Below are 43,844 nucleotides of genomic sequence, written 5' to 3'. Positions count from 1 at the left end.
AATTAAATCAATTATTTAAATTAAAGCTTAATAGTCATTATTTTACAAATTGAAAAATTTAGGTTACTTAAAAAATGACATTTTTTACTACAAAAATATGATGATTAAAGGCAGTGTAATCAAAGAGATTACAGTGTTGATAAGTATGCAGTCTGAAGTCAATTCATAATCCAGTTTGTATGTGATTGCAAGAAGAAGTGACATCATACCTGAAGGCATTGCAGCCTCAACAACTGCCACTGTGTTTTCAAGAGAAACCAAACCCAAATAATTAACTATAAGAAACGCCACCAAAGGGAAAAACATCAATTTCATAACAGAAGTGAATGCAATCATTGATTTGCTTCTGGACAATGCAGAAAAGTCAATTGACAAACCCAAAGTAACCATAATCAAAGGAATTGCACCCCTGCCCAAATAGTCCACAGTATTAGATAGAACATCACCGATAGGTATGCCGATGAAATTGAACAGCAAACCCAGAACTACAGCCCACAATGGTGGAAATAGTGCAATTTTTCTCAGTGCTGTTTTGATTGTTCCGCCAAATTTCAAGATAAGAACAAAAGACAGAAGGAGAAATGTACACAATGTAGCCATATCACAGAAAATAGCTCTTAAAAAACCTTCATCACCAAATATCCCTAATGTTACAGGATATCCCATAAACGCAGTATTCGCAATCATTACTGTAACAAGAACAGACCATAAAGTCTTATCATCCAACTTCAACTTCTTCAATATTACAAATGATACTGCACCGGTAGCCGCAGATGATGCTAAAATGATAAAAGGCAATATGCCCAATTTAGGAAGCGATGCTAAATCTGCATTGTAAATCGCATTAAAAATCATACAGGGCATTAAAATGTACATTACTATTTTATTGAAAGGATCAATATCGCTTTCTGATAAAAAATCAATACGCTTAAGGACATAACCTAAGCCAATCATTAAAATTATAGATAAAATAGTAGTTGCTATTGCGCTCATACCATAATAAGTATGAACTTAATATTATATAAAAATTAAAAAAAGAAAAAGGTTAAAATTAGCTAACGATACCTTCGCTAGTAATTTTAAATACACATTCACCTTCAGGCAAATGAGGAGAATCGACCAAACGTGCAATTCTTTTACCTGCCAAACCTTTTTTAAGCCAAATTCTGTAAGTAGAAGCGTGACCTAAAACGTGACCACCAATAGCTTTTGTAGGGCTTCCAAAGAAAGAATCAGGTTTAGCCTGTACTTGGTTTGTTAAAAATACAGCAACGTTGTAAGTGTTTGCAATTTGTTGAAGTGAATGTAAGTGTTGATTTAACTTTTGCTGTCTTACTGCCAAAGATTCCCTTCCGACATATTCAGCTCTGAAGTGAGCCATCAATGAATCGACAATGACCAGTTTGACATTTGTTCCGTTTTGGATAAGTTCATTGATTTTATCTACCATCAAAATTTGGTGAGCAGAGTTAAAAGCACGAGCAACATGAATTCTGCTTAAAACTTGTTCAACATCTAAATCAAAACCTTCAGCAATTTGTCTGACCCTTTCAGGACGGAAAGTGTTTTCGGTATCGACAAATACACATTCACCATCAAGGCCACCGAGTTCCTCAGGCAGTTGAACAGTTACAGCCAATTCATGGGAAATTTGACTTTTACCAGATCCGAATTCCCCGAACACTTCGGTGATAGATTGGGTTTCTATTCCGCCTCCAATTAAATCATTGAATTCCTGACTGCCGACTGTAATGTGACCAACATCTTTTCTTCTTTCGTCAACTTCCAAAGCAGTTTCGAAATCAATGTTTTCAGCTCTACGGGCCGCTTCAATAACCTTTTCAGCTACACCCTCACCAATTTCTGCTTTAACTGATAATTCTTTTGGGGTTGCAGTAGCCAATCTCATCATATCAGCAAAACCTGCATCTCTTAATTTTTCTGCTGTTTTTTCACCAACACCTGGTAAATCTGCTAATTCTACCATAATAATCATTCCTTTTTTTATTTAGATTTAATAATATTTGTTTAAGATTTTTTTAGGACTTAGCCTAGTTAATTCATTATACATGTCAAAACTTACGTTTGCAATAATTTGAATAGTCATACCGTTCAGGTCTTCAAGCCTATCTTCAATTCCCAAATTATCTTCATATAGGCTTACAATTTCCTCTTTACTCATTCCAATTAGCTCTTCAGCTAAGTTTTCAAAGAATGTGACTGAAATATCACCGGTTTCATCCTCAATTTTTGTTGGAACAACAAGAAGATACTCAGGTTCATCGAAAGTATGACCGCAATTTTCACAGATATATCCTCCATCTTCCTCTTCAACTGTGTTTTTACAGACAGGACATCTTGAACGTAGAGGCCTGTCATTATTTACTTCAGTGATTCTTCCGGTTACACGGACATTGGTATCGTCTTCCAATAGGGATTCAATAGTTCTGTCTACATAAATGGCCTCAAGCAATTCTTCAATTGAAGGCAATTGTTCCAACTCTTTTTCAGTTGGCTCTAAAAGAGTTGTAGCTCTTGAAACATTTGCTTCTAGACGATTATCTCTATTCAATGCTAAACGTGGATTTTGAAGTTTTATTGCATCTCCAACATTTCTTTGTTTAAGTGCATCATTGTCCCACAATGCAACCCTAATTGATCCTGTATCGTCAGCAATTTCAATATTTCTCACGTGACCGGGTTCGCCTGTGTCTCTATCGAATTCACGAACATCATACATTTCAATGATTCTGCCCATGATGATTGTGTCTTCTTCATCTTCATCAAGGTCTTCAATCTTTTTAGGATTATAGATTGTTTTTTCAAGAGTGGATAACTCTGGAATAAACATTGCTGAAGCCTGTTCCTCTGATAATTTAATTACTCTTGAGCCACTGCCTATATTTAAGTCTACGCTCATCATTCCAAGTCTGGTTCTTGCATTTTCGATTTGGTATGCGTCACCTACAACATAGTTTTCATGAGCTCTTTCATTCCAGAATGATAATTGGACCTTTCCGGATTCATCTGCAAACATGACTGATCTGACTTCCCCTACGCTACCGTCATCACGTTGGAACTCGTTGATGTCATTGACTGAAAGGATTCTTCCGATAATGTCGACTTCTTTTCCATCATCATCAATCTCTTCAATACTACCTATAGGAGTAGGTCTTAACTGTTCCCTGATAGCTTCAAATTCATCCAACTCCTCAACAGTTAAGTTTTCAGGGTTGACAGTGATTTGGGTGTTGAAGTTTGTATTCATTGAATATCCGCTTTCTGTATATTCATCAAAGCGTACGTCTCCGCCTATGACCTTAATGATGTCTCCTTTATTAATCAATATTGAAGTATCATCACCCCAGAGTGTGACTCTTATGGAACCTGTAGAATCACCTACATCAAAGTTTCTTAATCTTCCTTCGGTGCTGTCTGTTTTTCTGATGAATTTTCTGATATCCTGAAGTCTTATGACTACACCTTTGATTGAAACATCCTTACTTTCACTTAAATCACCGATTGGTGTGAAGCTTTGGTCAATTTCAGGAACGTCATAATCTCCTTTTATTATTCTTCCATCCCAATGAGTTAGGGAAATTTCTCTTTGACCGTCCCTGTTTACTCTTTCACGGGATTGTGCTGCAAGAATTTTGACTGTGTCTCCATCTTCCAGTTTTAAATTTTCAATTAGCTCCACATTTTTGTTCCATAATGTGTATGTAATCTTTCCGGTTTTATCCTGCAGTTCAAGTGAAGCAACTTTACCCTGCTTTCCATTTTTCTCATAGCTTCTAATGGTAGGAATTCTTACAATTCTTGCAATAATATTTACTTTGGTTTCAGGTTCGATATCTGCAATATCTGTAATTGTCTCTTCATATACAGGGAATCTGCTAGGATCATCATCAATGTGTGCTATTGATGACCTTGGTCTTAAATTAGCTTCAAGTCCTGAAAAACCCTCTTTGATATCAACGTTTTTGATTTGTATAACCTGTCCTTCATGGAATTTTTTCAAAAGAGGCATGTTTTGTGTCCAGAAAACACATCTCATTGTACCTGTGTTGTCCTGAAGTTCCACATTGCAGACTTCCCCTTCCTTACCTTTGCGTGTCTTGAAGGATCTTTTATTGGATATTGAAATAACTCTACCTGAAATATTCTTTTCTTTAGCGCCTTTTTCCAAATCTTTGATAAAACCTGCATCATAATCAGGATTGTCAGTTATAGCTTCGATTTGTTCTTCTTTATCAATAATTTCGTTGACTACCATTTCGGCAAAAGCTGCATCCCCCATATATGGATTTTCAGAATTCTGTTCCCTGAAATATTCCATGCGGTTAAAGAATTCTTCCTCAGTCATTTTGTCTTTGACCTTGTCGAAATGTTCTTTAATATCTTCAGTCATTGTTAATTCATTATCTTCAGCTTCTGCAATATCTGAAGACATTTCCTCTGCTTCATTTGTATCATCATTCATAGTAATGTCAAAAGGCATTTCCTCAGAATCATTTGACTTGGATAAAATTGATGTGTCAACGCCCAAATAATTTTCTACAACTTGTTTTGCGGCATCAATATCATCTAAAAAATTAACATCCGCGTTATTTTCTCTTACTTTTTCAATTTGTTGTTCAAACTCTTCTTCAGAAAGATGATTTTTGATTTTTTCATAAAATTCTAATAATTCTTCTTGCATACCAAACCCCTCATAGAAAAGTTAATTATAATTTTATATTTATGCTCTATATAAAGTCTTAGAGACAGAGCATTTGATAAGTAATATTCTATATTACAAAAAATTCATAATAAATATGGGCCAAGTGTGAAAGTGTGCACATGTGCTAATATGCATTTCCGTTTTTCTTTAATGCGGTTTTAATCATTATCGCCAAATCCAAACCCATATGCCAATTTTCTACATACTCGATATCGTATTCTATACGTTTAGTGATGGAAGTGTCTCCACGGCAACCATGAATTTGAGCCCAACCTGTGATTCCCGGCCTTACCTGATGTTTGACCATGTATTTCGGAACCTCTTCCTTGAACTGATCGACAAAATAAGGTCTTTCAGGCCTTGGACCTACAACACTCATATCTCCTTTTAAAACATTGAAAAACTGTGGTAATTCATCTATACTTGTCCTTCTAATAAAGCTTCCAACAAAAGTTTTTCTCGGATCATTTTCTGTTGTCCATTCAGACTTTTCCTCACCGGGATTTTGAACCTTCATGCTTCTGAACTTATACATCATGAAAGGCTTGCCGTTGTGACCTATTCTTTCCTGTTTGAATATGATTGGACCTCTTGAGGTCAATTTGATTGCAATTGCGGTGAGTATCATTATAGGGGATGTTATAATAATGGCTATAATGGAGATTACATAGTCTGAAGTATATTTTAAAAACTTATTAAATTCATCATCCAAAGGAACATAACGAATATTTATTATTGGAATATCCTCAATCATGTCTACTGACGGCTGAGCAGGAAAATACCTGATGTAATCCGGAATGATTTCCGCCTTGATACCTACCTTTTCACAGCTTTCCACAAGCTCATTGATTTTATAATAATACTTTAGAGGAATAGCCAGAACTACCCTGTCGAAAGTATTCTTTTCGAGAATGTTATCCAAATCATTGAAAGACCCTATGACCTTGCTTCCTGCAATCGGTAATCCAACATGCTCTGATCTGCCTAAAAACCCTGCAACCACAAAACCGAGGTATGGATTGTTTTTGATTTTTATAGCAAATGAATACGCCAAATCATTGTCCCCAACGATTAGAATATGTTTAAGGTTTCTGTTATTGATTCTGATTCTCTTCAAAAAGCTTCTTATTATGAATCTTTCAATTATACCGAAAAATGTGGCTATGACAGCCAAAAGGAACAGCATAATTCTTGAAAAATTCGGCTGGTTTATAATAAACAGTATGGAAACCAACGTGAAAAATGCAACAATATTTATCTTAATAATTTGAGTCGCTTCAGAAAATATATTTTTATAGGTTCTACGAGGTTTATATAAACCAAAAGCGAAATATAAAATCAGATAAGTAGGAATTACGGCAAAAACCATGAATAAAGCATAGCTTTGAAAACTCAAATGGCCTCCAAGTGGTCCGAATAGAGTGGTATGGAATCTCAACCAGAATGAACATATCAACGATAATACGACTACTAACACGTCAAGCAGTACCAGTGCAATATTTAACAATCGTTGATTTTCCTTTATCATAGCAATTACCAAAACTAGTTTTATAGTACTTTACCAAATTCTGAATGATTCGGTAAAAATTCTTGGGCTATTAACTCTAATGAGTTAAGGATTACCAAGCTATCCCCGGATTATTTCCGGTTTGTTAATAATATTATAATTATAGTTTATATAAATTAACTATAATATAGTTTAGTCGCTATGATATTTAACTTTTCTTTTTAAAGAAATTTAAAAATAGTTTAACAATACATAAAACGGCTATTCCAAAATAAACAACAATGTTTACAACAAATGAATTCTCATCTGCATGATGTTTTTTATAATAAATATACATTGCACGATAAAACTCATAAAGCAATTTACTTTTTTGTTTTTTGCTGCTTGCACCCTTTAAATGGGTTATTGAAGACTCACCATAATAGACTATCTTCCATCCCCCATGCTTTATCCGGTAGCACAGGTCAATGTCCTCGCCATACATGAAAAATGTCTCATCCAAAAGGCCCACCTGCCTTAAAGCCTCATTCCTCATGAACATGAATGCGCCGGTAAGACAATCGATTTCATAAATTCCGTCATCAGGCAAATCCGTCAGATTATAATTGTCATCCTTGCTGTTGTTTGGAATGTGAAACAGTCTGAAAAAGGAATTTTTGACATTCGGAAAAGTTCTTTTGCAAGCCTTGTCCAAATCACCATTTTCAAGCAGGACCCTACAGCCGCAAGCGCCGACATCCGGATTTTCCTGCATATAATTGTAAATGCTTTCCAAAGTATTTTGCCTGACGATGGTGTCAGAATTCAAAAGCAGGACATATTCTGAATTTACATCCCTTAAAGCCTGATTGTTTCCTGCCGCAAAACCGTTGTTTTCACTTGATGCGATGAACTTCACCTTATCTCCAAAATAATCCTCAAGTCTTGAGAGACTGTTGTCCTGTGAAGCATTGTCAACGACTATGACTTCAAGACTGAACGGATATGAATACTCGAAAATGGAGTTAATGGTGTTTTTTGTGAGTTCAAACGTTTGATAATTTACAATGACAATAGAAACATCCATGAAAATCAACTTTATCTTTTTAAAAATTTGATTGTATTAATTATTAATCTATATTCCAATTTTAAATAGTTTTTTGTATTTTTTGATTTGAACCGTGTTTTGGCAACTTTTTTTCTTGTTGAGAGACCTTCCCTGATTCCTGAAAGGTAAATTGGGCCAAAACCCTTTTTCAAAAAGAATACGTATTTTATGAAAAATCCTAAAAACAAAAATATGAAATTGATGATTTTTAAAGGAATCGGGATGTTCTTATAGACTACCCAAACATTGTTTCGTGCCGCCAGCCTCACTTTAAACTCATTGTATCTGCTTCCGCTGGTAGCGCTTCCGATGTGATATACAACTGCCTGCGGACACAGCAAATTGTGATAACCGTTGATTTTTGAGCGCAGAGCCAAATCCACATCCTCCATATATGCAAAGAAATTGTCGTCAAACATTCCAATCTCTTCCAGTATGGATTTTTTATAAAGGGCCGCACCGGCGCAAGAGGAAAATATTTCCCTAACTTCGCTGTATTCTTCGGACTGATGATTCTCTCCGGTTTTTTTGGTCCATCCAAGGAGGTTATACTCATCACCGACATCGTCAATCAGCTGCTTGTTGTCATACTGGAGCATTTTTGCCTGAACTGAAAAAACGTCTTCACGGGATGAAATCAAATCAACCATATGTTTGATGGAACCCTTTTTGATTTCAGTATCATTATTCAATGAGAAGATATAATCGAATTTTGCCTTTTCAATTCCCTGATTGACTGCAGGGGCAAAACCGAGATTTTCGCTGTTTTCTATAAGTACTACAGGAAATTTGAAAGAACCTGCCCTGATAAATTCTCTGCTGGCATCATCTGATCCGTTATCTACAATAATAACCTCGCCTATGCATTCGTTATCATCGTTAAGAGATTCAAAAAAAGCCCTTAAAAATCTTTCTCCATTATAATTTGGTGTAACTACTGAAACCTTCATGTCAATCAATCGAATTTTTAAATTTAAACCATAATTTATAGTATAGTTTTGGATTTAATAAAAATAACCTTACTTTAAGATTAAACTTGAAATCTCCCCTGAACCTTGACAGTTTGTAAAACAGATCCTTTTTCTTCATGACATACATCACATCGTCAAAACCGTAACAGCTATAGAAAAAGTAATTCATGTTTCCAAAAATAGCACGAGGAATTCTTGAATAGATAATCAGTTTTGCGAGATGGTTTTTCCCGTTAATTCTATAGAATTTCGAAAGATTTTCAAATATTTCAACAATGTCAAAACGTCTGAATTCTGTTGTCCTTATTGCAGAACCAGTACGCTGAACATAAAAATAAGTAATTTCATTGCTGATATGGATATTATTTCCAAAAATCAATGCTTTGAGGGCAAATTCAGTGTCTTCCCCATAAACCACACCCGGAGTGAATCGGATGTTGTTTTCTTTAATGATGGAAGATTTATACATGATCTGGAAAAAGTTAAATACTATCTCCATGTTTAGTTCCTTTTGAATAAAATCATCAGTGGAAATGTAATCCCTACCGAAATTGGTGCCCTGTGAATAAATATTGTCCCCGTCTTTTTTTGCAAACTGGATTAAAGAAAAATCCTCAACTCCATTATACAGTTCTAACAGGTGATTTGGAGATATCAAGTCATCACCATCGACAAAAACCAGATATTCTCCACTGGATACGTCTATTCCATGGTTTCTGGCAACGCTGACCCCACCGTTTTGCTGGTGAATTACCTTATATCTTATGCCACATTCCCTCAATGTTGAATTGATGACCTCCAAACTGTTGTCTGTGGACCCGTCATCAACAACAATGATTTCATAGTCTGAAAAATTTTGATTGATTACTGATTTGAGAGTTGAACCTATATATTCTCCGCAGTTATAAACCGGAATGATGACACTGACCTTAATATTTTCCATTTTATCCACCATGATTTAAAAGGAAATCGACAACTCTATTGGATGATTGACCGTCAATTTCATCAAATTGTGTCTTAACAAATTCGGACATCCTGCTTTCATTAAATTCTTCATTTTTAATAACGTCTATCAAAGCCTGTGAATCATAAACAATGGGACCCGGAACAGTTGATTTAAAATCAAAGTAAAATCCCCTTTCTTTGGTTAGATAACTATCATAGTCATATGTGAAAAATACTACAGGCTTTGAAAGCATTGCAAATTCGATCATTATAGATGAATAATCGGTGATTAAAATGTCGCTGATTAGCATCAGCTCCTGCTCTGAGGGATAATCGCTGCAGTCAACATATTTGCCTTCAGATGAAATTTCATCTGAATAGAATTTTTTGATTTTGGGATGAAGCCTCAATGCCAAAATATATTCATCCCCCAAGGATTCATTGAATTTTTCCAAATCAAGATAATCAAAAACATTATTGAATCTTTCCTCATCCCTAAATGTTGGAGCATAAAGGATTATCCTTTTATCGCCATTGATTCCATATTTTTTAAAAAATTCAGATTTAAATTTAGCAATGTCATGGTTTTCAAAGTAGTAATCTGAACGGGGGAGTCCCAAAGGCTTGATTTTATCCTTGGATATCTGGAAAGCTTCACTGTAAAAATCCTCAATATTTTTAGAAGAAACAATTAAAAAATCTGTGTTTTCGCTGGCTTTTTTAAGTATTTCTCTACTGTTCAAATCACTGGATCCGCCAAATTTTTTGAAAGCGCCGGGAGCGTGCCATAGCTGGACAACAATAGTTTGCGGATTGAACTTCATGAACGCCAGCGGGAAAAAGTTATCATTTAAAAAAACATATTTTGAGCTTGCAAGCAATTTGAAAGCACTGATGGAAATTCTATCCTTATAAAAAAAGTGAAATTCAAAATTACCCCTTTTTTCAAATTCTCTTTTAATGTAATCCAAATTGCCCCTAAAAGATTCATTTGAATCTATAATAAAGGAAATCATATTGTCTTTTACTTGAGAATTCTTGAATAAACTAAATATAATACCATAAATTCTATGTTTAAGATAACTCATAAAAATCAAATCTTAATGAAGAAACGCTAAAATTCCTGGAATAGATTCCATCATTGCCTGTAAACCTAAAACAAATATTGCAAACCCGCCAATAAAGTTGATGTACCTGGCGTATTTCATAGCTATTCTTGTACCGAAAGTACCGATTAAAAACCAGCAAAAAACTGCAGTTAAACTTAAAGCGGCCAGTCCTACAGGATCAACATGCGCATCTACACCTTGAGCAGCCAAAATGAGGTTTTCAATGTTACCGAAAAGCAATAATGCTGAAAACTGTTTAATTTCAGAATCCATAACTATTCACCTCTTATGGATTTAATCATTGCTTGTAAACCTAAAATAAAAATAGCCAGACCACCGATGAAATCGATGAAATCAACATATTGAATAAACATCTGAGTTGCAAAAGTTCCAAGAATTAGCCAAAATGAAACACAGACTACACTTACTAAAAATAATTTAACTGGATTTACACCTGCTACAACTCCCTGTGAAGATAGTACCAAGTTTTCAATATTACCAAAAATTATAAGTCCCACAAAAGGTAAATATTGCTCCAACATCAAATCACCATTTCCCTAAAAAAAATATCGGAAAAAACATCCAATATTAATAGTTTTACAATCTTTATTAAATGATAATAATATATAAAATTATCTTAAATATAAGACAATTTCACATAAATATAAAATAATTTAAAAAACAATGAAAAAAGAGGTATATTTCAAGTGTAAAACTTATCGGTTGCCATACATTTTTTCATAATACTTCTGATAATCACCACTTTTTACCTGATTCGTCCACTCCTGATTGTCAAGATACCATTGAATTGTTTCAACAATGCCCTTTTCAAAAGTATAGGCCGGTGCCCATCCCAAATCATTTTGAATTTTAGTTGAATCAATTGCATAACGCCTGTCATGGCCCAATCTATCAGTGACAAACTCAATTAATGATTCGTCTTTCCCCAGTTCCTTCAATATTAACTTAACTATTTCAATGTTTTGTTTTTCATTGTTTCCGCCTATATTGTAGACCTCTCCCAAGTTACCTTCATGCATTACCAAATCGATAGCGACGCAATGGTCATGGACATGCAGCCAGTCACGAATATTTTTACCATCACCATAGATAGGCAATTTCTTATCTTCAAGGGCATTTGAAATCATCAATGGAATAAGTTTTTCGGGGAACTGATACGGGCCGTAGTTGTTGGAACATCTTGTAATGTTAATAGGTAAATCAAAAGTTTCACCATAAGCTCTAGTTATTAAATCTCCACCGGCTTTTGAAGCTGAATACGGACTGTTCGGTTGCAATGGTGTAGTTTCACTAAAGTATCCTTCAGGGCCAAGAGAACCGTAAACCTCATCAGTAGAAATCTGAATGTATTTTTCAACTCCGAACTCCTTGGCTGCATTCAAAAGAATCTGTGTTCCCAAGACATTTGACTTGATAAATATTTCCGGATCCTCAATGCTTCTGTCTACATGGCTTTCGGCCGCAAAATTGATAACATAATCACATTCCCTAACCAAATCGTCTACAACTGATTTGTCCCTGATATCGCCCTTAACAAAGGAATAGTTGTCCTTATCTTCTATATCTTTAAGGTTTTCAAGGTTTCCGCAGTAAGTGAGAGCATCAAGATTGATGATTTCGTATTCTGAATATTTGTTGACCATATATCTTACGAAATTGCTTCCGATAAATCCCGCTCCACCTGTAACCAGTATTTTAGTCATGATATCACTCGTATTTTATTTGTGATTCCTTTAGGCTTTTCCATTGCTTGTCCTTGTCTGACAGGATGATTTCATCTATATCATCAATAGGCCAGTCGATGGCAATATCCTCATCATCCCACATTATACCGCTTTCATCTTCGCCGTGGTAAAATTCTGTACATTTGTATTGGAATTCGGCTTCATCAGATAAAACAACAAAGCCGTGGGCAAATTTTGGTGGAATAAACAATTGTTTCTTGTTTTCTTCGGATAAAATTGCTCCAGCCCATTTGCCGTAGGTAGGTGAGTCGGCTCTAAGATCCACTCCAACGTCAAAAACTTCACCTTTAATGACACGCACAAGTTTACCCTGAGGATAATTTACCTGCAGGTGCAGACCGCGCAATACTCCCTTTGAGGACTTAGATTGATTGTCCTGGACAAATGTTAAATCGTGACCTGCTTCTTTAAAGTCATTTTCATTATAAGTTTCCATAAAGTATCCCCTGTTGTCTTCAAAGACAGTAGGTTCAACTGTAAACATTCCTTCAATTTCCAAATCAGTAAATTTAAATTTTCCCATAAAATCACTTTTTGACCAGATTAAATAAGTATTGCCCATAATCAGTTTTTTTAAGCTCCTGAGCGGTCTTCAACAATTCCTCATCATTGATATATCCTTTAAGATATGCTATTTCTTCAAGACATGCGATGTAAAGGCCCTGTCTTTTTTGAATAGTTTCAATGAAGTTTGAAGCCTCTAAAAGCCCTTCATGAGTTCCTGTGTCAAGCCATGCCATTCCTCTTCCCAAAAGTTCGACTTTAAGCTTTCCACGTTTTAAATACTCTTCATTTACTGATGTAATCTCAACTTCTCCTCTTTCTGAAGGTTTAACGCTTTTCGCTATCTCGATTACATCATTGTCATAAAAATAAAGGCCAGGTACAATATAGTTGGATTTAGGGTTGTCGGGTTTTTCCTCGATGGATAGGACATTCCAGTCATCATCAAATTCAACTACACCAAATGCTTCGGGATTGTTGGTGTAGTATCCAAAAATTACGGCACCTTCATTTAGGTTTTTAGCCCTTTTTAAGATTTCTGTAAATCTGTGACCATGGAATATGTTGTCCCCTAAAATCAAAGCAACATTATCATCACCTATGAATTCTTCACCAATTATAAACGCTTCGGCAAGGCCGTTAGGATTTTCCTGAACTTCATATGAAAATTCAACACCAAAACTGCTTCCGTCACCAAGCAAATCCTTAAACATCGGCAAGTCACGGGGAGTTGAAATAATTAAAATTTCTCGGATACCCGCAAGCATCAAAACAGATATTGGATAATAAATCATAGGTTTGTCGTATAACGGTAACAGCTGCTTTGAAACCGCTTTTGTAATTGGATAAAGCCGAGTTCCAGAACCACCTGCTAATACTATACCCTTCATAACAATCACTAAATAAACTTTGTCTTTAATAATTAATAATATTTTATAAAAATAGCAAATGTGATAATGTGAAAAAAACACAAAATCACTAAAAATCAATTTCAAGGATATGATTTGAACCTCAAAAGGTCGTTTTCATTGGCCGCATCCTTAAAAGTATCAATAATATCTTTTTCAACCATTTCAGCATTAATGAGTTCAATTTCACAATCCATTTCTGTCAGGCAATCATAAAGCGCATCAAGATTCCTGCCATAATAGTCCGGCAAATCCAACGCTTCCATAAGATATTCATGACCCTTTTTCTTTATTGCTTCACCATCTAGAATCATCCTATACCTCTTTAAAAGTCTCGTAGTGGTCTGAAGTGTAGTACACTTTAAAATTACCTGAATTATAGACTATCCTTTCAGCCCCACGGCTGGTTCCATTTGCATTGATGTCACACTCTATGTATTTTGCATCGCTGTCTGGAAGAATGTGCTGTCTGTTGGTAAATGTATCTCCACCAATGCTTTTTCCTGGAGCATAGTTCTTAAGAGGTCCTCCATGCCATCCAAGACTTTGGGCTTCTTTTTTGGTAATATAGTTGCTTGGAAGCTTGTGATATTCCTTAATGTATGCGGCAACCTCATCGACTGTACAGTACTGACCGTTCTCATCAACACTGACAGATGATGAATCATGACCCAATCCTAAAAAATCAAAAAAGCCGGCACTTACGGATCCTATTGTAAAAAGTGCAATCATAAGTGCAAGGACTAAAAATATCTTTTTGTTCATTTTATCAACCCTATATATTCTTCAATAGCTTGTTTATAATCTCTTAATGGTTCAAATCCATTTTCTATCCATTTTTTATTTTTCAATACGCTGTAACTTGGCCTTGGGGCCGGTCTTGAAAATTCAGATGCAGTAACCGGAATTACCTCAACGTCCTTTCCGGCAATCTCAAAGATATATCTTGCAAATTCGCACCATGAGCATGAGCCTGAATTTGTCAGGTGATATATTCCATAGAAATCGGTTTCGATAAGCTTGGATATTCCATAGGCCAAATCCGGAGTATATGTAGGAGTTCCGACTTCATCATATACGACTGTGATTTGAGAATGATTTTCGGCAAGCTCAAGCATTGTCTTTGGGAAATTCTTACCGTTGATTCCGTAAAGCCATGCCGTACGGACAATGAAGAATTGGTCCAATATTTCCTGAATGGCTTCCTCCCCTTTAAGCTTACTTTTTCCGTAAACGCTGATAGGTCCGATTTCACCATCTTCAGATATCGGATCTCTTGCAGTTCCGTCAAAAACATAATCAGTGCTTACATGGACAAGCGGACAGTTAGCTTCCCTGCATGCAAGAGCAAGATTTCTTACGCCTTCACCGTTTACCGCATATGCGAGTTCCTTGTTGGTTTCGCATCCGTCAACATCAGTATAAGCCGCAGAGTTAATTACAATGTCAGGTTTGTTTTTTAAAATTACCTCCATTGTCTTATCCCTATCGGTTATATCCAATGTTTTTGAAGTTGTCAGGACAAGTTCATGATTATCCTTTAAGACTTCTTCCAAATCATGGCCCAACATTCCATTGGAGCCTGTAATTAAAATTTTCATAATATCCCTTAAATTTTAATATATAGTTAGATATATATTATATTTAATATTTAAATGGGGAGTTAAAATCATGAAAGTATGTATTATGGGTCAAGGATATATCGGGCTACCGACAGCCGCTCTTTTTTCAAGAAACCACTGTGAAGTAGTTGGAGTGGACATAAACGAGGAAATAGTAAACAATCTGAACAAGGGAATTATTCACATAGAAGAACCTGGAATAAGTGACATCATCAGACAATCCGTTAAGAAAAATACATACAAAGCTTCATTAACTCCAGAAAAAGCAGATGCATTCATCATTACCGTTCCAACACCATATATCGTTGAAAATTACAGCTGCGATTTGAGTTATGTCATTACTGCATGTGAAACAATTGTTCCTCTGTTGGAGAAGGGAAATACAGTAATCATCGAATCCACCATCGCTCCAATGTCAACCGATGAGGTTATAAAGCCTATCTTTGAAAAGGCAGGCTTTAAAATTGGTGAGGATTTGTATCTTGCACATTGTCCCGAAAGGGTTTTGCCAGGAAAGATACTGGAGGAACTCGTCCACAACAACCGCATCATAGGAGGCGTTACACCCGAATGCAGCGTGAAGGCAAGTGAAGTATATGGCCAGTTTGTTGAAGGTCATTTAATGCTTACCGAAGCAAAGACCGCCGAGCTTTCAAAATGTATGGAAAACACATTCAGGGATGTCAACATTGCACTTGCAAATGAACTAACAAAAATCTGCGCCGAAATAGGTGTTAATGCCCTGGATGTCATAAAACTGGCAAACAAGCATCCTAGAGTAAACCTTCACTCTCCGGGACCTGGTGTCGGTGGACACTGCCTTGCAATCGATCCGTACTTTATTTACGCTAAGGCGCCGGAAACAGCAAAAATAATCAAGTTGGCGCGTGATACAAACAACTCAATGCCTGATTTCGTATGCAAGTATGTTGAAAAAATTATTCCAAATGGGAAAATAGCTGTTTTGGGAGCTTCATACAAAGGAAATACAGATGACGACAGGGAAAGCCCTGCATATGACATAATCGCCAGACTTGAAAATGACGGCTATGAAATAGCAGTTCATGACCCTCACCTTGAAAGGGACAATTTCGTAAGCTTTGGAGATGCTATCGATGGAGCAGACCTGATTTTAATTTTATGTGATCATAATGAATTCAAACATCCGGACTACAAATTGATTTCCGAAAAAATGCAAAATCCAATCATTTTTGATACAAAAAACATTATTCCAAGCGTTCCGGAAGGAGTCACCCTTTATAATTATGGAAATTTATATGAAATATAATCCATAATTCACTTAATTTTTTTTAAAATTAGTAAACATAAAAATAAGTTTTTGAACTTAAAAAAATAAAAAAAATGAAGTAAGTTTATTCACCGAAACTTACTCTTTCGAATTTTTCCAATGCTTTAAGTGATTTTGTTGCATCCACACCTATTTTTGTGGTTGTTCCGTCACTTTCAGCTACCGGATCAAGAGATGAACCACGAACATTTGGCACTATCATGATATCCCTGTCACCTTTGACACGTGTTGAAATTGCATATTCAACATCTTCAGCATCAAATACGTTGACATCTGTGTCAACGACTACACAATGCTTGAGTGAAGGGTGAGCGGACAGTGCGGCCATGATTGCATTTTTTCCATCTCCCTCAGTTTGTTTTCTAATAGAAACAACAGCATGCAACCAGCAACAGCCTCCTTCAGTCAATACAACATTTTCAACTGTAGGAACTGCATTTTTAACTGATTTGTAAATCCTTGGTTCCTGTGGAAGACCTTGAAGCAACTTGTGCTCAAAACCAGCAGGAATTATTGCATGATAAACAGCATCCTTTTTGATGTGCATGGTTTCAAGATTAATGATTGGCTGGTCACGGATAATATCATAAGTATCAGTCAAATCGACAAAAGGACCTTCAGCAACTGTTTCTGTCACGGATATTTTACCTTCCAAAATTATATCTGCCTGAGGAACGTTCAAATCACCGCATTTGATTAATTCCAAATTGCCACCTTTGAATGCATTTGCCACATCCATTTCATCATAATCAATTGGAATTGAAGTTGTACTTGCAAGTAAAATTGCAGGGTCCATTCCAATGGCTATTGCAATATCCAAATCTTTACCTGCTTTTTGTGCCCTCTGGAAATAAGTATAGAGATTTCTTGGAACTATTCTGATGACAAGCCTTTTGTTGTCAAGAACCATCATTCTGTGGATTGATGCATTTTGAATTCCGGTTTCAGGGTCACGTGCAAAGACAACACCTGCAGTAATGTATTTTCCGCCGTCTCTTTTATAATGGGTTAAAATTGGAATTTTATCCAAATCAACTTCTAAAGTATCATATTCACTGAAATCTGTAAATTTATCTACTTTTATCGGATTTTCCATAGCTTCAATAATTTTTTCAGTGATTTGGGAAACTTCACAGTTGATTGATTTTGCTATTTTGTCTCTTGTATTGCAGATACCGGAAATAACAGGCATGTCAAATCCTTTAACATTTTTGACAATAACAGTATCCTTTGGATATTTTCTTAAAACTTTTGCTACTTCAAATTCGCTTGAAAGCTCATCTGTTATTTCTATAATATTTTCATCATTAATCTTCATAATATCCCTATAAATTGATTTTTTTATCTTTTAATTTTTCTAAAAGCCCTGTCATTGTCGGATCATCAATACCGAAAATTTCTCCTGCAAGAACTGCGGCATTTTTACCGTTATTTATTCCAACAGTAGCTACCGGCACGCCCGGAGGCATGCTTACGGTAGTGAGCATATAATCATCATTGTTTTCATTGGTACATGGCACACCTATCACCGGCCTGTCAGTAAGGCCGACAATTCCTCCTGTAACCTGTGATGAATTTGAACTGATTCCAATGAAAATTTTAGCATTTTCCATTGATTTAACGTAGTTAGTGAATTTTTTGGTAGATCTTATTGGGCAAACGACTTTTGTGTCATGTGAAATCTTAAGCCTGTCCAATATTGTAGTTAGCTTTTTGGCTGTCGGCAGGTCGGTTTGTCTTCCGACAATTATTGCAACATCTGCATCCTTATTTTTGCAGCATTCACCAGCATCGCTATCCACTTTTATTTCATCGATTTCCAAATTTTTAATTCTTAAAAAGTCATTTTGAATGTATGGTCTGTCGATTTTTTGAACAATTTCCTCATTGCTGTTATAGACTTTTAAAGCATAACCCTTTCTAAGTTCTATTACCTTCTGTCGAACCTCTTCATCATGAAGTCCTATAAACTGGGCAGCCAATATTGCCGCATTATCTCCCCTGTCTATTCCAACAGTTGCTATAGGGGACGGATAAGGCATCTGGACAATAGACTGCAATGCATCTAAACCTCCAGTTTTAACATCTACAGGAACTCCGATGACCGGCCTTGGCGTATAAGCCGCAATAGACCCCGGCAAATGTGCGGCCAGGCCTGCAATTCCAATGAATACTTCAATTCCAGCATCACTAGCCTGACGAACTATTTCTCGAATCAAATCAGGAGTTCTGTGAGCGGAAGCAATTTTTAAACTGTAAGGTATTTCAAGTTTGTCCAACACGTCCATAGCTTTCTCAGCAACAGCAATATCTGAACCACTTCCAAGAATAATCATTATCTTTGGTGTCATTCGATCCCTTCTACAAAATTAATTTTATATCATTATATAATATTGATGTTTAAATATTTAAATTATCATCGATAAATTGATTCTATTTCTATTTACATCCACATCAAGAACCTTAACGTCAACAATTTCTCCGACACTGACTATGTCTAAAGGATGTTTTACATATCTGTTTTCAACAAGCTGTGATATATGAACCAAACCGTCCTGATGAACACCTATATCGACAAATGCACCAAAATCAACGATGTTTCGAACTGTTCCCTGCATTATCATTCCGATTTCCAAATCTTCAATTGACAAGACATTTTTTCTTAAAATCGGTTTTGGCATATCCTCACGAGGATCACGGCCGGGTTTTTTAAGTTCTGAAACGATATCCTTTAAAGTTTCCATACCTACATCCAAATCACTTGAAATAGCTTCCAAATCCAGATTATCAAGCTTTAATTTTTCAGAACCTATGTCATTAACAGTATAATTCAACTTATCCAACAGCTTTTGAGTTACCGCATATGATTCCGGATGAATTGTGGTATTGTCAAGAGGATAGTCCGGATTGTCAATCTTTACAAAACCCGCACACTGCTCATAGGTTTTTTTACCTAATTTTTTTACATTTAACAGCTCTTTTCTATTGGAAAAGCTTCCGTTTTCATCCCTGTATTCAATTATGTTTTTTGCGGTTGTTTTTCCGATTCCTGAAACATGATTTAGCAGGCTGTATGATGCGGTATTCAAGTCAACACCAACTTCATTAACTACCTTTTCAACAACTCCGTCCAAGGACTCTGAAAGCTGTTTCTGGTTCATGTCATGCTGATACTGACCGACACCAATGGACTTAGGATCTATCTTTACAAGCTCGGCCAAAGGATCCTGAAGTCTCCTTGCAATTGAAACGGCACTGCGTTCCCCTTCTGAAAAGTCAGGAAACTCCTCATCTGCAAGTTTTGAAGCTGAATAAACTGATGCGCCGGCCTCATTGACAATGATATATTCAACATCAGTTCCTTTAATAATTTCAGCTACCACCTCTTCAGATTCCCTGGAGGCCGTACCGTTTCCGATGGCAATGACATTAATATCATATTTTTTAATAAGTTCACGGACGGTTTTTATTGATTCTTTCACCTTGTTTTGCGGTTCGGTCGGGAAAATCAATTCTGTATCCAAAACCTTACCGGTTTCATCAATTATTGCAAGCTTGCAGCCGGTCCTGAAGGCCGGATCCCAACCTAAAATCACCTTTCCCACCAAAGGAGATTCCATCAAAACCTGATTTAGATTCTGTGCAAACACTTCAATTGATTTTTCTTCAGCCTTTTCAGTCAGATAATTTCTGATTTCACGCTCGATTGCTGGTGAAATCAGCCTCTTATATGAGTCTTCGATAGCTTCCTTAATGAGTGGTGTTGTATACCTGTTGTATTCTATTTTTTCAGGAACCCTGGAGACATTCCTTAAGGTGTGTCTGTTGAGATACTTTATAATATCATCGGAATCACACTCGATTTTGACCTTTATGACACCCTCGTTTTCAGCCCGGTTAATTGCCAGAATCCTGTGTGGAGGAATTCTTTTAACTTTTTCGGAGTAATTATGATATATGTCATATTCGTTGGATATTTCCTTGTCCTTCACCTTGGATGTAATCTGACCAGTGTAAAAAGTGTTTTGTCTTATTTTTTTTCTGAAATCGGAATTGTCTGAAATTATTTCTGCAATAATGTCCTGAGCTCCCTGAATTGCCTCTTCGGGAGTCTTTACCTCATCAGTTACATAACTTTTTGCTATCTGTTTAACAGGTTTTTTAAGGTCCTGTGCCATTATTATTTTAGCTAAAGGCTCCAGACCTTTTTCTTTAGCTTTTGTTGCCCTTGTCTGTTTTTTGCTTTTATACGGCCGGTACAAATCCTCAAGCTCAACAAGTGAACCGGCATTGAAAATCCGATTTTTCAAATCATCATCTAATTTTCCAAGCTCTTCTATTCGTTTCAAGATTTTTTGCTTTTTATCCTCAAGATTTCTAAGATATTTCAATCGTTCATCGAATTTCCTTAAGGTTTCATCGTTTAAAGAACCTGTAACATCTTTTCTATATCTGGAAATGAAAGGTATAGTATTTCCGTCATCGATTAATTTGATTACCTTTTCAACCTGCCAACGGGCCAGATTTAATTCCTTTTGAAGTGTTTCTATTATCATTGAAATTACAATCCTTTATTTAAAATTTATAATAAATAATTAAGATTAAAAATAATTTAAATTTTTTTATCTTGAAAATGAAACTATTTAAATACGAATTAAAATATAAATAAAAATAATTAAATTATTTCATGGTGAATGTAAGTGTATTGGTTTTTTGTAATACTCACTTTCTTGCTGGCTAGTATAAATAGCAACAAGAAACCAAAATATCAAAAGGTTTCAGTTATCATACCGGCATATAATGAAGAGGATACTGTAGCCAAAGTGGTTGGAGTAATCAAAAAGGTGTCGTTTGTAGATGAAATCATAGTTGTAAATGATGGATCAAGTGACAATACCGAAGAGGAAGCTATTAAAGCCGGAGCCGTAGTAATCAACCATGAAACTAATAAAGGAAAAGGTGAAGCCTTAAATACAGGTTTTAAAGAGGCCGAGTGCGACATCATAGCTTTTATCGATGCTGACATTTACAACTTGACAGCCAAAAAGGTAGAAGCCATGATAATGCCTATTCTGGAAGGCAAAACCGACATTACAAAAACCAAATTCGCACGTGAAAGCGGCCGTGTAACCGAACTTACCGCAAAACCTTTACTAAACTTTTTCTTTCCGGAAATTTCATTCGAACAGCCTTTAAGCGGTCAGTTTGCGGCACGTAAGGAAGTTCTAAAAAGGATTAATTTTGAAGTGGATTATGGAGTGGATGTAGGAATCGTCATTGACGCTGATGTTTTGGGAATCTCAATTACTGAAGTCGACATCGGTGCAATCCAGCATGACATGTCTCCATTGGCAGATCTGCATTTGATGGCCAATGAAGTTGTAAGAACAATCATAAACCGTGCAAACAAGTACGGAAGAGTGACAATGATTGATGAAATCGGATACGATATCAGAATGGCCATTGTCGGTTTATCACTTGTTATTTTAAGTATATTTACTGTATTTTTCGTTAGGTTTGTTCCTGTGGCCGTTGCGGCAGTACTCACACTGATCGGTATTATCGTGTCTTTATATTACATTATAAAAGTCATTATTAAATCACTCAGAATGTTCAGAAAGACACCAAAAAGAAATATGATAAAATCCTTTGTTAAAATTCACTTTCCACTGATAATTTCAATAATCATTCTCCTTTTGATGATATCAACATTCATTGGTGCAGCGCACTTCGAAAACGGAGTATTATCCATTGAACCGAACTCAAGAAACTTGATTATTTATGCTGATGACTCTCCAAGGGATAATGCAATCACCGTAAGAGGACCATACACAATAGATTCAGCAATCGAAAATGAATCGGACCAGATTAGAATGCCATCAGATGCAATGATGACATTAGGTATCAAAACAAACGATACAATGGTCATTTCAGGTTCTACATATACTATAAATGATACTCGTTCAGGAGAGAGTGATATCATAAGACTATCCAATGAAGCTAGAAAAGCACTGGATATCCAAACAGGCTCTGTAATTCAAAACAGCCGTTTGAAAGAAATATTTGAAGGTGTGGGAGTTCTTCACAGTTATGAAAGTGAAAACACAACCACAATAGAAAAATTAACAATTTCCTCAAGGGATAAAATGGGCTGTAACTTTGAAGTGTTCATGGACAATGAATCAATTGCAAACTCATTTGGAATATTCAGGGACAACTCCACATATTCCATCACTGTAAATGATGAGCTGGTCAAATCAGTGGATTACACAAACAACACATTCAGTGACTGTAATTTCACATATGATGGCCATAATTTTGAAATAAAATTCGTGGATAGAAACAACACTTCCATAAAACAGTTCGTAAGGTCAGATCAAGGCAATTTCTTAAATATATACATTAACGATGTTGAAAATACAAGTGATTAAAAAAAATAGTAAAATCTAAGAAAAATTTCTTAGATTATTTTTTGTCATATGCTTTTACAGCTTCTTCAACATCATTATAAAGTCCAAGAGCTGCAAGAGCACCTACTTTTCCCTGTTCGCCTGTAACGGCAATCAGAGGAATATTTAATTCTTGAGCAACTTTTTCTGCAGTTTCAACATCCATCATTCCTGATTTTGTTGCAATGGAATATTCCCTTAATTTTTCAGGAATATCCAACCCTTCCAAAATAGCTATTGCAGTTTTATCAGATAATGTATCCCTTTTAAGGATTTCAATTACCCTATTAATTAAATCCTCTTTTTTGGACTGCTCAACTGCAAAGGTCAATGCTATTGAAACACAGTTTTGGGTCTTGTGAGGGTTGTGTGGATACAATTGGACAATGATGTGGTCCAAATATTCAAAGCCTTCACCGGCAAGCTCTACGCCCAAGTTATGTGCCATAGTCCAGGTAGCGCCAGCATCTTTGGTATCTGTATCATCAACACCAATTACTACCTTTTCAAGTTTGGGAGTAACAACTGTTGCTTTTCCGGCTTTTGAACCTCCGCCAACTTCAATCAGTTCAACATATTTAACACCATCACCCATTCCTCTACACATTCCAGCTCCAACGCCTGCGCCTGCAAGGCCGGCATGGGTTACCTTGACCTCATCACCATCAACGACGATTTCATCAATGCCTGCAGCATTAAAACTGGCTTTCAGGTCCAATGGAGCTGAACCTACGTGGCATGAGTAAACATGTTTGTTTCCATCACGATAAGCTGAATCAATTAGTTCTGAATTGTTTCTGTATTGATTTAACAACCAATGAGACCCGGAAATACATGGATGATACTCGACGATTTCAACCTTATCGCCGTCAACCATGGTTAAAACTTTCTCATATGGTGCAATCCATGGATCTTGAAATTTTTCTCTTAATTCATTAGGTTTTAAAATTTCCATCGAATCACTAAATTTAGTCTTCTTCAAGTTCTTTTAATCTGTCGCACATTTTAATAGCTGCTTCAACTGCACTTTTTGCGTTTTTGACACGTCTGTGTGCATCTAATCTGGTCATTCCAGGTCCTGTAATACCTAAAGCTACAGGAGTATCATATTCAAGTGCTAAATCTGCAATTTTACGAGAAGCGTGTTGTGCCACGATTTGATCGTGGTCAGTTGCGCCTTCAATTACGGCACCTAAAGTGATGATTGCATCATATTCGTCTTTTTGTAATAATTTTTTAATTACAAGCGGCATATCAAATACGCCTGGAACAGCAACTACTTTTGTAATTTCGCAGTCCCTATTTTTAGCTTCTGCTTGAGCTAATTCTAACATCATCTGAGTTATATCATAATTAAATTCTGCAACAACTGCTGCAATTTCATATTTTACCATTTAAACTACCTCTTTTTATTTTATCCAAATATAATAAGTAAGAATCCTGCTACCCCACTAACTACCATAATGAATATGATAAATAGTGCCGCTAATTGCATTCTTGTCAATTTTTTGAAATCCATATTCTTCTGCTCCATTAAGTTTTATAAATAATCTTTAACTGCCTGAGCAACCTCCATAGTGGAAGCGTTTCCGCCCAAATCACCAGTTAAAATATTAGCATCATTTAATACTTTCAATATTGCTGCATCCAATTTGTCAGCAGCTTCATTTTCTCCAATGTATCTTAGCATCATTACGCTTGACAGCATCATTGCTATCGGATTTGCTTTTCCCTGACCGGCTATATCAGGTGCTGAACCGTGAACAGGTTCAAACAATGCGCCATCCAAACCAATATTGGCGGAAGGTATCAAACCGAGACCACCAACCAAACCGGCCCCTTCATCTGATAGGATATCTCCAAAGAGATTTGTGGTTACTATGACCTCGAAGGATTCCGGCTGAGTGATGAGATACATTGCGGTTGCATCCACATAAAAGTCCTCGGTTGCTATATCAGGATAATCCTTAGCAACTTCATAGAAAATTTCTTTAAACAAACCATCGCTTTTTTTAAGAACATTGGCCTTGTGAACAGCTGTTACCTTAGATTTATCGTTTTCACGTGCATAATTGAATGCAAAATCAATTATACGGCTTTCAGCTTCACGTGTTATGATACGTCTTGCTACAGCTCCTTCATCAGTATATTCCTCTTCATCAGCAATATACATACCTTCTGTATTTTCCCGAACAATCATGAAATCGATATTTTCAGACAATGCATTTGTATTAGGATACGCCTTTACCGGCCTTAAGTTGGCAAACATCTTCATCTCTTGACGTATTTTAACAATTACGTCCGCTGCAGTTTCACCGGCCGCACCGAATAGGCATGCATCTGCATTGCGAATGATATCAAGGGTTTCGCCCGGAAGGGCTGTGCCTGTTTTTTCAAGACATTCATCTCCGGCTTCGCCATAAACATAATCAAAATCAATATCCAAAGCATCAAGAACGAAAATCGCCGCTTCCATAACTTCCTTTCCAATTCCATCACCGGGAACGACGGCTATCTGATATTTATCTTTTGTTTTTGAGGTACTCAATCAAACCACCTTGCTCCAATATTTCTAACATGAATGGAGGTAACTTCTTAAAAGTTATTGACTCGCCATTCTCATTTGTTATTATGCCTTTGTCCATATCAACTTCAATTTCCTCTTGATTTTCTACCAGTTGTGAAATTCCAGGAGCTTCCAAGAGGGGAACGCCGACATTGGTTGCATTCCTATAAAAGATTCTTGCAAATGACTCTGCTATGACTGCAGAAACTCCGGCTCCCTTAAGTGCGATCGGTGCATGTTCACGAGAAGATCCGCAACCAAAATTCCTTCCGGCTACAATAAAATCTCCTTTTTTACATTTTTGATTAAATTCTGCATCCAAACCTTCCATACAATGCTCGGCCAATCTTTTTTCATCAGTATATATTAAATATCTTCCGGGAACAATGATATCTGTGTCAATATCGTCTCCAAATTTCCATGCAGTTCCTTTCACAATATCACTCCGGTGCAACAATTTTTCCTTCAATTGCTGAAGCGGCAGCTACAGCAGCAGAGGATAAATAAACTTTACCGTCAGGTGAACCTTGTCTTCCTTTAAAGTTTCTGTTTGAAGTAGAAAGGCTTACCTCTCCAGGACCTATAATTCCTGTGTGTCCTCCAAGACATGGACCGCAACAAGGAGCGGAAACAAGCGCTCCAGCTTCGACAAATATTTTAATTAATCCTTCATCGAGGGCTTTTGTGTAAACTTCCCTGGATGCTGGAATTACAAGCATTCGAGTATCTTTTGCTACTTTATTTCCTTTTAATATTTTTGCAGCAACTCTTAAATCACTTAACCTGCCGTTAGTGCAGGATCCTAAAAATACCTGGTCAATCTCTTGGTCGACTTCACTTACTGAACAAACATTATCGACATGATGAGGACAGGCAACCTGAGGCTCCAAATCACTCACATCAATATCTATTATATTAAGAGACGAGGAATCCAAATCTGTCTTAAAAATCTGATATGGTTTATTTGAGCGTTTTTCAACATAATCAATAGTTTTTTTATCAGGCTCTACCAAACCTGTCTTTCCACCCATTTCAATAGCCATATTGCATAAAACCATCCTTTCAGATATGCTCATGTTTGATACTGTCTCACCAGCAAATTCACATGCCTTGTAAGTTGAACCGTCAGCACCTACCTGGCCGATGATATTCAAAATCACATCTTTGGCATAAACATTATTCTGGAGTTCGCCGGTTATTTCAAAACGATTTGTTTCAGGGACTTTAAACCACAAATTGCCCTCAGCAAATACCATAGCCATGTCGGTTGAACCAATACCGGTTGAAAATGCACCTAAGGCACCATGAGTACATGTATGAGAATCAGCCCCAACAATAACTTCCCCAGGTACAACATGACCCATTTCCGGAAGTATCTGATGGCAAACACCTGCATTTACATCATAAAAATTTTCTATTCCTTGCTGTTTAACAAAGTTTCTCATGATGAGATGATTGTTGGCTGAATCAATTGAGTCTGCTGGAACCTGATGATCGAAAGGAATGACTATTTTTGATGGATCCCAAACCTTTTCAGTACCAATTTTTTCAAAAGATTCTACTGAAAGAGGTCCAGTTAAATCATGTATCATAGCTACATCAATATCAGCTATAACTATATCTCCAGCTTCAACATTACTTTTATCGGCTGCTTTAGCTAATATTTTTTCAGACATTGTTGGCATATTTTTAACCTCTTAATAATGATAAATATATGTATTTTATAAAATATATAAGTTAGTCCCATAATGAAAAAAATGCAATTTTTAACTGATTTTAATATTTATATATAATATTAGACATACTAATATTATGAGCTCATTTTTGGATAGATTTAAAAAAAACGAACCCCCTATTGTAGAGGAAGAAACCCCAACCTGGGAAGATAGGGATTATTGGATTTCAATTTTACAGAAAATAACTTATCCTGTTTTAAATAACTTATCAAAAGGTAGTTTAAGGAAAAACATGCCTTACGAATCCACAAGCCCTGAAGGGCAAAAATTCTCATACCTTGAAGCGTTTGCACGGGTATTCAATGGAATTGCTCCATGGTTGGAACTTGGACCGGACAATACTGAAGAAGGTATTCTTCGTGAAAAATACATTCGCGTGACAATAAAAGCTATTTCCAATGCAGTAAATCCGAACAACAATGATTATATTTTTGCTGTCGAACCTAAACAGTCATTAGTGGATGTTGCTCTATTTGCACAAGGGTTACTTAGATCCAAAAATCAAATCTGGCTCAATTTACAAATGGATGATCAGGCAAGAATTATTCGTGAGCTCAAAAATACCAGGGTTATAGCACCTTATGAAAATCATTGGCTGTTATTTACATCCATGATTGAAGCCGCACTTCTGGAATTTACAGGCGAATGTGATAAAGAACGTTTAAGCTACGGTATTCGCAAATTTATAGATGAGCTATATATGGGAGATGGAATCTATTCTGATGGTTCACAGTTTACTGTAGGATATTTCAACAGCCTAGTAATCCACCCTATGTTGAATGACATCCTTAAAGTAATGAGGAAATATGGACTCAGTGAGGGTGAATTTTTAGATGTCCAGTTAATGAGATCATCCAGATTAGCTTCACAGCTGGAAAGGATAATTTCACCGGATGCAACCTATCCTCTTTTAGGCCAATGCCTGTCATATCGTTGCGGAGTTTTCCACCTGCTTTCACAGGCGGCACTGTTGAAAATATTGCCTAGAAACATTAATCCGGCTCAGGTCAGGTCTGCACTAACAGCAGTTATTAGAAAACAATTTGCTGAAAATCAGAACTTTTCCGCCAATGGCTGGTTGCTTGTCGGAGTAAACGGTTCACAAATAGACATTTCTGAAAGTGACATCAATACTGGAAGCCTTTACTTCTGCTGTACCGTATTTTTACCATTAGGATTAAGAGACGATGATCCGTTTTGGAACTCTCCATCTGCAGAATGGACAAGTGTGCAAGCATGGAAAGGACATCCTATTCAAAAAGACCAATCAATTAATTTTTAGATATTTCCCAAGTGGATATTTTTTATCCCCTTATTTTTTGCTATTTCTTTTGCTTTATACAATATTTCAGGATTTGTTGGTGAAATATCATTCATTTTATAATATGGAAATGCTCGTGTGAAATGAACCGGAACTTCAGGAGCCAACTCATCGACAACAAAATCACATAATTCAGAAATCTCATCTTCAGAATCATTATGGTCATTTATCAATAAATTTGTTATTTCCAAATGTTTCCCTTCAAGATAAACTCTTCTGATATTATCCAAAACTATGTCCAAATCGGCGCCGCATACTTTTTTATAAAACTTTTGTGACATTGATTTTAAATCTATGTTGAATGCATCGACAAATGTTAAAATTTCTTCTGTTGACTTATCCGAAAAGTATCCGTTTGTTACGTAGATGATTTTCAAGTTTTTGCTTTTTGCCAAAAGAGAAGTTTTTTTGTTGAATGGCATGTGTATGGTAGGTTCATTATATGTCCAAGCAATTGACTTGCAATCGTATCTAAGTGCATTTTCCACAATGCCCTCTGGTGTTATTTCAATACCCAGGGAATTTTTATCATACTCCTGTGAGATCATATAGTTCTGGCAATGCAAACATGTCATGTTGCATCCAAAACCCCCTATTGAATAGGTAAATGTGCCAGGTAGAAAATGATAAAGAGGCTTTTTTTCAATAGGATCTGGACTCAATGAAGAAACAATCCCGTATGATTCATCAAAAAGTTCCCCGTTAATATTTTTGTGCTGTCTGCAGATTCCAGATTTGCCATCGGCAATTTTACAATAGTTTGCGCAAATCTCGCATCTGATTTTTTGTGTCTTTGAACTTTTCTTATACAAATCATTACTCACTAACATAATGCTCATAACCCCTGTTTTCAATTCTTTCAACAAAACCGTTTTCCAATGTTAATTCAACCACATCGGAATCTGTAACTTCACCAATCACCTTATAGTCAATAGCCAGTGTATCCAAATTATCTTTTGAAATGGTGAAAAGCAATTCGAAATCCTCGCCTACATGAAAAATCTTATCCAAATAATCAAGTCCCAGATTTTCACAAATCTGTTTATACTCATCAGAAATGCCCAGCAAATCTTCATAAATCATGAATCCAAAATTATCCTTTTTAATCTCATACAGTTCGCTTGCAAGTCCATCTGTAATATCAGTGGCTGAAGTTGCAAAATCCTTTAAAATCTGACCTTCCTTAACTCTGGCAATAGGTTTTAAGGCCTTGTTAGTGTAAATATTATCCAAAGTTTCCAGTTCAAAACCGAGTGCGGCAAGGCCAATATCTCCTGTGACGGCTATCAAGTCACCTTTTCCATAGGTATCTTTCATCAAAGGATTCTCGCATACTCCAAGGGCAGTACCCGAAATAATAATTTCAGATGCCTCATTTGTATCCCCACCAATCAGCGGAATTGAATAGAAATAGCAGGCTTCAAGGACTCCTTGAATAATTTCTTTAAAAGAATCAACATCCAAATCCTTTGGCATGGCAATTGCAAGTAAAAATCCGATTGGTTTAGCCCCCATGGCCGCAAGGTCACTCACATTAACTGTAACCGACTTAAATCCCATGTTGAAATAAGACATGTTGTCTGGAAAGTGCCTTGATTGGATGAGCATGTCACAAGTGGAAATTAAGTTAGTATCACTAAATTGGGTAATGGCCGTGTCATCAGGAGTTATATGTTTAGAATTAGCGATAATATAGCGAATAAGTTCTTTTTCACCAATATCTGAGACTTTTATTGTCATGAATATTAGTATAAACTTTAAAATAAATATAGTTATTCAAAAAAAGTAAATAAATTTCAGAGCTATAAGTGCTCTGAAACTCTGTCTTTTATTATTTCATACATACGTTTGTCGATTCCAAGAGGATCGGTTAAAACGATTTCACCATCAAATTCAAAGCTTTCCTCTTCATCATCATGATGGTGGTGATGATGATGTCCGTGACCGTGTCCATGGCCGTGATCATCGTGTCCGTGATGGTGGTGATGATGATGCCCGTGACCATGGCCCTCGACAGATTCAGGGTCAAAATCACTTTCAATACCAAGCATTCCTGGAATGTCCCTTTTTGTATGCAATCCATGAGCTACAAATACAGGTACAACAATGATTTTTTCCAAATCGTTTTCAGAAGTTAATTTGTTGATAGTTTCCGGTATGCCCGGCTTTCTGATTTCCATAAACCCATATTCAACAGGCATATCTGGAAATTCTTCTTTATACATTTCTTTATAAGCTTTAATTACTTCTTCACCATCATCCAATCTAGAACCGTGGCTTAAAAGTAAGATTCCTGTTTTTTCAGACATATTTTATCATCCGTTAATTGATTATAATTAATTTTTGAGTTAAATATTTTTAAGTTATCTTGAAAAAATAATTTTTCAAAAAAAATATGAAAAATTATAATTTTTCATCTATCATAGCAACCAAAATATCTATTAAAATATCATCGGCCTTAATAGGTTCCGGATAAAGAATTTCCCCGTCGAACTCTACAGGAGTCAAATCATGGGTATGGTCATGACCGTGTCCGTGTGAATGGGAATGTTCATGCTCATGAGCTTCCAAAAATCCTAAAATATGTGGAATATCGTGAGTTGTATGCATTCCAGGAGCTATAAATATCGGTACAACAACTAATCTTTCCAAATCGTTCTCATCGACTAATTTATTGATTGATTCCGGTATGCTAGGTCCGCACAGTTCCATAAATCCAAAACTTGATGGCAAATCACAAGTCTTTTCGAACTTATTGTACAATTCAGTAGCAAATTCCTTGTTATAGTTTAATCTTGAACCATGGGTTACAAGTAAAATTCCGGTTTTTGCTTCATCAGCCAATTCAGATTCCTTTAAAGCTTCCTCAATTCTTTTATCAATGATATCCAAAAGTTCATCACGCGGTCCGATTGGGCCCAATAACATTATTTCGCCGTCAAAATCAACATCATCGGCTATTGATAAGTAATGTTCAGGCGGATAATTTCCATCAGGACATCTCGGATCAACTTCCAAAGGTTCTAAACCTAACAGAGTTGGTATATCAATATTGGTATGTATCCCCGGAGCTAAAAATACAGGAAGTGCAATGATTTTATCTAAATCATCGACCTGTTCCTTTAGTATTTCAACCGCTCCTGAAATAGTAGGCTCAGACACTTTCATGTATCCTATTTCTGTTGCTATTCCTGTTTTTTTAATAAATTTGTCTTTTATTTGTGTGAAAGTTTCTTCAGCATAAGGTAAAGTACTTCCATGACTTACTAAAATAACAGCGGTATTATTTGATAACTTTGAATTTATATCCATAAGAGATTACTCCGTCTTTTCCATCCTCTCTGATTCTTCTAAATACCATTTCTACATCGTCACCAATTTCAATATCATCAACATCACAGTCTACAAGCTGGGATGTTAATTTTGCACCTTCTTCAAGTTCAATTACTGCAACTGCATAAGGTGCTGATTTTTTGAAATCGTCTGGTGCTGATCTAATTACGGAATAGGTATATATTTTACCTTTTCCACTAAATTGGAATGGCTCTAGATTTCCTTTTCTTCTGCAATTAGGACAGACAACACGAGATGGGAAAAATAATTCACCACATGTGGTACATTTTGAACCAACAAGATTATATCTTTGTTGTATATGACGCCATGTTCTTACAGTATCAGACATGTAAATCCTCCATATATTTTCAATATGTATAATATTGATTCAATAATATAAATAAGTATTTTTTTTATTACTCATTTTAGGATATTTGCAAATATGTAATAACATAATTGCACCTTTTCATACAGTCGCACTTCAAAAATAAACTTATGAATTCTCACCATATTTCTAATAATGAAAATCGATTCGAATGGTAATTTAATACTAGGTACTACTGTTATACTGATAGCAACATTGTTGTTAATTGCAGTTTTTGTTTTTACGACCATAAATTATATTGAAAATGAAAATATCGATTCTCAGGAGAATGATAATTTCAAATATATTGTGGATGACTACTCAAATAATATAGAGGTTTTAGGTAGACAGTCACTCGAAGATGCGTGTGACAAGGTTTTTAAAACGTTTAAACTGATGGATAGTGAAGATCAAATCAAGAAATATCTAAACAAAAAATTGAATGCTAAAAATGAAGAGTTTAAAGAGAAATATGACATTGAAATACATTCCGATACGGTTGCTGTCGAAAGCACAGACAGCCCATGGAAAGTACTGTTCAAGGTCAAATTGAACATTATAAAGGATAACAATCACTTCAGCAAGATTGTTGAAAAAAACGTTTCGATTGAAGGGCTGAGAGACCCATTGCCTATTGCCAAATTGGGTGTGGCATCAGGAATCTTTATAATGGGAGACAAAATGAACTATAAAAATGCGCTAACCCGTTATTTGAAGCTCAGAGATTTGGACTCACCCTTTTCATACGCATTTGCAACCACACCACTGACAATCAAGAAATGCCCATATGACCCATACACTCACCATGGAGATCCCGGAGTATTGGATGACTGTCTTGATAAAGGATATTTTCATGAAAGCGCTGACGGAAGCTGTTATTTATGCAGACTGGAGGGAAAGGGAACATGCCCACATTATGGAATGGAAGTCTTTATCCAACCGCATACGCCACTTACGAACGATTCAATCTCCTGTTCAGACCATGTAATTTTCCATGACCATTATACAGGCCAAAAAATAGACAAACTTGACATTAACAGTCTGATTTTAGATAGTTCCCACAGGAAAAAATATGGATTGGGTGATGACGATGGACAGTAGGGGAAACGCTGCAATCGAAATAGCAATCGTAATGATTGTCGTTATGATGATTGGAGCTGTGGTTTTAAATCTATCCCAATCAATGAACCAGAAGGCAATTGAAGCAAATGAAGCTGAAAACACTGAAATATTGATAAGTGAAGTAATAGACAATCTAATCAACAATCCTGGAATCCCTGAAAACTGGCATGAATATGGGAAGGGAACTCCCGGCCTTGCAATAGGAAATGAGCATGAAGAAACAATATCGAACAGCGTTTCATATCAGAAATTTCTTGCACTTAATAAAAATTACAAAAAACTTGTTAGCGAAAGATTATTTGACTCAAAAGTTAAAACATCGATTGAACTGGTTCCGTTGGAGAGTAGCATTTCAAGTGTAAAAATAGGTGACACAGATGAAAAAGGAAATGTTTTTTCAGCGCATCGTCTGGTAAAATGTGATTTTTTTAAAAAATATGTCATAAATGATTTTAAAATTCCCGGAAAATGCAATCATGGCCATAAACAGGATTCCCATAGCTGCAATTATTTCAAAATATTTAAAGGTAATCTAAAGAACTCCGATTACTATCTGATTGTTGATAAAAATGAGAAAAGTGATTTACGCTATATGGTAGATACCACAAGAGTCGTCAAATCTAGATACTGGCAATCTCCACAAAGCGATATAATCCATCTCAATGATGAAATTAACTTTTATGATGATACAAGTGCCGTCGTATTCATTCATTTCGACAAACCAAAACCCAAGGCTGTATTGATATCCGTTCCGAAATCGTTTAAAATCAACGGCCTGAATTATGATTATTTCAGAACCAATGATTGTGATTTAATCCTAAAAGCCTGGTATTAGATTAAAGCACCTAAAATAAGCAGGGATATGGATATTAATATCAGACTTGAAATTGAATCTGTAACACTGGTTGAAATTGGAATAACTATATTGTCCGGGTCCAAATTATGGTTATATGAAGTAATGGAAATGAAATAAACCAAAAAGACCATTACCAAAATCAATAAAAGGCCGGATAATGTACTAATTTCAACTATATTTACAAAACCAACACCGATTGAATTTAATATGATTGAAGATGCTTCAGCTATAATTCCTATTGTAGGGAACATGATAATGCCTAAAATAAAGCAGATTATAAAATTATGAAGTGTATTTCCCTTTGGCAACTTTAAAGGTTCAATCAAACCTGAATGAAGACCGGAAGATAATCTTGCTCCTAAAATACTTATTAAACTTCCGCTTTCTCCTGAAAATAATGGAAGCAAAGTAAGCAAACTCGGATTTGTAAGCAATGTTTCAACTGAACTGTTTAAAATTCCCCCTGCAGAACCTCCTAAAAAGGAGCATAAGAGCAGTATTGGGGTGGACTGTTTCAAAATTGTTTTGGTCTCATCTGATAATCTGTAACAGTGAACAAAACCTATTAAAACTACAATCAAAATTAAGACAAAAACTGCAAATTTAACAATGAAATTTACATTTAACAATCCTAAAATAAAAATTGAAGCAATAATCGCAGGTAAAGTAAACAAATCTCCAAATGCCGCAATTATTGGACTTGTAATGTTGTCCGGATCCCAGCCATGTTCAAAACTTTTAAATGAAACGAACATGGTAATCGGCAGCATAATCAAATTTGAAATTATTCCGGCAAGTGTACATATCAGAATAAAATCGACCAATCCCATTGATGGATAATTTAAAACAAAACAGAAAAACTTACCGACTATTCCCAAAAAGATTGAAAGTACCAATGTTAAAACAAATGAGGAAAATATGTTGTAGTTTAACTGCTCTGAGAACTTAAATTCGGGTGAAATAAGACCAATGTGCAGGTTTGTAGATAATCTGGAAGCGAAAGAACCAAAAATGTTTCCCCTCATTCCAATAGCACCTGGAATAATAACTAATAGTCCTGGAAAAGTTTCAAGGAAAAATGTCATGTTTCCCAGAATTATACCAGCAATCAAATCACCAAAAGCACAAATTAAAAGTGCAATTAAACCTTCTTTTATTGTGGAACTGTGATCTTCAAAAAAATCAGAAAATGCAGTCATAGATAGTGAACTGCGAATCCTCTTCTGTTTGTCTTTCACAAGTATCACTACCCATAATCATTTTTATCACTCTATCTAATCGTCTTCATCTTCCAGCTCATCCGGAATGTCCTCTAGTGAACATGCTCCAGCGGCTAGCTTTTCAAGTAAATCTCCACCTTCATCTGTTCCTTTCAATATCAAGGTATCACCAGGTAAAAGTGTAGTTTTCTTGTCAGGTCCATAAATCCATGATGAACCTCTTCTTATAGAAATAACTCTCATACCAGTACGGTTAACTAAAAGCAAATCTCCTAATGTATTATTTGCCAAATCTGAATTTTCATCAACTACAACTCTAACGATAGTTTTATCAGATTCTTCCATAACCATTTTAAATACTGGATGTGGTTTAAAACCTTTAATAACCAAATCGGCTAAATCCTTGGCAGCATTTGCAATACTTTCTGCGGCTTCCGCAATTTCGAGCAATGCTGTTAATTTTTCTGCATCCTCATATGATCTAGCTGCAACCAGGGATTCTTTTTTAATTTCATAATTCATTACATTAACTTCATTTTCTAAAGCAAGAACTTCTTCTGCTGCTGCTTTACTGTTAAATAAAATAGCCGAGTAAGCTAAATCAACCATTAGCTCCGACATGTTTTTCATTTCAATTAATAAATTTTTGATTGACACTTGACCCACCTAAAGATCATTTGGATTTGTATTTAATAAACAAGCTCTTCTAAGCTTCAATAAATTTTTTTTCTTTGATTTTAAATCGTCTACCTCTTCTAAAAGATTTTCCAATGGCTCTCTTAAATATTCAACTGTCTGCTTATCATGCAACCACATGCAGTCTTTACAGTTCCAGACATTTTTACCTTTAATCCAGCTTCCTCCAGTAGAAGAGTCTCCGCAAGGATAAAACGGACAATAGCAGAAATCGCAATACTGGCCATCATAGTGACATGGATAAAATTCACAGTCCCTGTTTGGGCCATGGGGGATTTCGCCATTTAAAAATTTTTCATAATGATTTTGTGATAAAGGATGAATTTGAGACCTGATTACATATCCTCTAGGAGTTATCAGCTTTCCATCCTGAATATAAGTTAAGTCATTTCCGACAATCAATGTACATGACATGTTGACAATGTCTTCTGTTAAGTCCTTAACCTTAACAATTGTTTCCTTTGCCGGTTCATAAGTGCTGTCCACAATACCAACCAAAGCATCATCGCCTTTAATGTCTATTACACATTGTTTAAAACGTCTGAACGGTTCTTTTCGGGTTTTACTTATAGGATTGTAAATGGCAACTATAAGATTCGCTTCAAGGGCGTGCCTTAACTTTGTCTCAATTTCAGACAAGGGGGTTAGGATATTACTCAAACTAATAGCGGCAAAATCATGTAAAGGTGCTCCGAGCTTTGCTGAAGCGTAATTCAGTGCAGAAACACCAGGATAGACTTTAACCTCAATGTTCTGTGAGTATTTGCTTAGGATTTGATATAAAACATTGGCCATTCCAAATACACCAGGGTCTCCGGAACTAATCAATGAAACTGTCTGGCCATCCAAACTTTTTTCAATAGCCATTTCAGCTCTGGATATTTCATCACCCATACCTTTTTTGATAATTTCCTTATCGGCTGTTAAATCTTCAATTTGGTTGATGTATTTTTTGTAACCGATTATAACATCTGACTCTTCTATAGCTTTTAATGCTCCCAAAGTCATGTTTTCTCTATTTTGACCAATCCCTATTACATTAATCATAATACCATCCTAGTACAATTTCAAAACAGAATTAATTGTTACTGTATTCCTGTCCACATTCAAACCTGTTCCCTTATAAGCCGCCTTTCCATATGCTATAATTTTATAGGAAGGGTCCTGACTAATAATGATTTGTCCGGATGTAGAATTTGGAGAAGCGTATCCTAAAGCTTCAATTGTTACATTGAATTCACTATTATCAGTGTCTTCATATGTAGTAACATTTATAGATTCGTAATTAATTCCATCCACTTGTGACAGCTCTTCCAGCCGCAAAGCTATATCTTTTTTATTAGAAATGGTAACAGGAGTAGGATCTTTAATCAAAACTTCATTAACTTTTTCAGGGCTGAAAAACCCAGTTATTTTTGAAATTTGCATATCTATTAATCCTTGGATATTTGGGGCTTCAGCAGTGACTATTGTGTATGAACCGAAAAGTCCCAATTCAAAGAATACAACAAATAATACAATGATTAAAACAATTCTTACTATCTTATTCGCCATCTTATCACTATCATTATAATGTAATTTACAATAATAATGTAAAATCTATTTTTAATATATAATAAATATAACTATATTTAATGCAATCCACATGAATTTTTCAATTTTACATTAAGATATCTGATTTACAAATTGAAATTCTCAAAGTTTATTAACATAGAAAATTAAAATTTTAATTAATATGTCAACTAATAAAATTCTATTAAAATTTGCAAAAAAAGGGATAAACCTATCACCTGAAGCTTTTAACAAAGTAATTAATGCTGAAAATCCTCTAGATTTTGCATCAACATTAATAGTTAAATTAAAAAGCGATAAATTTTCATCAAAGGATTTAGTTTCAGTTAGTGGTGAAACTGTCGATAAGCTTTCTGGTATTACTAAAAAAAATGATGACAACTCTCAAAAATCATTAATACCGGATACTCAAGTTGATAAAAAAATTGAAACGCCACAAAAGATTGAAAAAACAAATTCAACACCTCAAAAGCCAATTGAAACAAAGGCAAAACCTGTAAAAACCGAAAAACAGGTAACACCACCTAAAACACCTGAAAACGTATCTTCAATTGAAAGCCTAAAAAAGGATAGCGATCAGCCTGAAAAACATGTCAACAAGATAATTGAACAGACAAGTGAAACTGTAAAAGACGAAAAAATTCAGTTTAAAAGAAATTTAAACAAGACAAATGTTGAATATGATTTCAAAATCATACAGGATACAAGTAAAAAATCATACACAAGCGGTGAACTTGAAAACCTGATTGCATATTTCAAAAGCAGATATGAAAAATTGGCAAATATCCTATCAAAACGACCAGAACTCAGAAGCTATACAAAAATCGCTGACATTAACGATTCCATGGACAGTTTAAGTTTGATTGTGATGGTTCGTGAAATACGTTCAAGTAAAAACGGCCATAAAATCGTTGAACTGGAAGATGATACCGGAACAATTTCAGTATTATTTTCCCAAAACAATGAGGAACTGTTTGCAGATGCAGAAAAACTTGTTAGGGACGAAGTTATTGGTGTTATAGCTAACAAAAGTGATGATAAAGGCTTTGCTTTCGGTCAGCAGATTATTTTCCCTGGAGTTTTGAGAGTTCCAGAAAAGGAAATGGACTTTGGAATAGTATTTTTGTCTGATGTGCACATCGGAAGCCTTACATTTCTGGAAGATGCATTCTTAAGATTTATTGACTGGATTAACTGTGATTTCGGTACAGAAGAGCAAAGAAGAGTTGCAGAAGATATCAAATATCTCATCATCGGTGGAGATATTGTGGATGGTATTGGTGTTTATCCAAACCAGGACCAGGAACTCGCAATTAAGGATATTACACAGCAATACAATGAAGCTGCCAAATTTTTAGGAAATATTAGAAGCGACATCAAGATAATTATTGCTCCAGGAAACCACGATGCATCAAGGGTTGCTGAACCGCAGCCTGCTGTTCCTGAAGAATATGCAAAAGCATTATATGAACTCGACAACGTTGAATTCATTTCAAATCCGGGTGTTGTTTCTCTCGACGGTATAAACGTTCTGATTTACCACGGCCGTAGTTTTGACGATCTGGTAATGGCCGTTAAAGAATTCACTTATGAAAAGAGCGATTTGTTAATGGAAGAGCTGCTTAAAAAGAGACATTTAGCTCCAATTTATGGAGAAAGAACTCCATTAGCTTCAGAACTTGAAGATTATCTTGTGATTGATGAAGTGCCTGATATTTTACATACAGGCCATATTCACGTTAACTCTTATAGAAGATTCAATGGAATTCACCTAATAAATTCCGGAACTTTTCAGACACAAACCAGTTTTCAAAAAATTCACAATATTGAACCGACCCCTGCGGAAGTTCCAGTTATTCATAAAGGACAATATAAGCATTTTAAATTTCTATAGAGGAATTATATGGAAAAGAATATTCAAGAAATTATTGATGTTGGAAATAATATTTATGCCAAAAATCTTGTTTCAGGCAAATCAGGAAATATTAGTAAAAGGATTAAAGGATCATATGGTGACATCATCGCCATAACACCGACCCTAAAGTCATTGTCAAACCTTAAACAGGAGGATATAGTGCTTGTCGATTTCGATGGAAACATATTAACTCAAGGCAAACCTTCATCTGAAGTGAATATGCATCTTGAAATATATAAAAAAAGACAGGACGTGAACGGAATAGTTCACACTCATTCACCTTATGCGACCGGATTTGCATTTTCAAATAAGAAAATTAAACGTCTGGAAGGTTTTGGAGAAATAAAAAAACCGTATTTACCTTCAATTGATTATTATAAGCCAGGCACTATTGAACTGGCAAACAGTGTCGGTGAAAATATTGCAGATGATGATGTTCTTATTTTAAAAAATCATGGTGTTATTTGCGTAAGTGAAAATTTAAAAGAAGCTGAATCTCTTGCAGTATTTGTGGAGGAATCTGCAAAAACTCAATTTGTTACATTGTGTTTAAATTCAGTTGAAGATATTATTTAATCTTCATCTGAAATTACATTAGTTTTATTTCTGTTGGCTAATCCTTCTTCAATCATTTTAAGGATTAAACCTGATAATGAAGTATCTTCATCGATTGCTATTTTTTTCAATTCTTTTTTCAAATCCTTTGGTAAATTAATAGTAGTTTTGCTTATATCTGACATGTATAATAATTCATTTTAATTTAATATAAATTTTTCTACACAAAATTTGATTTTACCAAAAAATATTTAAAGTGATTGCGAACAAATATAATGTTAATATATATTTGACTTATTTTTATATAATTATTTTTGGAGGAGTATTATGAGTAATCAAACTATCGATGAAGTATGTGATATACTTGAATATATTTCAGATAATAACACTGTTCCTCGTAACATTCGAGAAGCAGCAAGTGAATCTAAAGATTTATTAAACGACGAAGAACAGGACCAATCCGTAAGGATTAGTACAGTTTTAGGCAAATTAGACGAAATCAGTAATGATCCAAATATACCAGTTCACGCAAGAACTTTAATTTGGGAAGTTCTCTCTAAATTAGAATCCATCTAATTTTACTTTTTTTTATTTTATTATTACTTTGAAGTGGCAATTGCTATAGTCACACCATCATAAGAAGTTTTTTTATAAATTAGTTTTGAATCAAAACCTGCCATTATCAGTGCTGACGGTTCACAAACGCCCCATATTCCAAATTTAGATTTTACAAATTCTGATTTTTGCACATCTTTTGATTCGAAAAGTTTCAATCTATCCAAATCAACAAATTCGACTGGAATATCTAAAAAATCAGATAAATTTAAAATTCCCTTTTCGTCTTTTTTGATTTCTGCTGAAGTTAACAGATTAACTCTTGATTTATGGATATTCAAATCATATATTGATTTTAAAAATCCGTCCAATATCTTTTCACATTCCTTTCCACGTCTGCAACCAATTCCAACAACAATCTTTTTTTCTCTTAAGATTATTTCATGCCCATCAATGCATGCATGTATTTCATCAGGATTAACATCAGTTGAATAATTTATTGAAACATGAATTTCAAGTGTATTCTTTTTAAGATACTCAAATAAGTAATCAAAATTTTTATTTGGATTTAATAACAGTGAAATCTCTTCACCTTCCAATATTGCCTTGTTGAAATGCAAAATTTCTTTTGTATTGTCAATGTTCAAATAAAGATCTTTAGCGAGAACATCAATACCTAATTTTTTGTTAACATCTGTTGAAGTGGTTATAACTGGAGTAGCATTAATAAGATTCGCTATTTTGTTTGTCAATTCATTTGCTCCACCCAAATGCCCGGACAATGTTGAAATTACAAAGTTTCCATTATCGTCAACATTTATGATAGCTGGGTCTGTAACTTTCGAATCAATCAGAGCTGCAATTGACCTTATCAGTATTCCGGAAGCCATAATTGCAATTATGGCATCATATTCAAAAAATGCTAAAGATAAATGTTTTTTAACATTTTTATGGAATATATCACATTTGATGACAGTTGAATCATTGTCCAATTTTTCTTTTATATCAAATGCCAGCTTTTCACCTTTATCCGAAACTGAAACGATTGCAATTTTCATAATACCACATAAACAACAGTTAATAAAACTAAGATTGTTAAAGTAAATAAAATAATTGATAATTTTGATAAGTTGACCGCTTTGGTAATGTCATCTTTATCAATGCTTTTGTTTGGATTTCCCAAAATGTAAGTATCCTTTTTTATCAGTTGTATATCCAATGCTCCTGCTGTTGTTGCCATAGTATAACCTGAATTCGGACTTGGACATTTTCTGGCATCCCTTCTCATTATTTCAAAGCTGTTTTTTCCATTCAACTTCAACAAATAGGCCGAAATCACAACATATATTCCTGCAATTCTGGAAGGAATGTAATTTAGAACATCATCTATTTTAGCCGGGAAAAATCCTATATGAATAAGCTCTTCAGATTCATATCCTACCATTGCGTCAAGCGTATTGAAAAGTCTGTATAACATTGGAATCAGCAGCAAATAAAACAGTTGATTGTTAAAATCAAAAATAATAATTATTATTCCAAAAATCGCATAATAAAATATCGGAGCAACATAGGAATCTGTTATGTTTTCTGTGAGACTTTCAATCACTGCAGAAACAATGAAACCTTCTGTCAACTCATCAGTGCTTCTGCTTACCAGATATGAAACAGATTTTCTTGCTTTGTCAATACTTTCATCCAAATCCTTTTTAACATCCATTGCAGTCTTTAACAACATATTGATTGAATATGATGATGAAAGTAAAACAGAAAATATAATAAAAAACAAAACAACATTCAATGAAGATATAATATAAATTAAATATAATATAACACTTACACTTGCAATACAACACACTACTAATAGCAATCCTGACATTTTGTTTCTAATATTTATAAATATTTTTTTAAAAAAAGATATGAAAGATCCCATCAAAACAACAGGATGTATTCTTGTTGGAAGTTCACCCGCCACAACATCAATTGCAAGTGAAAAAACAAATGCTAATATAATAAACAAAAATAAATTCAATGAAACAATGTTACTTGTTTTCATCAAGATTATATCATTTATTAATTTATTATATTCAATCATACTTTATTATATATATTAATAAAAAAATAAATAATTTATTATAAAAATTAGATGATGATACTATGGATATTGAAGAACAAATAAAACAATGGTTACTTGACGAGGATTGTTTAAGGGAAATGAAATATGATGAAAATGCTGATTTTCATTTCATAGTTGAATTTCCTAAAGAAAACATAATGGATGTTGTCAGGCCAAAAGGTAAAGATTGTATAATTATTGCCTGCGCAACCCAGGTTGCACCTCAGCATGTAAGTCTCATGCAGGCAGCTGACATTGAAATCCAAAAAGATTTCATTCTGGATTTGAATTTTGGATTGAATAACTTTTTAGTTGATTTTGAACTTCAAATCAATCAAAACATATTACAACAATTTGTCATTACAGATCAAATATTCTTTGATGGTCTTACAAAAGATTCATTCATCAGAACTTTGAAAAGAGTTTTTAAATCAAAATTACATTGTATCTGGTTGATTGACAAAACATTCGGAAGACTTCCTGATATGCAACCTGCTTCCAATGAAAACGATATGTTCATCTAAAGAGGGAGAGGTCCTCTTCAAGTGTAACGTTTTTGCGGATATATTCAAGACTGAAGGGGTATATTTCAACTGTAAACACTTGAAACATATCTCTCTTATTTGCTTTTATTTTTTTATTTTAGTTCATGTAATCTGTTTTTGAAAATTTTTTAAAATTGAAATTTTAAATTTTATTTTTTTACACTTGAAATGCATGTCTCGATTTTCGCTCGTCGCATGATTTTGTTTACACTTGCAATGCACCTCTCTGTCTTAGTTACAAATTATGATAAATTTTTTAAAAGTCATGCTTTTTAAGCTAAATACGGCCGTATTTTCACTAGTTTTCTTTATAATTTACACTTGAAATCATTATCTTATATTTGAAATAGTTTTGTTTCATGTTTTATTTTAACTTAAATTAAATTTATTTGTTTACTGATTAAAATCAAATTATCTATTTTTATTTGATAATATGTGATTTTTGATATTTATTTTAATTTTTAAGATGTTTCAA

General features: G+C 35.0%; 45 protein-coding genes. 9 read left to right on the top strand and 36 right to left on the bottom strand.

The window, feature by feature from the left end; all coding sequences use genetic code 11:
- Window positions 1–87: 87 nt before the first annotated feature.
- From ACKI2P_RS10225 to rfbD, 16 genes are all read right to left on the bottom strand, one after another.
- Window positions 88–993 carry an AEC family transporter gene (locus ACKI2P_RS10225; protein WP_407377324.1) on the bottom strand — a complete coding sequence of 302 codons (906 nt, stop codon included), beginning with the start codon at window positions 991–993 and terminating at the stop codon, window positions 88–90.
- A gap of 58 nt (window positions 994–1,051) precedes the next feature.
- Window positions 1,052–1,987, bottom strand: a complete 936-nt coding sequence (gene radA, locus ACKI2P_RS10220) for a DNA repair and recombination protein RadA (protein WP_407377323.1) — start codon at window positions 1,985–1,987, stop codon at window positions 1,052–1,054.
- Between the two features lie 27 nt (window positions 1,988–2,014).
- Entirely contained in the window at window positions 2,015–4,702 is a 2,688-nt protein-coding gene (locus tag ACKI2P_RS10215) for an OB-fold nucleic acid binding domain-containing protein (RefSeq protein WP_407377322.1), read from the bottom strand.
- Between the two features lie 145 nt (window positions 4,703–4,847).
- Window positions 4,848–6,251, bottom strand: a complete 1,404-nt coding sequence (locus tag ACKI2P_RS10210; RefSeq protein ID WP_407377321.1) for an undecaprenyl-phosphate glucose phosphotransferase — start codon at window positions 6,249–6,251, stop codon at window positions 4,848–4,850.
- 187 nt (window positions 6,252–6,438) lie between these two features.
- Window positions 6,439–7,296 (bottom strand): glycosyltransferase family 2 protein, encoded by an 858-nt coding sequence (locus ACKI2P_RS10205; protein ID WP_407377319.1) that lies wholly within the window; start codon window positions 7,294–7,296, stop codon window positions 6,439–6,441.
- Between the two features lie 11 nt (window positions 7,297–7,307).
- Window positions 7,308–8,267 carry a glycosyltransferase family 2 protein gene (locus ACKI2P_RS10200; RefSeq protein WP_407377329.1) on the bottom strand — a complete coding sequence of 320 codons (960 nt, stop codon included), beginning with the start codon at window positions 8,265–8,267 and terminating at the stop codon, window positions 7,308–7,310.
- 1 nt (window position 8,268) lies between these two features.
- On the bottom strand, window positions 8,269–9,231 hold the full coding sequence (locus ACKI2P_RS10195) for a glycosyltransferase family 2 protein (RefSeq protein ID WP_407377317.1): 963 nt from the start codon (window positions 9,229–9,231) through the stop codon (window positions 8,269–8,271).
- Between the two features lies 1 nt (window position 9,232).
- Window positions 9,233–10,321: a CDP-glycerol glycerophosphotransferase family protein gene (locus tag ACKI2P_RS10190; protein WP_407377315.1), complete on the bottom strand. Its 1,089-nt coding sequence runs from the start codon at window positions 10,319–10,321 to the stop codon at window positions 9,233–9,235.
- Between the two features lie 12 nt (window positions 10,322–10,333).
- A complete protein-coding gene (locus ACKI2P_RS10185) occupies window positions 10,334–10,615 on the bottom strand; it encodes a hypothetical protein (RefSeq protein WP_407377313.1) in 282 nt (93 codons plus the stop codon).
- A gap of 2 nt (window positions 10,616–10,617) precedes the next feature.
- On the bottom strand, window positions 10,618–10,884 hold the full coding sequence (locus ACKI2P_RS10180) for a hypothetical protein (protein ID WP_407377312.1): 267 nt from the start codon (window positions 10,882–10,884) through the stop codon (window positions 10,618–10,620).
- Between the two features lie 174 nt (window positions 10,885–11,058).
- On the bottom strand, window positions 11,059–12,066 hold the full coding sequence (rfbB, locus tag ACKI2P_RS10175; protein WP_407377311.1) for a dTDP-glucose 4,6-dehydratase: 1,008 nt from the start codon (window positions 12,064–12,066) through the stop codon (window positions 11,059–11,061).
- Window positions 12,067–12,070: 4 nt separating this feature from the next.
- Complete coding sequence (gene rfbC, locus ACKI2P_RS10170) at window positions 12,071–12,631, bottom strand: dTDP-4-dehydrorhamnose 3,5-epimerase (protein WP_407377310.1); 561 nt, start codon at window positions 12,629–12,631, stop codon at window positions 12,071–12,073.
- Window positions 12,632–12,635: 4 nt separating this feature from the next.
- Entirely contained in the window at window positions 12,636–13,502 is an 867-nt protein-coding gene (gene rfbA, locus ACKI2P_RS10165; RefSeq protein ID WP_407377309.1) for a glucose-1-phosphate thymidylyltransferase RfbA, read from the bottom strand.
- A 101-nt stretch (window positions 13,503–13,603) separates the two neighbouring features.
- Window positions 13,604–13,834, bottom strand: a complete 231-nt coding sequence (locus ACKI2P_RS10160; protein ID WP_407377308.1) for a barstar family protein — start codon at window positions 13,832–13,834, stop codon at window positions 13,604–13,606.
- A gap of 1 nt (window position 13,835) precedes the next feature.
- Window positions 13,836–14,285, bottom strand: coding sequence for a ribonuclease domain-containing protein (locus tag ACKI2P_RS10155; RefSeq protein WP_407377307.1), 450 nt, complete (start codon window positions 14,283–14,285; stop codon window positions 13,836–13,838).
- Window positions 14,282–15,121 (bottom strand): dTDP-4-dehydrorhamnose reductase, encoded by an 840-nt coding sequence (rfbD, locus tag ACKI2P_RS10150; RefSeq protein WP_407377306.1) that lies wholly within the window; start codon window positions 15,119–15,121, stop codon window positions 14,282–14,284. The genes ACKI2P_RS10155 and rfbD overlap by 4 nt, the downstream gene beginning before the upstream one ends.
- Before the next feature lie 70 nt (window positions 15,122–15,191).
- Between rfbD and ACKI2P_RS10145 the strand changes: the two genes are divergently transcribed.
- Window positions 15,192–16,430: a nucleotide sugar dehydrogenase gene (locus ACKI2P_RS10145; protein WP_407377305.1), complete on the top strand. Its 1,239-nt coding sequence runs from the start codon at window positions 15,192–15,194 to the stop codon at window positions 16,428–16,430.
- Between the two features lie 85 nt (window positions 16,431–16,515).
- On the opposite strand, the gene ACKI2P_RS10140 is transcribed toward ACKI2P_RS10145, so the two are convergent.
- Genes ACKI2P_RS10140 through ACKI2P_RS10130 form a run of 3 tightly spaced genes read right to left on the bottom strand, consistent with a single transcriptional unit; the run spans window position 16,516 to window position 21,007 of the window.
- Window positions 16,516–17,769, bottom strand: coding sequence for a UbiD family decarboxylase (locus ACKI2P_RS10140; protein ID WP_407377304.1), 1,254 nt, complete (start codon window positions 17,767–17,769; stop codon window positions 16,516–16,518).
- A 7-nt stretch (window positions 17,770–17,776) separates the two neighbouring features.
- Window positions 17,777–18,802 (bottom strand): 5-(carboxyamino)imidazole ribonucleotide mutase, encoded by a 1,026-nt coding sequence (gene purE, locus ACKI2P_RS10135; RefSeq protein ID WP_407377303.1) that lies wholly within the window; start codon window positions 18,800–18,802, stop codon window positions 17,777–17,779.
- A 57-nt stretch (window positions 18,803–18,859) separates the two neighbouring features.
- Window positions 18,860–21,007 (bottom strand): Tex family protein, encoded by a 2,148-nt coding sequence (locus ACKI2P_RS10130; RefSeq protein WP_407377302.1) that lies wholly within the window; start codon window positions 21,005–21,007, stop codon window positions 18,860–18,862.
- Window positions 21,008–21,151: 144 nt separating this feature from the next.
- Between ACKI2P_RS10130 and ACKI2P_RS10125 the strand changes: the two genes are divergently transcribed.
- Window positions 21,152–22,882, top strand: a complete 1,731-nt coding sequence (locus tag ACKI2P_RS10125) for a glycosyltransferase (RefSeq protein ID WP_407377301.1) — start codon at window positions 21,152–21,154, stop codon at window positions 22,880–22,882.
- A gap of 34 nt (window positions 22,883–22,916) precedes the next feature.
- On the opposite strand, the gene mmp11 is transcribed toward ACKI2P_RS10125, so the two are convergent.
- The 5 genes from mmp11 to hacA form a co-directional block, all read right to left on the bottom strand.
- A complete protein-coding gene (gene mmp11 / locus ACKI2P_RS10120) occupies window positions 22,917–23,855 on the bottom strand; it encodes a methanogenesis marker protein 11 (RefSeq protein ID WP_407377300.1) in 939 nt (312 codons plus the stop codon).
- Between the two features lie 13 nt (window positions 23,856–23,868).
- The gene (gene ribH / locus ACKI2P_RS10115; protein WP_407377299.1) at window positions 23,869–24,294 is read right to left on the bottom strand and encodes a 6,7-dimethyl-8-ribityllumazine synthase; all 426 of its coding nucleotides are present in this window, start codon (window positions 24,292–24,294) and stop codon (window positions 23,869–23,871) included.
- 146 nt (window positions 24,295–24,440) lie between these two features.
- The gene (locus ACKI2P_RS10110; protein WP_407377298.1) at window positions 24,441–25,448 is read right to left on the bottom strand and encodes an isocitrate/isopropylmalate family dehydrogenase; all 1,008 of its coding nucleotides are present in this window, start codon (window positions 25,446–25,448) and stop codon (window positions 24,441–24,443) included.
- The gene (locus ACKI2P_RS10105; protein ID WP_407377297.1) at window positions 25,423–25,902 is read right to left on the bottom strand and encodes a 3-isopropylmalate dehydratase small subunit; all 480 of its coding nucleotides are present in this window, start codon (window positions 25,900–25,902) and stop codon (window positions 25,423–25,425) included. The genes ACKI2P_RS10110 and ACKI2P_RS10105 overlap by 26 nt, the downstream gene beginning before the upstream one ends.
- 4 nt (window positions 25,903–25,906) lie before the next feature.
- Window positions 25,907–27,151, bottom strand: a complete 1,245-nt coding sequence (hacA, locus tag ACKI2P_RS10100; RefSeq protein WP_407377296.1) for a homoaconitase large subunit — start codon at window positions 27,149–27,151, stop codon at window positions 25,907–25,909.
- Window positions 27,152–27,278: 127 nt separating this feature from the next.
- On the opposite strand from hacA, the gene ACKI2P_RS10095 reads away from it, so the two are divergent.
- Complete coding sequence (locus tag ACKI2P_RS10095; protein ID WP_407377295.1) at window positions 27,279–28,484, top strand: DUF2264 domain-containing protein; 1,206 nt, start codon at window positions 27,279–27,281, stop codon at window positions 28,482–28,484.
- Here ACKI2P_RS10095 and amrS read toward each other — a convergent pair.
- The 5 genes from amrS to ACKI2P_RS10070 form a co-directional block, all read right to left on the bottom strand.
- Window positions 28,481–29,353: an AmmeMemoRadiSam system radical SAM enzyme gene (amrS, locus tag ACKI2P_RS10090; RefSeq protein WP_407377327.1), complete on the bottom strand. Its 873-nt coding sequence runs from the start codon at window positions 29,351–29,353 to the stop codon at window positions 28,481–28,483. The two genes, ACKI2P_RS10095 and amrS, sit on opposite strands and share 4 nt — an antisense overlap.
- Window positions 29,340–30,263, bottom strand: coding sequence for a thiamine-phosphate kinase (thiL, locus tag ACKI2P_RS10085; RefSeq protein WP_407377294.1), 924 nt, complete (start codon window positions 30,261–30,263; stop codon window positions 29,340–29,342). The genes amrS and thiL overlap by 14 nt, the downstream gene beginning before the upstream one ends.
- A gap of 62 nt (window positions 30,264–30,325) precedes the next feature.
- Window positions 30,326–30,832, bottom strand: coding sequence for a sirohydrochlorin nickelochelatase (gene cfbA / locus ACKI2P_RS10080; RefSeq protein WP_407377293.1), 507 nt, complete (start codon window positions 30,830–30,832; stop codon window positions 30,326–30,328).
- A gap of 94 nt (window positions 30,833–30,926) precedes the next feature.
- Window positions 30,927–31,835: a sirohydrochlorin nickelochelatase gene (gene cfbA / locus ACKI2P_RS10075; RefSeq protein ID WP_407377292.1), complete on the bottom strand. Its 909-nt coding sequence runs from the start codon at window positions 31,833–31,835 to the stop codon at window positions 30,927–30,929.
- The gene (locus ACKI2P_RS10070) at window positions 31,807–32,205 is read right to left on the bottom strand and encodes a Zn-ribbon domain-containing OB-fold protein (protein WP_407377291.1); all 399 of its coding nucleotides are present in this window, start codon (window positions 32,203–32,205) and stop codon (window positions 31,807–31,809) included. Before ACKI2P_RS10070 ends, cfbA (ACKI2P_RS10075) begins: the two co-directional genes overlap by 29 nt.
- 171 nt (window positions 32,206–32,376) lie before the next feature.
- Here ACKI2P_RS10070 and ACKI2P_RS10065 point away from each other — a divergent pair, with 171 nt between their 5' ends.
- Window positions 32,377–33,321: a hypothetical protein gene (locus ACKI2P_RS10065; RefSeq protein ID WP_407377290.1), complete on the top strand. Its 945-nt coding sequence runs from the start codon at window positions 32,377–32,379 to the stop codon at window positions 33,319–33,321.
- Window positions 33,311–34,177 carry a TadE/TadG family type IV pilus assembly protein gene (locus ACKI2P_RS10060; RefSeq protein WP_407377289.1) on the top strand — a complete coding sequence of 289 codons (867 nt, stop codon included), beginning with the start codon at window positions 33,311–33,313 and terminating at the stop codon, window positions 34,175–34,177. Before ACKI2P_RS10065 ends, ACKI2P_RS10060 begins: the two co-directional genes overlap by 11 nt.
- On the opposite strand, the gene ACKI2P_RS10055 is transcribed toward ACKI2P_RS10060, so the two are convergent.
- From ACKI2P_RS10055 to ACKI2P_RS10040, 4 genes are read right to left on the bottom strand one after another with little or no spacing between them, the layout of a single operon-like run.
- Window positions 34,174–35,436 (bottom strand): magnesium transporter, encoded by a 1,263-nt coding sequence (locus ACKI2P_RS10055; RefSeq protein ID WP_407377288.1) that lies wholly within the window; start codon window positions 35,434–35,436, stop codon window positions 34,174–34,176. The two genes, ACKI2P_RS10060 and ACKI2P_RS10055, sit on opposite strands and share 4 nt — an antisense overlap.
- Window positions 35,437–35,472: 36 nt before the next feature.
- Window positions 35,473–36,075: a potassium channel family protein gene (locus tag ACKI2P_RS10050; RefSeq protein ID WP_407377287.1), complete on the bottom strand. Its 603-nt coding sequence runs from the start codon at window positions 36,073–36,075 to the stop codon at window positions 35,473–35,475.
- Between the two features lie 9 nt (window positions 36,076–36,084).
- The gene (gene cobJ / locus ACKI2P_RS10045) at window positions 36,085–37,161 is read right to left on the bottom strand and encodes a precorrin-3B C(17)-methyltransferase (protein WP_407377286.1); all 1,077 of its coding nucleotides are present in this window, start codon (window positions 37,159–37,161) and stop codon (window positions 36,085–36,087) included.
- Window positions 37,162–37,170: 9 nt separating this feature from the next.
- On the bottom strand, window positions 37,171–37,668 hold the full coding sequence (locus ACKI2P_RS10040) for a hypothetical protein (RefSeq protein WP_407377285.1): 498 nt from the start codon (window positions 37,666–37,668) through the stop codon (window positions 37,171–37,173).
- Between the two features lie 181 nt (window positions 37,669–37,849).
- Here ACKI2P_RS10040 and ACKI2P_RS10035 point away from each other — a divergent pair, with 181 nt between their 5' ends.
- Window positions 37,850–39,580 (top strand): DNA-directed DNA polymerase II small subunit, encoded by a 1,731-nt coding sequence (locus ACKI2P_RS10035; RefSeq protein WP_407377284.1) that lies wholly within the window; start codon window positions 37,850–37,852, stop codon window positions 39,578–39,580.
- A 9-nt stretch (window positions 39,581–39,589) separates the two neighbouring features.
- Window positions 39,590–40,177, top strand: coding sequence for a class II aldolase/adducin family protein (locus tag ACKI2P_RS10030; protein WP_407377283.1), 588 nt, complete (start codon window positions 39,590–39,592; stop codon window positions 40,175–40,177).
- On the opposite strand, the gene ACKI2P_RS10025 is transcribed toward ACKI2P_RS10030, so the two are convergent.
- A complete protein-coding gene (locus ACKI2P_RS10025) occupies window positions 40,174–40,341 on the bottom strand; it encodes a Met repressor (protein ID WP_407377282.1) in 168 nt (55 codons plus the stop codon). The genes ACKI2P_RS10030 and ACKI2P_RS10025 overlap by 4 nt on opposite strands.
- A 142-nt stretch (window positions 40,342–40,483) precedes the next feature.
- On the opposite strand from ACKI2P_RS10025, the gene ACKI2P_RS10020 reads away from it, so the two are divergent.
- Window positions 40,484–40,732: a UPF0147 family protein gene (locus tag ACKI2P_RS10020; protein WP_407377281.1), complete on the top strand. Its 249-nt coding sequence runs from the start codon at window positions 40,484–40,486 to the stop codon at window positions 40,730–40,732.
- A 23-nt stretch (window positions 40,733–40,755) separates the two neighbouring features.
- Here ACKI2P_RS10020 and ACKI2P_RS10015 read toward each other — a convergent pair whose 3' ends face one another.
- Both ACKI2P_RS10015 and ACKI2P_RS10010 read right to left on the bottom strand, forming a co-directional pair.
- The gene (locus tag ACKI2P_RS10015; RefSeq protein ID WP_407377280.1) at window positions 40,756–41,769 is read right to left on the bottom strand and encodes a cobalt-precorrin 5A hydrolase; all 1,014 of its coding nucleotides are present in this window, start codon (window positions 41,767–41,769) and stop codon (window positions 40,756–40,758) included.
- The gene (locus ACKI2P_RS10010) at window positions 41,766–42,764 is read right to left on the bottom strand and encodes a cobalamin biosynthesis protein (RefSeq protein ID WP_407377326.1); all 999 of its coding nucleotides are present in this window, start codon (window positions 42,762–42,764) and stop codon (window positions 41,766–41,768) included. Before ACKI2P_RS10010 ends, ACKI2P_RS10015 begins: the two co-directional genes overlap by 4 nt.
- Before the next feature lie 101 nt (window positions 42,765–42,865).
- Between ACKI2P_RS10010 and ACKI2P_RS10005 the strand changes: the two genes are divergently transcribed.
- Window positions 42,866–43,348 (top strand): DUF2299 domain-containing protein, encoded by a 483-nt coding sequence (locus ACKI2P_RS10005; protein ID WP_407377279.1) that lies wholly within the window; start codon window positions 42,866–42,868, stop codon window positions 43,346–43,348.
- Window positions 43,349–43,844 lie beyond the last annotated feature (496 nt).

The organism is Methanobrevibacter sp. (assembly GCF_045541095.1).
Taxonomy (GTDB): Archaea; Methanobacteriota; Methanobacteria; order Methanobacteriales; family Methanobacteriaceae; genus Methanocatella.
The sequence above is the reverse complement of the archived record's forward strand: the minus strand, read 5'-3'. Positions and strand labels throughout refer to the sequence as shown.

What these genes read in the sequence shown, in the direction of transcription:
- ACKI2P_RS10225 (WP_407377324.1), bottom strand. Translation starts at nt 993, where the DNA reads ATGAGCGCAATAGCAACTACTATTTTATCTATAATTTTAATGATTGGC.
- radA (WP_407377323.1), bottom strand. Translation starts at nt 1,987, where the DNA reads ATGGTAGAATTAGCAGATTTACCAGGTGTTGGTGAAAAAACAGCAGAA.
- ACKI2P_RS10215 (WP_407377322.1), bottom strand. Translation starts at nt 4,702, where the DNA reads ATGCAAGAAGAATTATTAGAATTTTATGAAAAAATCAAAAATCATCTT.
- ACKI2P_RS10210 (WP_407377321.1), bottom strand. Translation starts at nt 6,251, where the DNA reads ATGATAAAGGAAAATCAACGATTGTTAAATATTGCACTGGTACTGCTT.
- ACKI2P_RS10205 (WP_407377319.1), bottom strand. Translation starts at nt 7,296, where the DNA reads ATGGATGTTTCTATTGTCATTGTAAATTATCAAACGTTTGAACTCACA.
- ACKI2P_RS10200 (WP_407377329.1), bottom strand. Translation starts at nt 8,267, where the DNA reads ATGAAGGTTTCAGTAGTTACACCAAATTATAATGGAGAAAGATTTTTA.
- ACKI2P_RS10195 (WP_407377317.1), bottom strand. Translation starts at nt 9,231, where the DNA reads ATGGAAAATATTAAGGTCAGTGTCATCATTCCGGTTTATAACTGCGGA.
- ACKI2P_RS10190 (WP_407377315.1), bottom strand. Translation starts at nt 10,321, where the DNA reads ATGAGTTATCTTAAACATAGAATTTATGGTATTATATTTAGTTTATTC.
- ACKI2P_RS10185 (WP_407377313.1), bottom strand. Translation starts at nt 10,615, where the DNA reads ATGGATTCTGAAATTAAACAGTTTTCAGCATTATTGCTTTTCGGTAAC.
- ACKI2P_RS10180 (WP_407377312.1), bottom strand. Translation starts at nt 10,884, where the DNA reads ATGTTGGAGCAATATTTACCTTTTGTGGGACTTATAATTTTTGGTAAT.
- rfbB (WP_407377311.1), bottom strand. Translation starts at nt 12,066, where the DNA reads ATGACTAAAATACTGGTTACAGGTGGAGCGGGATTTATCGGAAGCAAT.
- rfbC (WP_407377310.1), bottom strand. Translation starts at nt 12,631, where the DNA reads ATGGGAAAATTTAAATTTACTGATTTGGAAATTGAAGGAATGTTTACA.
- rfbA (WP_407377309.1), bottom strand. Translation starts at nt 13,502, where the DNA reads ATGAAGGGTATAGTATTAGCAGGTGGTTCTGGAACTCGGCTTTATCCA.
- ACKI2P_RS10160 (WP_407377308.1), bottom strand. Translation starts at nt 13,834, where the DNA reads ATGATTCTAGATGGTGAAGCAATAAAGAAAAAGGGTCATGAATATCTT.
- ACKI2P_RS10155 (WP_407377307.1), bottom strand. Translation starts at nt 14,285, where the DNA reads ATGAACAAAAAGATATTTTTAGTCCTTGCACTTATGATTGCACTTTTT.
- rfbD (WP_407377306.1), bottom strand. Translation starts at nt 15,121, where the DNA reads ATGAAAATTTTAATTACAGGCTCCAATGGAATGTTGGGCCATGATTTG.
- ACKI2P_RS10145 (WP_407377305.1), top strand. Translation starts at nt 15,192, where the DNA reads ATGAAAGTATGTATTATGGGTCAAGGATATATCGGGCTACCGACAGCC.
- ACKI2P_RS10140 (WP_407377304.1), bottom strand. Translation starts at nt 17,769, where the DNA reads ATGAAGATTAATGATGAAAATATTATAGAAATAACAGATGAGCTTTCA.
- purE (WP_407377303.1), bottom strand. Translation starts at nt 18,802, where the DNA reads ATGACACCAAAGATAATGATTATTCTTGGAAGTGGTTCAGATATTGCT.
- ACKI2P_RS10130 (WP_407377302.1), bottom strand. Translation starts at nt 21,007, where the DNA reads ATGATAATAGAAACACTTCAAAAGGAATTAAATCTGGCCCGTTGGCAG.
- mmp11 (WP_407377300.1), bottom strand. Translation starts at nt 23,855, where the DNA reads ATGGAAATTTTAAAACCTAATGAATTAAGAGAAAAATTTCAAGATCCA.
- ribH (WP_407377299.1), bottom strand. Translation starts at nt 24,294, where the DNA reads ATGGTAAAATATGAAATTGCAGCAGTTGTTGCAGAATTTAATTATGAT.
- hacA (WP_407377296.1), bottom strand. Translation starts at nt 27,151, where the DNA reads ATGCCAACAATGTCTGAAAAAATATTAGCTAAAGCAGCCGATAAAAGT.
- ACKI2P_RS10095 (WP_407377295.1), top strand. Translation starts at nt 27,279, where the DNA reads ATGAGCTCATTTTTGGATAGATTTAAAAAAAACGAACCCCCTATTGTA.
- amrS (WP_407377327.1), bottom strand. Translation starts at nt 29,353, where the DNA reads ATGTTAGTGAGTAATGATTTGTATAAGAAAAGTTCAAAGACACAAAAA.
- thiL (WP_407377294.1), bottom strand. Translation starts at nt 30,263, where the DNA reads ATGACAATAAAAGTCTCAGATATTGGTGAAAAAGAACTTATTCGCTAT.
- cfbA (WP_407377293.1), bottom strand. Translation starts at nt 30,832, where the DNA reads ATGTCTGAAAAAACAGGAATCTTACTTTTAAGCCACGGTTCTAGATTG.
- cfbA (WP_407377292.1), bottom strand. Translation starts at nt 31,835, where the DNA reads ATGGATATAAATTCAAAGTTATCAAATAATACCGCTGTTATTTTAGTA.
- ACKI2P_RS10070 (WP_407377291.1), bottom strand. Translation starts at nt 32,205, where the DNA reads ATGTCTGATACTGTAAGAACATGGCGTCATATACAACAAAGATATAAT.
- ACKI2P_RS10065 (WP_407377290.1), top strand. Translation starts at nt 32,377, where the DNA reads ATGAAAATCGATTCGAATGGTAATTTAATACTAGGTACTACTGTTATA.
- ACKI2P_RS10060 (WP_407377289.1), top strand. Translation starts at nt 33,311, where the DNA reads ATGGACAGTAGGGGAAACGCTGCAATCGAAATAGCAATCGTAATGATT.
- cobJ (WP_407377286.1), bottom strand. Translation starts at nt 37,161, where the DNA reads ATGATTAATGTAATAGGGATTGGTCAAAATAGAGAAAACATGACTTTG.
- ACKI2P_RS10040 (WP_407377285.1), bottom strand. Translation starts at nt 37,668, where the DNA reads ATGGCGAATAAGATAGTAAGAATTGTTTTAATCATTGTATTATTTGTT.
- ACKI2P_RS10035 (WP_407377284.1), top strand. Translation starts at nt 37,850, where the DNA reads ATGTCAACTAATAAAATTCTATTAAAATTTGCAAAAAAAGGGATAAAC.
- ACKI2P_RS10030 (WP_407377283.1), top strand. Translation starts at nt 39,590, where the DNA reads ATGGAAAAGAATATTCAAGAAATTATTGATGTTGGAAATAATATTTAT.
- ACKI2P_RS10025 (WP_407377282.1), bottom strand. Translation starts at nt 40,341, where the DNA reads ATGTCAGATATAAGCAAAACTACTATTAATTTACCAAAGGATTTGAAA.
- ACKI2P_RS10020 (WP_407377281.1), top strand. Translation starts at nt 40,484, where the DNA reads ATGAGTAATCAAACTATCGATGAAGTATGTGATATACTTGAATATATT.
- ACKI2P_RS10015 (WP_407377280.1), bottom strand. Translation starts at nt 41,769, where the DNA reads ATGAAAATTGCAATCGTTTCAGTTTCGGATAAAGGTGAAAAGCTGGCA.
- ACKI2P_RS10010 (WP_407377326.1), bottom strand. Translation starts at nt 42,764, where the DNA reads ATGAAAACAAGTAACATTGTTTCATTGAATTTATTTTTGTTTATTATA.
- ACKI2P_RS10005 (WP_407377279.1), top strand. Translation starts at nt 42,866, where the DNA reads ATGGATATTGAAGAACAAATAAAACAATGGTTACTTGACGAGGATTGT.